Source organism: Sporosarcina sp. FSL W7-1349 (assembly GCF_038003045.1).
Taxonomy (GTDB): domain Bacteria; phylum Bacillota; class Bacilli; order Bacillales_A; family Planococcaceae; genus Sporosarcina.
On sequence record NZ_JBBOOK010000003.1, the window covers coordinates 230,687 to 288,357 of the forward strand.

Sequence of the window (57,671 nt, forward strand, 5' to 3'; positions counted from 1 at the left end):
GCGCAGTGTTAAAATATATCGACCTCGACGAAGATGGAACATTGTCGTTGGATAAAGTCCGGGAAGCTGTTACGGACCGGACGAAAATTGTCTCCGTCATGTACGTGTCGAACGTCCTTGGCACCATGAACCCAATCAAGGAAATTACGGAGATTGCGCATGCTCATGGCGCCGTCATGGTCGTTGACGGTGCCCAAGCGGCGCCCCATCTGAAGCTTGATGTCCAGAAACTGGATTGCGACTTCTTGGCTTTCTCAGGACATAAGATGTGTGGACCGACTGGTATCGGTGTCCTTTATGGAAAGAAAGAGCTGCTCGATAAAATGGAGCCGATTGAATTCGGTGGCGAAATGATAGACTTCGTCGGTCTCTATGACTCCACGTGGAAAGAACTGCCTTGGAAGTTCGAAGGCGGGACTCCGATCATTGCGGGTGCCATCGGGCTTGGGGCGGCGATTGATTACCTCGAGGAGATCGGCTTGGAGAACATTGAACGGCATGAACATGAACTGGCGGAATATGCGATGGAGCGTATGTCTGAAATTGCAGGCATCACCATCTATGGTCCGCAAGATCCGAAAAAGCGTGCCGGCATCGTCACGTTCAATCTTGAAGAGGTTCATCCTCACGATGTGGCAACAGTGCTGGACATGAACGGCATTGCCGTCCGAGCCGGCCATCATTGTGCGCAGCCATTGATGAAGTGGCTGGATGTATCGGCCACGGCCCGGGCAAGCTTTTATATCTATAACACAGTGGAAGACGTAGATTTCCTCGTGGATGGACTTAAAGCTGCAAAGGAGTATTTCAGCGATGTCTACTAATAAGTTAGATCAACTGTATCGGTCCGTCATTATGGACCATTATAAAAATCCAAGGAATAAGGGAGTTCTCGACAGCAGCAATGTCACGGTCGATATGAACAACCCGACTTGCGGCGATGTCATTCATTTGACTCTTCAAGTGGAAGGTGACATCGTGCAAGATGCGAAATTCGAAGGCGAAGGCTGCTCCATTTCCATGGCATCCGCATCTATGATGACGCAGATGGTCAAAGGGAAGCATGTCGATGATGCTGTGAAAATCGCCCACGTTTTTTCGGATATGATGTTAGGCAAGGAAGTTGATGATTCCCTCGATCTAGGCGATATCGAAGCGTTGTCCGGGGTTGCTAAATTCCCGGCCCGTATCAAATGCGCGACGCTCGCTTGGAAAGCCATGGAAAAAGGTGTCGGAAACGACGCCGAAAAATAAGGGAATGGAGGAAAAAGATAATGGCTAAAAAAATGCCGGAAATCGGCGATTACAAATATGGGTTTGCGGACAAAGACGTATCTGTTTTCCGTTCGGAACGTGGATTGACGCGTGAAATTGTTGAAGAGATCTCTAAGATGAAAGAGGAACCACAGTGGATGTTGGACTACCGCTTGAAGTCCCTCGAAATCTTCTACAGCAAGCCGATGCCACAATGGGGCGGCGACTTGAACTCTTTGAACTTCGATGAGATCACATACTATGTTAAACCTTCCGAAGCGACAGAGCGTTCATGGGATGAAGTTCCGGAAGAGATCAAGCGTACGTTTGACAAGCTTGGTATCCCGGAAGCGGAACAGAAATACCTTGCAGGGGTTTCTGCCCAATATGAATCCGAAGTTGTCTATCATAATATGAAAGAAGATCTCGAAGATTTGGGGATCGTCTTCAAAGACACGGACTCTGCTCTTCGCGAAAACGAAGAATTGTTCAAAAAATACTGGGGCACAGTCATCCCGAACACGGATAATAAATTCGCGGCATTGAACTCGGCGGTCTGGTCGGGCGGTTCTTTCATCTATGTACCACCTGGCGTGAAGGTCGATACTCCGCTACAAGCCTATTTCCGAATCAACTCGGAAAACATGGGGCAGTTCGAGCGTACGCTAATCGTTGTCGACGAAGGCGCAAGCGTTCACTATGTAGAAGGATGTACAGCACCTGTCTATACTACGAACTCACTTCATAGTGCGGTCGTTGAAATCATCATCAAAAAGGATGCGTACTGCCGTTACACGACAATCCAAAACTGGGCGAACAACGTCTATAACCTCGTTACGAAACGGGCGGTCTGTGAAGCGAACGCAACGATGGAATGGATCGACGGCAACATCGGTTCCAAACTGACGATGAAATATCCGGCTTGTATCTTGAAAGGCGAAGGCGCACGCGGTTTGACATTGTCCATCGCATTGGCAGGAAAAGGCCAACACCAAGACGCGGGAGCGAAAATGATGCACTTGGCACCGAATACGTCATCCACGATCGTATCGAAGTCCATTTCCCAACATGGCGGGAAAGTGACATACCGCGGAATCGTCCACTTCGGACGCCGTGCAGAAGGCGCTCGCGCGAACATCGAGTGTGACACACTCATCATGGATAAATTGTCGACATCCGACACGATTCCATACAATGAAATCCTGAACGACAACATTTCACTCGAGCACGAAGCGAAAGTTTCCAAAGTCTCCGAAGAGCAGCTCTTCTACTTGATGAGCCGCGGAATTCCAGAGTTGGAAGCGACTGAAATGATCGTCATGGGCTTCATCGAACCATTCACGAAAGAACTGCCGATGGAGTATGCGGTAGAGATGAATCGTTTGATAAAATTCGAGATGGAAGGCAGTATCGGTTAAACTGTTTATCCGCCATATAGAAAAGAGCAGCTAAACCCAATGGGGAATAGCTGCTCTTTTTTAATCGCTAACGTTAGGAATTAATAAATGTCCCCGCGATTGTCTATCCCGATAACTTTAAGAACACTGTTTTGGTAATCCATTTTGTAAACTATTCGAAAAGATCCCATGCGTAGACGGTACGTTTCATCTACGCCTTTCAGCTTTTTACTATTTCCGGTAGGCGGGGGAGGTCTTGTAACCCTTTCAAAGCGGTGGACTCCCGCCGTTGTATAGCTTTCTCTTGTTTATTCAAAAAGAATATTTGGATTATCGTGTAGAAAACCAAAAATCATATTTCCTTGATACTCTACCCACGTCACCTTTTATACTTGTATTTAAGAAAAGATAAGAAAGGTGAAGAAAATGAATACACCATCAAAAAAAGAAATACTTTCAGTACAACTAATGCTTGGGGTCTCACTGCTTCTTGGTGTAATACCTCCCCTTATTATGTTTTTAATGACGAGGAAAAAAAATTTGTATTACTGTGAATCAAGTCGCAAGGCACTTAACTTCCATTTGACGATTTTTCCATTGTTTATTATCAGCGGTTTTCTTCTTTCATGGGGTAAGTTCGCTGTATTGGCAATAGAAACAGTAATTATCATGTATGCTATTATTCGAATAGCTATTCAAAGACCATACAATTATCCAGCTATTCCCTACATTAAAAGTAAAGTAGAAAATATAGAAAAGAGGTATTCGCATGTCAGGTAATATGTTGACGATTGGACAATTGGCTAAACGAACGGGAGTTACCATACGAACACTTAGGTACTACGATAAAATCGGCTTACTAATACCTACTGATTACAAAGAGGGAGGACACCGACTTTATAGTCTTGAAGATCTCTCACGTATACAGCAAATCCAATCACTTAAGTTTATAGGACTTTCACTTAAAGAAATCGCAGATCTATTAGAATCGAACAATATTGAAGAACAGCAACTTAGTCATTCAATTGCATTCAAAAAAAAGGAACTTATGGCAGAACAAGAGAGAATACTCCGAACGATCGATCAATTAGACTATATGAAAACGATTATCTCAGGCTATGAAACAATTGATGTTAAATTATTTTGCTTCATTATTCACTCAATCCTTTTTGAAGAAGAAAATTTTAATGAATATGGTCAGGTAGAAGGTTCTATTCACAATTTCAAAAGTGAAGAAAGGGCTAATTTAGATAAAGAATACTTTTCAATGTTTATGGAACTAAAAAAACTTGTGGCAAATGAAACAAATCCAGAATCTAATGAAGCAATGAAATATATCAAACAGTTGACAGCTCTTTATAATCGAACGTTATCAAAGGTAGAAACATTTCAAATAAAATCTACTGATCAATTTGATCAACTTAATATACTCAACCCGATCACAGAAAAAGAAAGGAAATTTCTAAAAAATGTATTCGCTTATATGTCAAAGTTAAAAGATTGATATACTCTAACTGAAAAATAGTACCCAAATTATAAAAAAAGAATTTATTCCCATAACTTAGCATATAAGGATAACTTCGATTCGATTTAAGAGATTTACAAAGACTTGAAGAAGTTAATGTTATTTATCAATACATAGCAGTATTTATAATGGTTTTTGCTTTTTTAGGCCATACGTGGCTGTACCAATCGGAATATTGATAGACCTCCTTTTATTTTCGTCGTTATAGTGGCGACTATGTGCGGTATTGGCTGGTGAGTTTAATTCTATTTTATGGCAATAAAAACAATGAATAAATTACTATTCTTGAGAGATAATAAAAATTATTAGTGATACATCATTGGAGGTAGGATAATGAAGGCGAAATGTTTAGCTTTAACATTGGCGGCAGTATTAGTATTAAGCGCTTGTGGAGAAGAAAATGACGCGAATAATTTTAAAGTAGAGGATCCAATGTTTGAGGACGGCGGGGAGAATGATGTAGGTACTTGACATTAAAAAATTTCATGGCTAATATACGTTACAATCGAATAAATACTGCCCAGAACGTCCATACCGGGCGTTCTTTTTATTTGCCTGGAAAAAGAAAAGGTGAGTATTGAAATACATAAAACTGGCTGTTTTCTTAGGCTGCCCCGTTCTTTCACCCGTTTTCGATAAGGATTATTTATGCAATACCATTCACAACTACATACCACAATAGCCAGCAAATGGCACGACTGTTTTCGGGGCTTATGCTATGATAGAACTACTTGATTCATAATAAAGGAGGGATTTCCCATGATCCACGTTGGTTTGACAGGGTGGGGAGATCATCCTGATGTGTATGCTCCAACTTCCACTAAGAAGGATAAATTGATCGATTATAGTGCGCATTTTCCGATTGTCGAGTTGGATTCTTCCTTTTATGCGATCCAGCCTGAACGCAATATCCGCAAATGGATTGCGGAGACACCGGATTCTTTTCAATTCATCGTCAAGGCGTATCAGGGGATGACGGGACATCAGCGGGGGGAGATTCCGTATGAGTCGCCCGAGGAAATGTTCCGGCTGTTCCGTTTGTCGATAGAGCCATTGCGTGAGGCGGGAAAGCTTGCGATGGTTCTAGTGCAATATCCGCCTTGGTTTGATTGCAAGCGGGAGAATGTTGAGCAGATCCGAGAAATTCGGCGTCAGCTGGAAGGCTTTGATATCGCTATCGAATTCCGGCATCAATCGTGGTACTCGGACGGACTCCGTGATAAGACGCTTGATTTCCTAAAGAAACTCGATTTGATCCATACCGTTTGTGATGAACCGCAAGCCGGGGAAGGCAGTGTTCCGTTGATAGCGGTCGCTACGCGCGCGGATAAGGCTTTCATCCGCCTCCATGGACGGAATGCAGCAGGCTGGCGGAATACGACCGGGGATAGTGTGGCATGGCGGAAGATCCGCTATTTATATGATTATACCGATCGCGAGTTGGCGGAAATCCAGCAGGCGGTAAAGAAATTGAAGGACGAGTGTGAAGAGGTTTTTGTTATCTTCAATAATAATTCCGGTGGTCATGCGGCAGAAAATGCCAAGCGTTTTCAAAAGTTGGCCGGTTTGGACAGCCGCGCATTGGCACCGAAGCAACTTGACATATTCGAGGAGGAACCTTGATGGCGTTTTTATTATTGGCATTGATTGGCGCCATCTCGGGCATCATGGGCTCACTTGTCGGCCTTGGCGGGGGGACGATCCTTGTTCCGCTTACTCTGTTCATCGGCATCGACATGGGCTGGATCGAGGGCATCACCCCTCAAAGCGTGGTCGGCCTGTCGGTGATCATGATGATCTTCAATGGGTTGTCTTCGACGATTTCCCATATGAAAGGAGGGACCGTCGATTACCGGACCGGTTGGATTTTCTTTGCAGGATCCGTTCCCGGCACGGTCCTCGGCGCTCTTGTCAATAAAGGGCTGGACTTGCCTTCTTTTAATCTCTATTTCGGCATATTGTTGTTATTGCTGTCCACCCTATTACTGGCAAGGAAATACTTGAAGCCGATTCATTGGTTTGTCGAGCATGGGAAACCGATCACCTTCATGGATAAAGAAGGGGAATCTCATGTGTATGGCTATCCGGTTTGGTTCGCACTTTTGTTGTCATTAGGGATCGGCTTTATGTCCGGACTATTCGGCATCGGCGGTGGAACGATGATTGTACCGGCGATGATTCTTCTATTTTTATTTCCGCCGCATGTGGCGGTCGGCACATCGATGTTCATCGTGTTCTTATCCGCCATCGCCAATTCCGTCTCGCATATTTCCTTGGGCCATGTCCCTTGGCTGTATACGCTGCCTGTCATACCCGGAGCGTATATCGGTGGGATGATCGGGTCTATGTTGAATCAGAAGATGAATTCGGAAACGTTGGTCTTGGTGTTGCGGCTCATGCTGTTATTGTTCGGAGTCAGGTCGATCGTCGACGGAATATGGGGATGAGATATGAAACAGAGAAAAGAGAGTATCCATTTTTATCATACGAATGACATCCATAGCCATTTTGAGAGCTGGCCGCAGATCAGCCGCTACCTTCGTACGCGTAAAGAAGAACACGCCGCCCGAGCGGAAGCCTGCTTCGTTGTCGATATCGGAGATCATGTCGATCGATCCCATCCGTTCACGGAAGGGACGAATGGGTTGGGCAATGTCGCTTTGCTCAATGCCGCCGGATATGATGCGGTGACAATCGGCAATAACGAAGGCATCACGATGTCGAAAAAGGCGTTGAACAGCCTGTACCAAGGGGCCCGCTTCGATGTCATCCTCGGCAATCTATTTGAACTCGACGGGTCCCAGCCGAAATGGTCGAAACCTTATCACATCTACACGACCGGGGAGGGGACCCGGATTGGTATCATTGGGGCGACGGCTCCGTACCCTGTTTTCTACTCGAAACTCGGGTGGGAAATCGTTCCTGGCCGTGAGCAACTGAAAAAGATGGCGGAACAGCTGGAAGCCCAAACGGATATCATTGTCTGCCTGTCCCACTTAGGGGTCAATGAAGATCGGCTGCTCGCCTCGGAATGCAGCCTGATCGATGTCATTTTCGGAGCGCATACCCATCATTTATTCCCGAAGGGGGAATTTATCGGCAGCACGTTGTTGGCTGCTACCGGGAAGTTCGGCGAATATGTCGGAGAAGTGGTCATCGAGTGGGATGTTGGACGGAAGCAGATCGCCCTTAAGCAAGCGTCCGTGCACCGTGCAGACCGGATGGCCATTTCGGACTCGGATGTACAGGAAGTGAATGAGTTGATGGAGGACGGCAAGCGTGCGATGGAAGAGAAAGTGTTCCATAATCCGTACCCACTGAACCAGAACCTGTTCGCCCCGAGCCCGTTATCTTCCTTTTTCGGCCGCGCATTGATTGCTTATACAGATGCAGATTGCGCTATGTTCAATGCGGGAATCTTCCTAGGAAGCTTAGATGCGGGCTGGGTGACGAAAGAAGATCTGCATTCCCTTCTCCCGCACCCGATCAATCTATGTGTCATCACCTTGGAAGGCCACGAATTGATGGACATATACGAGCTCTCGTTAAACGAAGAATGGCCGCATATCGAAATCAAAGGGCTCGGCTTCCGGGGGGCCTTGATGGGTGCGATGATCCATGAGAGGTTGTATAAAAACAAGGCGGGCAAATTGTTTGCGGGCAATCGGGAAGTCGTGCCTGATGGAATCTATAAGCTTGCGACGCTCGATATGTTCACATTCGGTTATTTTTTTCCAACTCTCCAATTCGCGGAAAAAGAGTATTATATGCCTGAATTGATCCGGGATATTTTCGGATGGTATGGTACTGAATATTTTTAAGTTGAGGCTGTTTGAAAAGTTCATTTACCAGGACAAATATCATCAAAAAGCAAGGGCGGCGGGAGGCTCGGCGGTTGGTCCGCGGAAAGCGACCAGAGCCCTTGCTTTTTGCATATTTATCGGTAAAATCTGCTTTCTAGATATCCCCATGTTTTAGCCCTAAACGGATGTATGAACGACTCCTTTCCTGCATATGGTTACAGCAGGAGGAGTCGTTTTTGAGATTTCATGAGGTCAGGCGCAGATCGAAGAAAAAGAAGTGGAAACTATTACCCCTTCTAATCCCTGTGTCTCTAATTGCAATCGCCTTGTTTTTTTATACGGTCAATAGCAGACTTACTCCAATTTATGTAGAATATGCCGAGGTGCAGACGACGAAGATTGCGGCACATGTCATCAGCAAAGCGATCAACTCACGAACTGCCGCCGTCATGGACATCAATGAAATCATCGTCCCGACACCGGATGATCCCGATTTGGTAAAGTTCAATACCGAAATCATCAACATGGCAATGGCGGAAATCCATTCCTTGGTCGAGGCTCATTTGGAACAGGCGGAATCCGGAAACCTCGATATATTGCTGAAGGATGAGGATATTGAATACGACCCGCAAAAGATGGAAAGTCACGGCGGCGTCGTTTTCTTCGTTCCAATCGGGCAGGCGACCAATATACCGTTGCTCGGGAATCTGGGTCCGAAAATCCCGATCCGCTTTCACGTTATCGGAGATGTCAGCGCAACTGTCGAGACGGATATCAGGGAGTTCGGCATCAATAACGCTTATGTAGAAGTGAATATCGCGTTAAAAGTAAATGTACAGATCATTGTCCCTTTGGCAACTCGGAAAAGTGTCATTGAACAACGTATCCCCGTGGCAATCGGTTTGATCCGAGGAAAACTCCCGCATATCTACAATAGTGGAGATGGAAATGCACCCTCTATCGAAATCCCGGTCCCCTTACCTGATGCCCAATAAAGCCTTGATAAATGGCGGGTTTCTTGGTAGGCTGTTATAGTAATGAAAATATCGATAGGGTAGAGGCTGCATTGTTTAAGAGTAGCACATGCGAGAGTGACGTCAGAGACCATGTGTGAAAGGAAGCATTGCCGAAGTCAGTCGGGTATAGTCGAATTCCTGCTGGCTGGGTTTATTCCAAATAGGGATAATACTGTCAATCGTCGGTTCGGCGAGTGATGAGCTACAATCGTACGTTAGATGAACTTATCCAACAAACGAAACGTAGATGAAGCCGGCTCCTGATGCACTCCTGACAGTGTTGAAGGCAGTCGGTTTTTTATTCCCCCGGAGCGCTTCGGCCTATCGAAACGGAGGAATACAAGAATGACCGGAACATGGGTATCAATCTTACCACCAATAATCGCCATTCTCATGGTTTTGATAACGAAACGCGTACTGTTGTCACTCGGTGCGGGTATCGTCGCCGCAGCCCTTTTGGCAGCTTCATTCGCACCGGGAGAATCGGCAGCGAATGTGTGGAAAGCGATGACCGTATCACTTTGGGATGACGGCGCACTCAATACGTACAATATTTATATCATGCTCTTTTTATTATTGCTCGGTGTAATCACTGCTTTGGTCAGCTTGTCCGGTGGAAGCCGCGCGTTTGCCAAATGGGCAGTTCAACGTATAAAAACGAAGCGTGGAGCTAAATTATTGACTGTCTTTCTTGGAATCGCCATTTTCGTTGATGATTATTTCAATGCCTTGGCGGTTGGACAGATTGCACGTCCTATAACGGATGAACATAAAATTTCCCGGGCAAAATTAGCTTATTTCATCGACTCCACCTCAGCGCCGATTTGCGTCATCTCTCCTATTTCCAGTTGGGGGGCTTATCTGATCGGACAATTGGCTCTTTTGTTTGGCGGAGTGGCGGCGCTCAGCTATTCTCCATTATCCGCATTCGTCATGATGGCACCGATGAACTTCTATGTTGTAGCTACCTTGGCGATGGTTTTCTTCCTTGCCTGGACCAATATTGATCTCTTCGAAATGAAGAGGCACGAAGATCGGGCCATTACTACAGGCGAATTATATGATCCGGAAAAGGAAATTCCCGGACAACTGAAAGAAGAGTTTCCGGTGCACTCATTCGGCCGTGTCCGTGATTTGGTCGTCCCGATTCTTACACTCGTCGGAATAACTCTTGGCATGATGGTCTGGACGGGATATAACATCGGTGGCTCTATGAGTATCTGGTCCATCTTTGAAAATACGGATGTTCCGTTCTCATTGTTGATAGGAGGACTTTCCGGAACAGTGATTGCGGTTCTGCTATATGTATTGCAAATGAAAGTGAACACGACCGCTTCGTATTCATTGGTCGGCCGTGCTTTCCTATCAGGTATCAAAGCGATGATGCCTGCGGTGTTGATCTTAATTTTTGCATGGGGCCTTACTTTCTTGATCGATCAATTGGAAACAAGAGTTTTCCTATCTGAAGTGATCTCCAAAGCGAATTTGCCGATTGCTTTCTTGCCAGCCATCATGTTTGTCTTGGCGGGACTAATGGCGTTTTCCACAGGGACATCATGGGGGTCATTTGGTATCCTGATTCCGATAGCTGGAACAATTATGATTGATATGGCACCGGAAATGCTATTACCCGCTTTGTCCGCAGTCCTTGCAGGAGCAGTATTCGGGGATCACTGTTCACCCATTTCCGATACGACAATCTTATCATCCACGGGGGCAGGCTGTAACCATATCGATCACGTGGCGACCCAATTGCCTTACGCATTAATCTGCGCAAGCATCGCAACATTGGGCTATGTTGTTCTTGGGTTTACAGATTCTGTTTGGATCGGCTTGGCGTCCGTTCTAGTCATGCTAGTGTTACTGTTTACTTTCTGGCTTACACGAAATAAAAAAGCTATAGTTCAATCTGTAGGATGATCGTAAAGAGAAGAAGCGACGAAGTTTTCTTTATCGCTTCTTTCTTTATAAGAACTATTTTCAGAAAAGTGATTGTTTTGACAATAGTTTATTAAATGATTTATACTATTATTAAGTTTTACTAGTGTGAAGGTGTTAAGCTTCGTAACTTTTCAACCATTACAAAGAGAAGGGGGAAGAAGCATGGAACAGCGTTCGCAGTGGGGAACAAGGGCCGGTTTTGTCTTGGCAGCGGTTGGTTCTGCAGTCGGTTTGGGTAATATTTGGCGCTTTCCGTATGTTGCGTACGAAAATGGCGGCGGTGCATTTTTCATTCCGTATTTATTTGCTTTATTGACTGCCGGGATTCCGATTTTAATTATGGAATTCACGATGGGTCATAAGTATCGCGGGTCCGCTCCCTTATCCTTTTTCCGGATGAGTGGAAAAAAGGCCGAGTGGATCGGTTGGTGGGGAATTTTTGTTGCATTCGTCATCTCGACCTACTACGCGGTTATTATCGCATGGGCTATGAAATACACGGTCTATTCTTTCAATTTGGCATGGGGAAGCGACACGGAAAGTTTCTTATTTGGAAATGTTTTAAACTTAGCGGAAACTCCGGGGCAAGCAGGAGGATTCGTTCCTGGCGTCTTATTTCCGTTGTTGCTCGTGTGGATTATCGCATTCATCATTTTATTTGCGGGTGTCAAACGGGGTATCGAACTCGCAAATCGTATTTTTATCCCGACATTAGTCGTCGTATTCCTATTGGTTGTCCTTCGTGCCGTGACGTTAGAAGGGGCAGCTCTAGGGCTGGAAGCGTTCTTTAAACCAGACTTGGGCAAATTGATGGATCCGACAGTGTGGGTTGCGGCTTACGGGCATATATTCTTCAGTTTATCAATCGCATTTGCTATTATGATCACTTATTCCAGTTATCTACCGAAGAAATCCGATATTACCAATAATGCATTCATTACAGGCTTTGCGAACTCCGGATTTGAATTGCTCGCAGGTATTGGGGTGTTTGCCGCACTTGGATTCATGGCGACACAAGCTAACGAAGCAGTTGCTGATGTGGCATCCGCTGGCGTGGGCTTAGCGTTTGTCGTGTTCCCGCAGATCGTTAATGAAATGCCGGGAATGAACGGTCTTTTCGGGGCTTTGTTCTTCTTATCGCTTGTCTTGGCAGGCCTTACTTCGCTCGTTTCGATCTGTGAAACGTATATTGCAGGAGTGGCCGATAAGTTCAATATTTCCAGAAAGAAATCAGTATTTATCGGCGTTGGATTGTCTGCCGTGATTTCCCTATTGTTTGCGACACGGGGCGGTCTATTCTTCCTGGATGCTGCCGATTATTTCATCAACCAATTCGGAGTTGCGGCGATCGGTCTGGTCGAAGTCTTTTTGATCGCTTGGGTATTCAGAAAGCTCGGGACGTTTGAGAATCATGCCAATGAAATCTCCGATATTCGATTGGGTGGTTGGTGGAAGTTCTGCCTAAGTTTCATTACGCCGATTGTACTCGGATACATGATGTTCGGTTTGCTGAAAATTAATTTATTGAAACAGCATACGGATGGGGAAGGCAATGTCATCGGAAACTATGAGGGGTATTCAGATTCCTTCATATGGACCAGTGGCTGGTCGGTTGCAATTTTTGCAATCATTGCAGCGATCATCTTCTCGATTTTCAAATGGAATACCAGCACATTAAAATCAACTGACTATGATAATAGATAAGGAGGATTCATTATGAGCGGTGGAGCTATTTTAATGATGATTATCGGAATCCTCGTCATTTGGGGAGGACTCGCGGCAAGCATCGTCAACGCGGTTGCCAAATCAAGACGTCGTATTTGAAGACAAAGCGCCTGTAGACTCAGGCGCTTTGTCTTGTGGTTCGTCCCCATCCTACTGGCAGCAGTATTTCTTATTTAAATCATCAACTAATCACCTCTTGCATTTTAGCTTTAGGTGATTTTTTTGTGGTGCTTACCGTATTTGGGAACAAGTTACAGATATTGTGGTTTTCCGTCAATCGTGCAAGTGAGGATGGTTGTTTGAAGTCTGAATTTATGTTACATTGACAACAGGTAACGAAACATAACTCAGCAGCGAGAAGAATGGGGTTGATCGGTTTGTCATGTAGACCGGAGCAAGGAAATCGGACAGAACATATTAAAAAACCGGACTGGTTGAAGATTAAATTAAATACGAACGACAACTATAAAGATTTGAAAAAGATGATGCGGGAAAAAAACTTACATACAGTATGTGAAGAAGCCCGCTGCCCGAACATACACGAATGTTGGGGAGAACGCCGGACGGCCACTTTCATGATCTTAGGAGCCGTCTGTACGCGAGCTTGCCGATTCTGCGCTGTTAAGACAGGACTTCCGAATGAACTAGATATTGCGGAGCCGGAGCGCGTAGCGGATTCGGTTGCTCTGATGAACTTGAAGCATACCGTCGTTACAGCGGTTGCGCGAGATGATCTGAAAGATGGAGGATCTAAAATTTTTGCAGAGACGATCCGCGCCATCCGACGGAAAAACCCGTTCACGACTGTGGAAGTATTGCCGTCTGACATGGGCGGAGTGTATGAGAATCTGGAACGGCTTATGGATGCAAAACCCGATATCCTGAACCATAATATCGAGACGGTCCGCCGACTGACACCTCGGGTCCGGGCTCGGGCGACATACGACCGCTCCTTGGAACTTCTGTTGCGAGCGAAGGAAATGCAGCCGGAGATTCCGACCAAATCTTCTTTGATGGTTGGCCTTGGGGAGACTCATGAGGAGATTATTCAAACGATGGATGATCTGCGCGCGCATAAAGTGGATATTATGACGATCGGTCAATATTTGCAGCCGACGAAGAAACATTTGAAAGTGCAGAAATATTATTCCCCGCAGGAATTTGCAGAGTTACGGAAAATTGCGATGTCTAAAGGCTTCTCGCATTGCGAGGCCGGCCCGCTTGTCCGCTCCAGCTATCATGCGGATGAACAAGTGAATGCGGCTGCTCGGGAAAGACAGCGCCTAGGGGACGAACAGTTGGAAACGTTGCAAAGCTGATGACTTCTTTCGTGCGGTTCTAAATTCAGACAGTAAGAAGGACGCTCGCTTTCCAAAGGGAAGCGCAGCGTCCTGCATGGTAATTTATTCAACATGCGTGAAAGATGGCGGTGAAAGGTAAATGATTACAGTGGATAATTGGCAGTTTGAAATCGTGACTGACTATCGAGACGGTTTCAACGAAGAAGCGTTCCTGGCCCGCTACAGCGATATCCTGCTCAAGTATGATTATATTTTAGGAGATTGGGGATATGGCCAGCTTCGTCTGAAAGGTTTCTTTGATGATCGGAACCAAAAAGCCACCTATGAAACGAAAATCAGCACATTGCAAGATTATTTATATGAGTACTGTAATTTCGGCTGTGCCTATTTTGTGTTGAAAAAAGCCGGCCGCGTCAAGCAGGAGACCAAACCTTCAAACGTACAGGCATAACAGAGACCCGTTGCAATTCGGCAGCGGGTCTTTTGGTGCTGTAAAAACGGGTTGTGCTCGCGAATCGGTTCCTTGTTGTTCGCGGGAATCGGGGTTATGGTATCATAAATAAGGATTACCACGATACGGAGGGAAATATATGTATTTTATCGATCGAAAACGCATTAGCGGGACGTTGGAAAAGATGGAGAGTCTGCTTATCTTATATAAAAACGGGAATGGATGGATAGAGGATGAAATCCATGAACTTGCATTGGAACGAATTGCGCATGTCATTATTGAATCGATTATTGATGTCGGCAACTCGATGATTGACGGCTTCATCATGCGGGACCCGGGCAGTTATGAAGACATCATCGACATTATGGAAGACGAACGAGTGATCACCAGTGAGATGGCACAGCCGTTAAAACAAGTGATTGAACTGCGGAAGATGATTGTGCGCGAATTTACGGAAGTGGATCATCAGCAAGTCGATGGGGTCCTTACCGTGACGTTTGATGCCTTGCGTGAATTTCCAAAACGCGTGCAATATTATTTGGAAAACGAATTGGGACCGGTCTCCGCATTCTTGCCGGAAACGGAGTAAACGATGGAACGCTATCAAGCAGTTTGTTTAGACTTGGACGGGACGGTCTATAAAGGGATTGAGCCGATACCGGAAGCGGTATCTTTCATCGATCGGCTGCAGGGTCAAGGCGTGGAACCATATTTTATTACCAATAATTCTTCCATGACGCGGGAGCAGGTCCGGGAAAAATTGCTTTCCTTCCAAATTCAAGCGGATTCCGGCAGAATTATGACATCTGCCATCGCGGCTGCCAAGTATTGCGCAGAACATTTCAATGGCGGGACGGTCATGATGATCGGGGAAAAAGGGTTGGAGGAGGCGTTGGAGCTGGAAGGGGTCCGATTGACAGGGAAAGATCCCGATGTGGTCATCATGGGCATCGACCGTGAAATCACGTATGCCAAATTGGCGGATGCGTGCCTCGCCTTACGGAACGGCGCGCATTTTATTGCAACGAATAGCGATAAAGCTTTTCCGACAGAACGGGGGCTTGTGCCAGGCAACGGCTCCTTTGTCACGCTGATGGAATCGGCTTCCGGCAAGAAACCTGTATTCGTCGGCAAGCCGGAGTCCCATATGCTGGGGTTCATTCAACAGGATGGGCAGTACGGAAAAGAGCAAATGATCATGATCGGGGATAATTATGACACGGATATTATGGCGGGGATCCGGTTTGGAATCGATACGGCACATGTGGCAGGCGGCGTCACCTCCCCGCAAGAGGTGCAGCTGAAGGACAGCCATCCTACCCATCAATTCCATACTTTGCTGGATTGGTTTAACTGAATGCAGTGCAGCTGAAGTGTGTTGTTTCGAAGCCCCTCTCGTACAATTACGACAAGGTGTAATTGATTGAATCAAAAAGGCTAACCGCACGTCCAGGCGGTTAGCGTTATGTCAAAAGAGCGGATTGTCCTCGATGAATTGATAAATACGCTTCGTCAATTCATCCGGGGAATCGGCTTCTACAATTTCACCGTTAACGATGGCATAGAGGGATTCCATACATTTCGTACAGTAACTCAGACAGCCATACTCCAAGACATCAATATTCGGGTCTTTCTCCAATGCCTCGAAAGTTTCGTGTGAACCGTTTGCAAGATTACTTATGCAAAATTCAACGATCGGATTCACAATGATCACCTCACCTATTAGGAATCCTACTCTTTTTTCTTTCCCAAGTCAATCAGGCGGGAGTCGGGAACGGGTGGGATGTACAGGGCCAAACGTTCGGAAAAGTGGGACAAAATGGTCTTATTGTGAAAGATGTCACAAACTGATATAATCGAATGTGGATAAATAAATAAGATTATAGAATTGCGAAGGAGAGCATAATGAAAAAACTTGTACTTTTAGGTGCCGGCTATGGTAATATGCGTATTTTATTGCGCCTCTTGACGAAAGAGTTACCCGCTGACGTTGAGATTACATTAATCGATCGTACTCCATTCCACAGTTTGAAGACCGAATTCTATGCATTGGCGGCAGGAACCGTTTCCGATGCGGATGTACGAGTCCCACTGCCGGATGATGATCGATTAAAGGTCGTCGGCGGTGAAATCGAAGAAGTGAATCTTGAGGAAAAATATGTCTATCTGGCGGATGGCAAAAAGATAGATTATGATGACTTGGTCGTTGGCTTAGGATGCGAGGACAATTATCATAATGTCCCGGGGGCTGCTGAAAATACGTATAGCATCCAAACAATCGGAAAATCCAGGATTACCTATGAAAAATTATTAGGTCTGAACAGTGGAGCGACTGTCGGTATCGTGGGAGCTGGCTTGAGCGGTATTGAACTGGCTAGTGAACTGCGCGAAAGCAGACCGGATTTGGTCATTAAATTATTTGACCGGAGCCCGCGGATCCTGCGTGATTTCCCGGAACGCCTAAGTAACTTTGTGAAGCGTTGGTTTGACGATAATAACGTCACGGTCGTGTCCAACTCGAATATTACGAAGGTGGAGCCAAATACACTGCATAACCATGAAGAGACTATTCCGGTTGATGCGGTTGTCTGGACAGCAGGGATTCGGCCTGTGCAGGTCGTCCAACAGTTGGATGCCGAGAAGGATCGGTCCGGACGAGTCATTCTGAATATGCACCATCAAATTCCACAGCATCCGAATGTCTATGTGGTTGGTGATTGTGCAGCCTTGCCATTCGCGCCAAGTGCCCAATTGGCGGAAGAACAAGGGGAGCAAATCGTTAAGGTTTTGCGGCATGTCTGGAACGGAGAGCCGCTGCCGGAGAAAATGCCGGAAATCAAATTGAAGGGTTTCCTTGGTTCCCTTGGGAAAAAGCAAGGATTCGCCTATTTGGCAGATCGGACCGTCACAGGACGGATCGCCCGCCTGTTGAAGTCGGGAGTCCTTTGGATGTACAAATGGCATAATGGATAAACCAAAAGCCCGTCTGCATATATGTTTATGCAGGCGGGCTTTCTCATTTACTCCGGTTCGTTATCATTCGGCCGATCCCTTGAACCCTTGTCTTTCCAATTCAGCGAACACCGGTTTTAGTTGAATATATCCTTCGCCGACCATTTGGCCGCCAATCATCACTAACGGATAAAAGTATTCATCATTACGCACTTGTTCCGCAATCTCCCGTTGCCTTTCATCCGCAATGTCCGATTCGATATCGATATATTGGATGGCGTACTCGTGGCCCGGATATTTTCGGCTAATTGCCGCATCGAGCCATTCATACGTATCTTTGGAGGAGGGTGCGTTGACGCAGCTGGCACAAACGATATCCGCTCCATAAATTTCAATGCTAACTTGATTTTCCATGAATAGGATAAACCCCTTTCGATTCAATATTGGATTTTTTTCTGTTTCTTGTTTATAATAAGTATAAGGAAAGGAGAATGTAAAAACAATGACTGATACAGCAATGGTAGAATCCGTTCAAGAAGTTCTTGGTAAATTGCGTCCCTTCCTCCTACGCGATGGAGGAGATTGTGAATTAGTGGATATTGAAGACGGCATCGTAAAACTACGCCTATTGGGTGCTTGCGGCTCTTGCCCAAGTTCAACTATTACGTTGAAGGCTGGAATCGAGCGTGCCCTCTTGGAAGAAGTTCCAGGTGTCGTAGAGGTAGAACAAGTATTTTGATTTGAACAGTATTTCGAATACAGAAAGCGCCGCGTTCTGGAGGAGTGTCCCTTTTCCGTTTGCGGCGCTTTGCTGTTGGTGTGACAGGTCCGGCTAGATGGGTGCATCAGGTTTCCCGGATTTCCTGCCATCGTTCTTTGGCCATCTCTATAATATGAGGTTCGGTGCTCGTCCGTTGGCTTTCAATGACGCGCGAGAAGCTCCGGACCGCTTCTTCCCGGTCCCCTGTCTTCCACGCCAACTCTGCGATCATATACATGACCCGGGTCTCGGACATTTGGGTGCCGACGTAATCACCTTCCGAATAGGCGTTCAAATACAATGTCTTGGCAATGGACATGAAGCGCTGTTCCTCATCCGCTTCTTCTTTTTCCCGATATAACCATGCAATCCGCAAGGTGATCCCAGCCATCGTCAAGTCTTTTTCTTTCTTAAACATGGCGCTCAAATAGGCCAGCTTATATGCTTCAATCGCTTCCTCAATCGTCCGTTCTTCCCCGTAGGACCGTTCCTTCCACTGTGAAGTGATCTTTTCGTTGATTGCTTCCCGTGTACCGGGTGCAAAATAAGGTGAAAAATCATCGGTGAATGAAAATCCACAATGTGGACAAACTGCTACATTATAAAAGAGTGGATTAATGTCCTGGTTCACGTACACTGGCTTGAAATCACTTTCATGGGAAGCGACACGAACTAATCGGGAGCGGATCCGTTTGGTAGTGAATTTTCCTTTACAGTTCAGGCATTCCATTTTTTTATCATAAGCCGGAGTGAGTTCCATATTGATCGTTCCTTTCCTAACCATCCTCTCTAGTATAACGTAAAACATCGAGACAAAAGTGATAATGATTGCACACATTCCAAATTCATTGATATGATAATGATAGAAAAGAAAAGGGCAGGTGAACAGCGATGAATCAAGTAGTTGAAATTACAGAATCCGCCGCATATCGTGTCAAGGAAATGATGCGCCATAACGGTGAGGAAGGTTCGTTTCTCCGTGTCGCTGTAAACGGCGGGGGATGCAGTGGGCTGACATATGGCCTAGGTTTTGCACAGGAGAAGACGGACGAAGATGTGTTGTTGACCCAACACGGGATTCAAGTGGTCGTTTCCAAAGAGGATGCTGCCATCCTGGAAGGGACGAAAGTCGATTATAAAGAGTCCTTGATGGGCGGGGGATTCACTATTGATAATCCGAATGCGATCGCGTCATGCGGCTGTGGGACATCATTCCGTACAGCTAAAAAAGAGGGAACTCCTGAACAATGTGACTAACAGAACAAAACGGTATCCTTAAGCTGAGTGCCGGTAAGATAGACCCTCCTGTCTGATGCAGGAGGGTTGCTGTATGGAAAGAGCAATTTACTGCGCTAATTCTGTATTTTCTAAGCATTCCTATTTCAATTAGAGAGTTGAAAAGAAATGCCAAAAGGTCTAGTATTAGTAGTAGATGTTTGTCGAATTATTGACAACGGCCAGGACTGTAAAAATCGTCGGTGCAATCGATTTCATGCGGGCCAGGCACATTAAAATCCAAAGGTGGTTTCGATCTTGAATAGACCGACAATTCTAGTATTAGGTGCAGGTTACGGCGGGTTATCAACAGTTGTTAACTTGCAAAAATCGATTGGAGCAGACGATGCCGATATCGTACTTATCAACAAAAATGAGTACCATTATGAATCGACATGGCTTCATGAAGCAGCTGCAGGAACATTGACTCCTGAACAAGTCCGCTATGATATCAATCGTGTCATCAATACGAATAAGGTTAAATTCATTCAGGCAACTGTTGAAGGAATCGACGTCCAAGGGAAAGTCGTTACAACCGACGTCGGGACTCATTCATACGATTACCTCGTGATCGCGCTTGGTTTTGAAGGGGAGACATTCGGTATCCCTGGGCTTGATAAATACGCTCTTTCCATTTCAAACGTCAATACGGCACGCCAAATCCGCGACCATATCGAATACCAATTTGCAACTTGGTCAGTGGAAGAGGAGAAAGATGATAGCCGATTGACTATTATCGTAGGTGGAGCAGGGTTTACGGGAATCGAATTTTTGGGTGAATTAGGGAATCGCGTTCCTGAGCTTTGCAAAGAATATGATGTGCCGGCAGAAAAAGTCCGCGTCATTTGTGTAGAAGCGGCTCCGATGGTCCTTCCTGGGTTTGAACCGGATTTGGTGGACTACGCTGTGCGCCAGCTAGAAGCAAAAGGCATCGAGTTCTCCATCGGAACTCCGGTTGTGGAAGCCACTCCGGAAGGCGTCAAGATCAAAAAAGGTGAAGAGGAATTTGAATTCATCAAAGCGCGCACCGTTGTATGGGCAGCAGGAGTCCGAGGCAATCGCCTGATTGAAGAAACAGGTATTGAAAACATGCGTGCCCGTGTGAAAGTCGACAAGGATCTTCGCGCGCCAGGCTATTCTGACGTATTTATCATTGGGGATTGCGCATTGATGATCAATGAAGAAATCAACCGGCCTTATCCGCCAACTGCACAAATTGCGATGCAGCAAGGGGATATGTGTGCAAATAATATCATTGCCTTGATGGGCGGCAAACCGACTGCAGAGTTTGTTCCGGATCTGAAAGGAAGCATCGCCTCCCTTGGCGAAGACGACGCAATCGGCGTAGCGTTCGGCAAGAAAATGACCGGTGCCCAAGCGTCCTTCATGAAGAAAGTGGTCGATAATCGTTCGCTCTTCCTCATTGGCGGCGTGGGATTGACTTTGAAAAAAGGGAAATTTAATTTCTTTTAATTAAACACGAACTTATTTGGTACCTGCTTGTCCATGACAGGCAGGTTTTTTTATTCAAAAAGTGTGGATATTGTGAAATCCGACAAATTGGCGAACAGGTGACAGTTGATTGAAAGCGGACACGGATTCATGTAAAATGGGGAGTGGAAAACGGGGGTTGTGAAAGTTGGAAACAGTTGCTGCAATGCCAGTCAATTCTTCTACAATGCCATTGACACAAGTTGTCCTATCGGTATTGATTTTCATCGTTATGTTTCTCGGAATCGGATTTTTACTGAATATGCTGCTCCGGATGACTTGGTTGATGGCGGTCGTTTATCCGATCATCGTCATATTGATCATAGACGAAGTGAGATTCTTCGAATACTTCACAAAACCGAAGTATTCATTCCAACTATTGGGCGAGAAATTCCTTGCTTTGCAGCCAACGGATATTATTGTCCTGTCAAGCGGCATGGTCGGAGCCATCATTGCGGGGATTATCAGTAAACTATTGCGGAAACAAGGGTATCAGATGTTTTAAAGGTGCAGGGAAGCGAGTGGCTTCTCTGCACCTTTTTTTCTCATATAAGGAAAGAATATATGACGACCGAGATGAGGATTCCCGTTAAGGCTCCTGCGAACACTTCACTTGGTTTATGGCCAAGTAATGTTTTCAATTCCTGGATCTTTTGATGACCGTCTTTTTGTTGCCATCCTTTAGCCTCTTGGACAAAGGTTTGGAAATCGAGCCGCATTTGATTGATGATCAATGCTTGTTGCCCGGCTTGGTAACGGATTCCGGTCGCATCAAACATGACAATCACCGCGAAAATGGCCGACACGGCGAAAAGGTTGGAGTCCAGGCCGTTTTCATACGCAATCGCTGTTGTCAACGCTGTGACCGCGGCCGAATGGGAACTGGGCATGCCTCCTGTGGAAGTGGATAACTTCCAATCCAGTTTTCCTGTCAAAAAATAATGGATTGGAATTTTGACAACCTGTGCAAATAGAATGCCGAATAATGCCGCAAGGAGCGGGATGTTTTGAAAGATGGCCATAAAGAGTCCACTCCTTTTTGTAATACTCGAATTACTGTTAGTATACCATAACGGCTTCATTCCAAAAACCGATTTGAGGCTTTCATTTGGAAACGCTTCCGCTTCTTTCGGTTATAATGGACTTGGATGATAAAGAGGAGGTAGTTGGAATGAAGCCGATTATAGTGGAACCGCAATTTGAAAAAGTGGCAGCCGATGTTCTGATTATCGGGGTGCCGGAACATCCTGAAAACGTGGATGGTTGGGAACGGCTTGTCGAAAATTTTAGTTCCCGCTTACCGGAATGGATCAAGACAGGTGATGTGAAAACCGATTTTAAAAAGATCGTGAGATTGCCGGCGCTTGATGGGAAAGGGTATGCCCGCGTCTTCTTTATCGGACTCGGAGCAAAGCAGGATTTGAATGAGGACCGCATCCGTGAGTCTTTTGCCGCGATCGGGAAAGAATTGATTGCCAGCAAGGCTACGTCAGCCGCCGTCTGGCTTGAACCGTTTACAAATGACTCCCTTGGCCATACGGATATCGCATTCCTGGCGGGGGAAGGCATCGGATTGGGTTCGTATCAATTCGAGAGCTATAAAACGGGATCCAACGAGAAGGACGTACGGATTGAAACGGTCCAAATTCTGACCGAGCAAGATTCGGATGAGATGAAGGCGGCTTTTGAAGTGGGCATAATCCATGCCAAGGCTGTCAATGAAGCGCGGACACTTGTGAACATGCCTCCGAATATACTGACTGCCAGAAAATTGGCGGCTCATGCCCATCAACTGGCGGAGACGTATGGTTTCGAAATCCATGTCCTCGGCAAACAGGAGATGGAAGAGCTTGGCATGGGGGCAATTTTAGCGGTCAACCAAGGGTCCGTAGAAGAACCCCAACTCATCGTGCTCAAATACACCGCAACAGAAGAATGGAAAGAAGTCATCGGTTTGGTCGGCAAAGGAATTACGTATGACACCGGCGGATATTCATTGAAACCGAAAGATGGAATGGTCGGGATGAAAGGGGATATGGGAGGGGCGGCAGCGGTCCTCGGTGCGATGCAGATCATCGGCGAATTACGTCCAGCGCGCAACGTCATCGCGGTTATTGCGTCCACGGACAATATGATATCGGGCGAAGCGTTCAAGCCGGATGATGTCATCACTTCATTAAGCGGAAAAACGATTGAAGTGCTGAACACCGATGCCGAGGGAAGATTGGTCCTTGCGGATGCAGTGACATACGCGAAGCAGGCAGGGGCGAATTATCTGATTGACGTCGCGACATTAACTGGTGGGGTCATCGTTGCACTCGGCCACGATAAAACAGGGGCTTTGACGAATGATGAGACCTTTTTCGAGGAGTTTTTGGAAGCGTCAGCGGAAACGGGTGAGTTCGTTTGGCGTTTGCCTTTGACGGAAAAGGATAAAAAACGGATCCGCAAAAGCGATATGGCCGATTTGAATAACTCCCCCGGGCGGGATGGCCATATGATCTTCGGCGGTGGCTTCGTCGGAGAGTTTGCAGAAAATACTCCTTGGATCCATCTGGATATTGCAGGTACGTCGGATGCCGCCTCAGCACACGAATTGGGGCCGAAGGGGGGAACCGGCGTCATGGTTAGGACGCTGGCGACTTTGGTGCAGCGGATGGAGGCTGAAGAAGAATAAGGCTTCTATATAGAACGAACAAATGATTTGTAATGGGTGGCTCCAGTTGCTTGTAGTGGAAGGCGGCGACTCCAGCGAAGGCCGTCACGAAGAACGGCCTTTGTTCCAAAAAGCGTAGCGTTTGGCAACAAATCGAACCCTTCGCTGTTAGATTGATTGAAGCCGTGCCCGCGGAAAGCGTCCGCCTGCTCCTGTCGCTGTGCTTTCGTCGCAAACGAAATTTGGAACGGAAAGCAACGGTTGGCTGGTAGTGTCCACTTCTTTAGTACGTTTTATATAGAAATCAGGCGTACTCATGGTAACCATGGTACGCCCGTACTGCTTGCTTATATGAAGAAATGCCGGCAGACCATGCAGATAGTCGCTGTATAATGCAGCAGGTTGTTCAAACGATTTTCCTATTCCAAAACCGATGCGCAGCAATCGCACAGATGAATTCATCAGGAAAGTCTCGAATGTCATAGCCTGCAATCACACCAGGTTTTCCGTCAAATTTGTTCACGGTGAGGAACTGTATTCCTTGGTGGGTGGCACCGATCGGCTTATAATGCGAAAAGGCTTCATCGATAAAGTAAGCCGCATCTTTATTGAATTTCTTATTACTGCCGTTCACTATATAAACGGCATCATACTGAACGGATTTTGCGGTGAGGAAAGTGTGATCCACGTTAAATGTAACTCCATCCGTACCAACAACTTCCCCTTGGGTTTCGCTGATGAATTCAGGCATCAGATCAGCCGCCGTTAAGCGATCAATCACATACTTGACCTCGGGACCGTTAAAACCGTTTGCTAGTATTACGGCAACTTTCCGTGTGCTTGGAGTGAAAATCGTATTTTGTTGGCTGAGTGCCGGAGATGATTCTACGACGGTTGAACCGCCTTTGGAGGGCGGAGCCACACCGATTCTTTTTGCAAATGCTGTTGTTAATTCTAAACTGACATTCGCAAACATATCGACGACTTGCTTTCTCACCGAAAGACTTTTCACTTTTCCTAATTCAAAACTGAACGCATCAATGATATGTTGTTTTTCCGCAGGGCTCATGCTGTTCCAAAAGAGGGTTGCCTGGGAGAAATGGTCTGCGAAACTTTCGCTACGAGCCTGGATTTTTCGCCCCTCTACTTTCTCCTGGTAATGTGCGTAGCCGCCTTCCGCCACACTTGCGGGAGCAGGCGTGTTTCCTGCCAAGGAATTTCGGTGATAGCTCACTTTCCCTTTATTAATAGTTTGTCGGTGATAACCTTCGCGCTGGTTGTTATGGAAGGGAACGATTGGTCTGTTGATCGGTATTTCATGGAAATTTGGACCGCCGAGACGGATCAGCTGTGTATCGATATAGGAGAAGAGACGACCTTGCAGTAACGGATCATTTGTAAAGTCAATCCCAGGGACGACGTTGCCCGGATGGAAAGCAACCTGCTCGGTTTCAGCGAAAAAATTATCTACATTCCGGTTTAATGTCATTTTTCCAATGATTTTAACCGGAATAATTTCTTCGGGCCAAAGCTTTGTTGCATCCAAAATATCATATCCGAGCGCAAACTCATCCTCTTCGTTCAAAATTTGGACTCCCAGCTCAAATTCGGGATAAAACCCTTGTTCAATCGCATTCCATAAGTCGTTGCGATGGAAATCGGGATCTACTCCCCCTAATTTTTGAGCCTCCTCCCAAACGAGGGAGTGGGTTCCTAACAGGGGCTTCCAGTGAAATTTAACAAAGGAAGCTTTCCCGTGTTCATTGACAAATCGGAAAGTATTCACGCCGAATCCTTCCATCATGCGAAAACTTCTCGGAATGGCCCGGTCCGACATGATCCACATGATCATATGTGCACTCTCCTGGTTGTTGGCCACGAAATCCCAGAACGTATCATGTGCCGTCGAAGCCTGCGGGATGTCATTGTCCGGTTCCGGTTTGAAGGCGTGCACAACGTCCGGGAATTTGATCGCATCCTGGATGAAAAAGACCGGGATATTATTGGCGACTAAATCATAATTTCCTTCCTCGGTATAAAACTTCGTCGCAAATCCTCTCGCATCCCGGGCAGTGTCGGCGGATCCCCTAGCTCCATTGACTGTGGAAAACCGGACGAACACCGGTGTTTTAATTGAAGTATTTTGTAAGAATTTCGCTTTTGTAAATTCGCGCATGTTCTCATATAATTGAAACTCTCCGTGTGCCGCAAACCCCCGGGCGTGGACGACTCTTTCGGGAATTCGTTCATGATCAAAATGGGTCAACTTCTCGCGGAAATGAAAGTCCTCCATTAGGGTCGGGCCACGTATCCCCGCTTTCAAGGAAAATTCATCTTCCGACACTTTCAATCCTTGGTTAGTCGTCAGCTTTTGTCCTTTGTCATCCACCTTGAAAAACTCAAGTTGTTTCTCCTTATCATTCTTACTTCGATCTTGTTTATCGCTCAATAAGCTCCCCCCTTATGCTCAATTTATGTTCTGTTGTTTGAATTATTCGTTACTAGTTGGGCGCTGGGAGTTCCGCTGCCTCAATTTCGCCAGCGCCTTGAATCAATGATGGGCGGATATCCCCGTTCATACTGTCACCAACGAATAGGATAAGTGGGAAAGGGGGATGACGATGCCTCGACGTGGTGGTTATCGACATGGTGGATATGGCGGCGGTTATGGTGGCGGGTATGGATTTGGAGGGCCGTTCTTAGGCGGATTGGCCGGTGGGCTTCTCGGATCCGTCCTATTTCCTTCCTATGGATATGGAGGATATCCGTACCCATATTATCCGTATGGGTATTATCCGTACGGGTATCCATATTCGCCTTACGGATTTTACGGCGGCTTTTATTGAATGAAAAAACACGCATGGACCGGAGTACCGGCACCATGCGTGTTTTTATTCTTCTTCATGAAGTTTGGTTTTTCCCTTTTCGTTCTTTTTGACAACTTCGGCCAGTTCATCCCCAACGGTCAAATCGCTCGGCTTGACACCTGACAAGTAGGCAGCCCGGCTCATCAAATGTCCCCCGATAGGAGAAGTGATGAACAAGAAGGCGATGGCGAGCAAAAGTTGAATACTGAAATGCCCTTCATTGAACCAGAAGTGGAAGAAGACACCGAGCAAGATACTCAGAACCCCCAGTGTCGCGCTCTTGGAAGCCGCGTGTGCCCGTGTATAGACATCGGGCAATCGAAGAACACCGATCACCGTGACAATCGTAAAGATGACACCCACGACAATCGTAAGGACAATCAAACTATTAGCTAGTACGGTCACGTTCGATAATCTCCCCTTTCTCAATGAATTTCGAGAAGGAAACCGTTCCAATGAAAGACATGATAGCTATCAGTAATATGACCTCGATGAAAAACTCAGTATCGAAGAGGATGGAAAGCAATGCAATGGCGGAGATGAGCATGACACCGATGCCATCCAAGGCAATGAGGCGGTCCGGTATGGAAGGCCCTTTATAGACACGATAGAGCAACCCTATAATACAGAGAACCACTACTATTAAACAAGCCCAAATGAATGTTATCATGGCCGGCTCACCTCCTTGATCGCCTTTTCAAATGAATTTTTGATGGAATCAATCGCTTCTTCCACATCGTCCACATCTATTGCGTGAATATAGAGAGTGCGCTGATCATCCGAAACGTTCATGACGATAGTTCCCGGCGTCAGGGTAATCAAACTGGAGAGCAAAGTGATTTCCCAATCATGTTCCAAATCGGTCGGCAGAGCGAATATCATCGGTTGGATATTCAGTTTCGGCCGGATGACGAGAAGCAATACCGAGATATTCGAGAGCGTCAATTCTTTAAAAAACAGCAATGTGAGCTTCACCGCGGCCCAAGCACGCCATATATACAGCCGGGTCTTGAAAAACCGTCTCATCATGATAATCAAAAGGAGACCGATCAAATATCCGACGATGAAGGTTGTTGCCGACATGGAGGAGTTCATGAACATCCAAACGACGGCAATAAAAAAGTTCAATAATATTTGAAATGCCATCGTCCTCTACTCCTTTAGCACCGCATCTATGTATATAGATGGTTGTAATAGTACATCCGAGGCATCCGTCATATAAGGGAGCAGCCATTCGGTTCCGACTCCATACACGACAGATAGAATGACGAGAACCACGGCCGGCATCATCAGACGGCGGTAGGATTGTTTCTCTTTCGGAGCCGCCAACGGTTGGGGTTCTCCCCAAAAAGCGTAGATGAAAATCCGGATGACCGACAACAGGACAATCAAGCTGGAAGCGAGAATGATAATGCTCCCCCAAATATGGCCAGCCTCAAATGCTCCTTTGACAATCAGCAGTTTTCCGATGAAGCCGCTAAGCGGAGGAACGCCCGCCAGTCCCAATGCAGCAATCAAATACATCCAGCCAAGAGGGGCATGGGTCTTCATCAGGCCGCCCATCTTCCGCAAATTCGACGTGCCGGTCACATGAATGATAATGCCGATCAAGAGAAATAGCGCCCCTTTGATCAACATATCGTGAATCAGGTAGAAGATTGCTCCCGAAATGCCGGCTTCATTCATTTGAGAAGCACCGAACAGGATGACCCCGACCGCGATGACGATGTTGTAGATGATAATCTGTTTTAAATCAAAATACGCAAGAGCTCCAATACAACCTGCGATGACCGTCAATAACGAGAGGACAAGCAGGAAACTGTGGGTGAAGCCAATATCCGTGAGGAAAAACAATGTATAGGTCCTCATGATCGCATACACTCCGACTTTCGTCAGCAAGGCACCGAATAGGGCAAGCACCGGAATCGGAGGAGCCGCATACGAGCCTGGCAGCCAGAAGTACAGCGGGAAAATCGAGCCTTTGATTCCAAAGACGATTAACATGAGAATCGCAATGACCGTGACAATTCCCGAAGGTCCGATTTCCGTCAATTTCACGGAGATGTCAGCCATATTCAATGTTCCGACGACGGAATAGAGGAAAGCAACGGTAATGACGAATAGCGCCGAAGAAACGACGTTGACCAAGACGTACTTAATCGATTCGCGAAGTTGCTTTTTCTCCCCGCCTAAGACAATCAGGACGTACGAGGCGATGAGAAGCACTTCGAAAAATACAAACATGTTGAAAATATCGCCTGTTGTAAATGCTCCATTGACCCCTGTCACCATGAACAGGATGGCGGAATAGTAGAAATAACGCTCCCGCCCTTCGCCGATCGAGGTAAAGCTGTATATGACGATGAAAAGTGTAATCAGAATCGTCGTCGTCACGAGCAGGGCAGATAGCATGTCCGAAACCATGGAAATGCCAAATGGGGCGGGCCAGCTGCCTAGCGTGATAGCTTGAACTCCATCTGCTTTCACCTTAGCAACCAGTAGTAGGGATGCTGCTAAACTGACAATCAGGCCGATGACGGTGAGAATTCGCTGAAGTCTTACATTTTCCTTGAAAAAGAGCAGCAGAATCGCGAAAAGGAATGGCAAAATGATCGGGAATAAAAGTAAGTTAATCATGTTCGTCATTTCCTTTCATCAGATTCATATTATCCGTCTTATGCTCGGCATAGGCCCGGTACGCCATCACGAGAATGACGGCCGTCACTCCGAAGCTGATGACGATTGCGGTCAGAATCAGGGCTTGAGGCAAAGGGTCGACGTAATCGGTCACGCCTTCCGCCAAAACAGGAGGTGCCGGTCCGCCCAAGCCACCCATCGTCAAGATGAGCAAATGGGCACCGTGACTCAACAAACCGGTTCCGAGGATGATCTTCAATAAGCTTCGTGAAAGGATCAGATAGACGGCGGCGGTAAACAGGACACCGATAACAATGGCCATGATCAGTTCCATTACACATCGCCTCCAATCGTCTGTATGATCGTGATGGCTGCCCCGACCACTACCAAGTAAACTCCAGCGTCAAAAGCCATCGCTGTGTGCAGGGAAGTCACACCGAATAGAGGCAGCGTGAAGTCATCAAAAGCATGCGTGAAAAATGGGACGTTGAAAAAGATGGATGCCGATGCTGTACCGAGAGCCAAGATCAATCCGACCGCGATGACAATCGTGAAATTGAACGGCAACGCCCTCTGTATCGTTTTCAAATCAAAAGCGAGCAGCAATAAAACGATGGCTCCCGTTGTCAGCAATCCACCGACAAACCCTCCGCCGGGTGTGTAATGGCCGGCGAAGAAGATATGGATGGAAAAAAGGAAAATCATGAAGAATACGACTTTCGTTGTCGTCTGTAAGATGACATCATTTGTTTTCATTCGTACTCTCCTTTCTTGCAAGACGCAAACGAATCATGCTCAGGACGCCAATCCCTGCTATAGAAAGAACGGCAATCTCGAACAAAGTATCAAACCCACGGTAATCCACTAAGATGACGTTGACGATATTTCCGCCTGCCGCTTCCGAATAAACCGTATCTTTATAATACTGGGAAATAGATGGGATTAACTTTTGCGAATGGGCAGATAGGGCAACTAAAGTTACCGTCACGCCTACGCCCAGTGCAATAATGGCATTGGTCAATTTGTTCTTCTTAGTCTCTCCGTGCGATTGCAGCTTCGGCAAGTGCTGGAATGCTAACAAGAATAAAGCGACGGATACGGTTTCGATGACAAGCTGCGTTAGGGCCAGGTCAGGCGCTTTGTAAATGACAAAGAACAAGGCGACCGAGTAGCCTACAGCCCCGAGTGCAATGATTGCCGACAAACGGGTTTTTGCGACCACGACCATATAAACAGCCAGCAACAGGACAACCGCTGTCAAAACGCCATATGTATGGACCGGTGCAAAACTCGATGGATCGACTACGAAAGCATTTTTACCGAACAGCGTTGCAATTGTACCAGCTGCGATAAAAGCGAACATCATGATCAAATAGGTGCGGATATGCCCCGTCATGTAGAAACGAGATATCTTATTCATACCGCGTTCGCTGAAAAGCATCGCCGAATCATAGAAATGATTCAAAGATAGGCCATTCGGTTGGACGTCGTAGAGCTTCTGCCATTTGGAAAGCGTACTGTAGAGAATGCCTCCCACAGCAATCACACCGACTGTCAACCACAACTCCACCGATTCAAATCCATGCCATGCCGCAACATGCACCCCGATTTCGGAAGGGTGATTGTATAGCGTAGGCTGGATTGCCATAACGGCGGGTTTGATGAACCATTTTGCGACGATATTCGGGATAAAGAAGATTGTGACGACAAGCGCTGCCAAGAAAACAGGGGACACCAGCATACCGATTGGAGCCTCATGCGGTTTGTTTGGCAATGTCTCGATTTTCCCTTTGCCTGCAAAGGTCCGGAATACAAAATAGAAGCTGTAAATGAATGTGAATACGCTCGCTATCCAAGCGATGACAGGGAAAAGAATTCCCCATGTCGAAAAGTTGTACAGTTCGAAATGCTTTAAAGCAAGCATCGATTGCAGGAACATTTCCTTACTTAAAAAGCCATTGAAGGGCGGCAATCCGGCCATTGACATGGATCCGATGAAAGCAACCGTAAAACTGATCGGCATGATGCTCATCAATCCGCCGAGTTTTCGGATATCCCGCGTGCCGGTCTCATGATCCACAATTCCGGCAATCATGAACAAACTTCCTTTAAATGTCGCATGATTGATCAAATGGAAGATAGCGGCGAACATAGCAAATCCAAAAATCGCTTCATTGGTATGATATGTAATAGCTCCCGCGCCGAGCAAGGACATGATCAACCCGAGCTGACTGACCGTTGAAAACGCAAGGATCGCTTTTAAATCCGTTTGCTTCACGGCAAAGAATGAACCCCAGAACAGCGTAAGCAATCCGATGCCGGTCACTAGCCAAATCCATAGTTCGGAAGCGGCAAAAATCGGCGTAAAACGAGCGACCAAATAGAGTCCAGCTTTCACCATGGTGGCAGAGTGGAGGTACGCACTGACTGGCGTAGGCGCTTCCATTGCATCCGGCAACCAAATATAGAACGGGAATTGAGCGGATTTAGTAAATGCTCCGAGCAAGACCAAGACTAGAGCGATAGTGAAAAAGGACTGTCCGACAAAACCGGAAGATTGGTCAATCAGTTCCCGGATTGAAAAGGTATCCCCCATAATTCCTAAAAGGATGAATCCCCCAAGCATCATAAATCCGCCAAACACTGTAATCATCATCGATTTTAAAGCACCAAATCTCGAGCGGTCCCGCGTATACCAATACCCGATGAGGAGGAATGATGAGATTGAGGTGAGTTCCCAAAACAAATAGAGCGAAATGACATTATCCGATTGGACAACGCCGAGCATAGCGCTCATGAATAGGAGTAAGTAGACATAGAAGTTGCCCAACTTTTCCCGGTTTTTATCCAAATAAAAAATGGAGTAGAGCACGACAAGTGCCCCGATCCCCGTGATTAGTAGGGTGAACAGGAGACTGAGACCATCAATATACGAAACAAATGATATTCCGAGCGATGGAATCCACTGGAGTTCAGAGATGAGATGTCCTCCGTCCATGGTCGTCTTGATCAAGCGGATGTAATAGAGAAACAGTGCGACCGGGACAAGTAGTACAAACCAACCTGTATGTATGCCTTTTACTTTCTTATATAGAAAGGGCACGAACAATGCAGCGACGATCGGTAGGAATATCAAAAACACGAATTCCAAAAAAATCCTCCTTTCAATTGAGTGAAACATTATTTTTTTCGCTGTTTTCAAGTATAACGTAAATAAGGACGTTTTCAAAGGTTTGAATGCAAGACAATTTGACTGTTTCCCCTTTTAGAATAAAACCTTGGACAGCATGAACTGTCCAAGGTTCAATTTCTTCCTATTTAAATAATCGGATGGAGGTGACAGAATATCAACATTTCTAAAAAAAGACGATGACTAAAAAATACGCAAGCATGGCGATTAAACCGACGGGCACGGCGAAGCGCATCCATTCCAAACTTTTAATGTTCAATTTGCCGGCCGCGATAATATTCGGGATGTTTCCCGGAATCAGCATCCCTCCGCTGATAAGGAGTCCAAGTAGAATTGCTTGGATGGTCGTATCATCCATGGCAGGGCTGATTTCCGCGGCGGCCAATGTAGCGTTATCCAACACGGCGGATATCATATTAATCCAGTAGAGGATGAGCGGATTGAGCCCAAGCAAATAACGTTCGATGAACGGCTCAAAACCTGCACCGAGCAAAGTGAGAGCCATGACGAATAGATAGACTTTGAAGCCGCGGATCAGAATATCCATATACGATTCGGTCTCTTGGTCCATCCGTTTGCGAAACTGCTTTTTCGGATGGATCATCAATGCAGCCAATAGTCCGAAAATGAAAACACCCGGTATGATTTCCGGACCGATCAGCTTCAATAAATAAAAGAAACTTTCATCGAGCTTACTTACAGCAACAGTTGAAAGCGGTTCTCCGATTGGCGTCAGAACAGCGCCGAGTCCGATCGAGTAACAAGCCAGTATAACAAGCCGGATTTCGGATTTTCGATCAAGTCTCAACACACTGACGACCGCGACCAGAACAATCGCCGCAATAATCGCAGTGATGATGCTAGAAACGATACCGAGGAAAATAACGATGAGCGCTAAGAAAAGACGGAAAGGGAGCGCCCGGCTCATCCCGAGTATCGTTTTCTCGACAGGTTTCTGCAGCCAGCGGAAAAGCAACCCAGCTACAACGACGGCCAATGTAATATGTATCGGGTCTTCAAGCGCTTTCATGATGAGGGTCCTATCGAGAACTTGACTGACTAGGACAGCCGCAAACCCCATCAAAAATAAAAAGACCTCCAAATTCCTTTCAACAATTTTCACTGTGAACGGCAGGAACAATACGAAGAGCAGGATGACAATTAAACCTATTATCATAATCCATTTCGCCTCTTTACTATCGTAATTTTGTTCTTGCTTAGGAAATTATAAAATCCTGGGACGTGGATAACCTTCAAAACTGGGCTTGTTTACGTCCAGCTCCGGGCGCTAGAGGAAGGATGCCTTAATTTCCGCAAAGTGCGCAGAAATACGGCAAATCGAACCCTGCGCTGTTCGATTGGCAAAAAGCGCCACGCCGCATCTTCGCTTATGCCTGTCGCCTCTGAGCAAGCGCCCTGCGCTTTTGTACTCCACGTGCTAGTCGTTTCAGTTGAGAGAAGTAGGCCAGTGTTTTATAACTAGTTTGTGTATATCAAGAGGTGGATCGAGCGTTATAATAAATTCATAACGACTCTGCCCTATACTTGCAATAAGTATTGTTAGCCCTATAGTAGGGAAAGGTGAATATTTTTTATATCGGGGTGTCCTATGAAAAATCCATACCTTTTTGGTTACTTGCCTTTTGTGACCATCAGTCTATTCAGCTTGACGTTTGGGGTTTATACAGTGAGTACGTCCATCGGCTTGTTCAAGGAAATTGGGCTTTATTCAGGAATGCGCGAGTTTTTGACGGATATGCAGCTGCGCGTCTTCCTTCTCGTCGTCTATGCACTCCTGTTTTTTATGTTATTTTCCGCGCTGAAGCTGATCGCGCAAACAATCCATGAAACAGCGATGCTCTTTTTTTCAAAAGATCCGGAAGGCATATCCTACAGTGAAGCGAGGGGAGGCAATGTCATCTACTTCTTCGGTTCTCTTGTCTCCGCAGGGGGGATCAATTCCATCAAACTGCTGGCGGGCATCTTTTTACTCACGACGTTCATCTATTTCGTATTCACGGTTTATAAACTCAGCAAGTTCATGACGGTGGCCAGCACAATCGGATTGTTAGTGTTCGAGATTACGATTTGGAGCGCTTTCCTATCAATCATTATATACATCCTCCTGCGCCTCTATAACGGGTTAATTGCAAGTTTGCCCTTCCTTGGAAATGAAATGGACTAGCCAATTTCGGCTAGTCCATTAATAATGTGGAGAAGAGGCGCAGATGGATCTTTTGGTCGCTTAAGCGTTTCATCGGTGTCGGCCTGTCATAGCCGACCCAAACAGCTGTTGTATAGCGATCATTCAATCCCGCCATCCATAGATCTTTATATTGGTCGGTCGTTCCGGTTTTACCGCCCGTATAGGAGGTGGAATGTGTCACACCGCGTCCCGTCCCGTTCAACACGACGTCCTGCAGCATGCGGCGCATCGCGTTCACCGTAGAAGGCGACCACACTTCGATTTTCTTCTCATCCCATTGGTAAAGCACGTCACCGTCCCGACTTTTGACCGAACGGATGGCATGCGGCGTTTTATACATACCGTCTATGAAGCTCGTATAAGCGGATGCCATTTCCAACGGCGTCATTCCCTTGGAAAATCCGCCAAGCGCTGCTGGATAATTCATATCCTGCTCGACGACGGATTTGAACCCAAACGGCTTCATATAATCAAATGCGTCCTGGATCCCCACCATTCGCAATAAGCGGATGGCTGCCGTGTTATGACTATGCCGGAATGCCTCTTTGACTGTAACCGTCCCATACACATAGCCCCCGATATTCGTCGGGCAGTACGAGCCGATACAAATATTATCACTGTTCACGGGCGTATTTTCCGTGTACGGGCCGCTTTCAAACAGCGGGGCATAGACTAGCAGCGGTTTGATGGCGGAGCCGGGTTGCCGCACTGCTTGATAGGCCCGGTTGAAATCGGCTTTCCGATAATCTTTCCCGCCGTATAGACTGATGATTTCCCTCGTCTCGTTTTCGATGACGGCCGCCCCCGCTTGAAGTCCCGCCGGGTATAACTGCGCGGATACCCGTTCTTCATCCCGTCTTTGCTTACTTGGATCCAGTGCCGTCTCAATGACGACCCCGGCGGCCAGCACTTCACGCGTCCGGTTGGCGATGGCCGTCCGGATCGCCATCTTTCCATTTTCATCCTTCGCCTCGGCCAGTTGTTTGGAAAGTCCTTCCGATCGGGCAATCAATTCGGAGAGCTCGGACATGACATATGTACTGTAAACGGGGAAGGCATTTTGCTTCTTCTTAACATGTAGTACAATTTTTTCATTTTTATAGTTCGCAGCATTCTCCGCAGTGATAACGCTATTGTTCACAAGGACATCCAGGAGGCGTTCCTGCCTCTTTTTCGTGTTGTCAAAATGCCGAAGAGGATCGTATAGTGACGGGTTATTTGGAATGGCAGCAAGAAAAGCCATTTCCCCCTCGGTCAATTCTCCAAGCTGCTTGCTAAAGTAGTACGTGGCGGCGGCACCGAGTCCGTATACTTGATTGCCGAAAAACATCTCGTTTAAATACATTTCCAAAATTTCATCTTTGGTCGATTGCTTCTCAAGTTCCGCCGCGTAAAACAGCTCCGTCAATTTCCGTTCATAGGTTTTCTCTGTCGATAGAAACCGCATCCGGACCACTTGCTGTGTAATTGTCGAGGCACCTTGTTTCGTATCGTCGGAAGCGGCGTTGACAGCAAAGGCGCGGACAATTGCCGCGACATCATATCCCCGATGCTCAAAAAAGCCTTGATCTTCGCTTTCTAAAAAAAGCTGTTGCGCGAAAATAGGGATGGCATCTAGCGGGAGCGGATCCCTCCATTCGACATATTCTTCGGCAAACAGAAGACCGTTCCGATCTTTCATAACGACGGGGACTGTGATGGGAGGGGGGGAGAGCTCGATTGATTCGCTCATCTGCGTATGAAAAGAGTCCGCTGTTTTCAATTCCTCGGCAATCGCTTTTTGAACGATGAACAGAATGGGAAATGTAAGGATAATCATTAAAAATCCTACCAACTGCTTCAACTTCGCCCCTCCTTTATCCAATCAATTCCATAGAAAAAATATAGCATACTCCGGTTGGGAGTGTGCTATATTTTCGATAGTTTTTCATTCATCAAATAATGTTCGAAATCCACTTCGGTTTTTCGGCGGGCGTAGAAGAGGAAAGCGAAGCCGACCAAAAAGAGGACACCGGTGATGAGAAAGACGGAAGAAATGCCGAGGAATCCACCAAGGACCCCGCCGATCATCGGGCCAATGATATTGCCGAGAAAACGGAAGCTCGTATTATACCCCATTACTTCACCTTGGACATCGACTGGGGCTTCCCGCCGAATCAGCGCCGTCGTGACTGGGATCATGCCGCCGACAGCAATGCCGAATAGAAGGCGACAGATGAACAACTGCCAAATCTGAGTGACAAATGCTTGGGGGATGATGAAGATAAACGAGAGCAAGAGTAGGATGGACAGCACTTTTTCATACCCGATATCATCCCCTAACACTCCCCAACGGCGGGCGAATAAAAGATTGCCAATCCCTGCCGCACTAAACGTTACGCCTGCCAGGAAAGCGACATCTTTGGCATCGGTCAATTCGGCTACATACAGCGAGAGCAGAGGCTGAATGCTGAAATTCCCGATTTGGATCAGCGCCGTAATAATCATGACATTGAGCATTAAGCGATGGTGTAAAATTCCGTGGATAATCATTTTACGGGAGTAAGGGGAAACCCGTTTGTTGCTCGTTTTCTTCTTTTCCTTCAATCCGAGCAGCACAATAATGGCGGCGATCGTCACGGAAATGGATGTGATGATGAACGTATATTGGAAACCGAAGGCATCCGCCAACAATCCGCCCAATACGGGACCGAACAGCGTCCCTGTCACACTTCCCATCTGCAACGTACCTAGCATTTTACCCGCCTCTTCTTTCGCGGTTTGAGAGGAGATGAAAGCCAAGGAGGTAGGGATGAACCCCGTCACAATTCCATTGGCAAGACGGAGGAGGAAAAAAGTTTCGACCGATTGGACAAATCCCATCAGAAATACCGAAGTCGCGATGCCGAATCCGTTGACGAGCAGAATCGGTTTAAATCCATACTTGTCCGCAACCCGTCCCCAGATCGGCGACATCAGAAGGGCCGTCACGAAGGTCGCCCCGAAGATGAGACCGGACCACCTTTGGACGTAGGCATCCGAATGGTCGCCGAACGTTTCGATATAGAGGGCCAAAAAGGGCATAATCATCGTCATCGTGCCGGCTACGAGAAAGTTGGAGATCCAAATAATGATGAAATTCCGCTTTTGCACGTTCATTCCGAAAACCCGCTTTCTAAGCTGTGTCGTACTTGCAAGTAAATCAATACCCTTTTGCACTTTTTTGAATCCCCCTATCTACGAAGGTAGGGGATTTGGATAAATCAAGTATAAAACAGTTCGGACTTTGAAGAAAGAAACGTGCTTTATTCTGCATCTCCCGGCAGGTGTCAAGATTTTGAAAGGAACTTTTTGAGCAAAATGTGAACGTGAATAACGTCAAGGGAGTAATTGATTATCGAAAAGGAAGAGCAGATATGCTAAAATGAGGCAGGGTGAATGATTTTGAAAAAAATGATCTTCTCTATGTTGACACTCTTTTTGCTCATGTCCCTAGTGGCATGTGGGACCGAGAAACAGGATGTCCAGAAGGAAAACATAGACGGACAAGCAGAAGAAACGGAAAAACCAGAACAACCTGAAGAGCCGGAAGAGGTCGATGAAGCCGAACAAGCTGAAACGGAGCCGGCGGACGAACAGGAAACAACCATCACTAAGGAGGAAACAACCATGTATCCACAGCTTTCGAATGAAGTGGCCGCGAACGAAGCACTTGTTGTTATGAACACGACACTCGGCCCGATCAAGATTAAACTTTTCCCGGAGCTCGCACCAAAAACGGTCGAGAACTTTTTGACACATGCAGAAAATGGCTATTACGATGGGATCATTTTCCACCGTGTCATCAATGATTTCATGATCCAAGGCGGAGATCCGACTGGAACAGGCATGGGCGGCGAAAGCATTTACGGAGATACGTTCGAGGACGAGTTCTCCATGCAGCTATTCAACTTGCGCGGAGCCCTATCAATGGCCAATGCGGGCCCTGGCACGAACGGCAGCCAATTTTTCATCGTCCAGGCAGCATCAGCCAACGCCTCTGTAGAGCAGCTGAAAAACGGCGGATGGCCGGAAGAAATTGCGGAAGCCTACGGAGAAATGGGTGGAACCCCGCATCTTGACCAAAAGCATACGGTATTCGGACAAGTGGTCGAAGGCATGGATACGGTCGATAAAATTGCGACTGTCAAAACCGGGGCACAAAACAAACCGGCAGAAGACGTGAAAATCGAATCGATTGAAATCCTCCAGAAATAAACAACCTTGTGAATTCAATGAGATAAGGAAGTGTTTGTAAATGAACGCGATTTTAATGCCGTTCCTTTACTTCCCTGAAGACAAATCGGAGTATATTCCCGCAGCCATTTCCTTCACATTTTTCATGATCTTGCTTGTCTTGACTTTCATGTGGATTCGTCGACACTCGAAGAAACAGGAAGAAGAGACGAGGGAATTGGAAGAGCGGATTTTACGCGAACGCCAAGCAGCAAGAGAAAAAGAACAGCATCCTCAGAATTGAGGATGCTGTTCTTTTTTATTGCTTAGGAAATTATAAAATTCGGGCATGTGGATAACCTTCAAAATTAGGTTTGTTTACGTCCAGCTCCGGGCGCTAGAGAGAGGATGCCTTAATTTCTGCAAAATACGCAGAAATACGGCAAATCGAACCCTACGCTGTTCGATTGGCTCGGGGTCATAAGCCAAAGCTGCTCGAGGAGCGTGCCTTAATTTCTGCAAAGTGCGCAGAAATACGGCAAATCGAACCCTGCGCTGTTCGATTGGCAAAAAGCACCACGCCGCATCTTCGTCTTATGCCTGAGGCCGGCAGGATGCCGGTCATGCAGTCGTTGCCGCAGGACGCGGCGAACTTAGACTGCGGACCTTAACTGAGCAAGCGCCCTGCGCTTTTGTTCTAGGGAAATTAGTTTTGTAACGCACGGATGAACCGTTCGACGCCTTCTTCGATCAGCGAGCGGGGAGCGGCGACATTCATCCGGAGGAAACCGCGGCCCGCTTCACCATACTTGGTTCCTGGTTCCAAAGCGACTTTCCCCTTCGTAAGAAGGCGGTCCATCATCTCTTTTTCAGAGAGCCCTGTCTCCCGATAATCGACCCAGAGCAAATAGGTGGCATGCGGTTTGTTGATTTTGATTTCTGGAATGGCGGCAGGTAACTCCCGGATGACGTAATCCATATTCGATGATAGTGTTTCAAGCAATTCCTCCAGCCATGGGCCGCCCTGTTCATAGGCCGCTTTGAATGCGACTGCGGCAAAGGTGTTCATCTCCATCTGTCCCCGCGCCATCGCGTTGTCCCGGAGTTTCTTCCGGATTTCAGGGTCAGGCGAGATGGTGACAGCTGCCTGAAGCCCTGCCAGATTGAACGTCTTTGTCGGAGCTACGCAAGTGATGATCCGATTTGCCTCATCCCCGGCAATTTTGCCGAGCGGCGTATGAGTGTACTCTGGAAATACTAAGTCTGCATGGATTTCATCCGAAATGACGAGGACATCATATTTGGCACAGAGCCGCAGCATTTCTTGTAAATCCTCATCTTGCCAGACGATGCCCCCTGGATTATGCGGGTGGCAGAGGAGGAACACTTTCACATTGTCTTTCAATTTCGCTTCAAAGTCTTCGAAATCAATGGAATAATGGCCATCTCGTTCCTTCATTTCACTCTCGACCACAGTCCGTTGCTGCTGAAGAGGAATACGGAAAAACGGCGGATACACGGGAGTGGTGATGAGAACGCCATCTCCTTCTTCCGTTAAGGTTTCGATAATGGTGGCGATTGCTGGAACGACCCCTTGATGGAACTGCATCCAATCGCTTTCCGTATTCCATCCATATCGGTCGCCGAGCCAGTTACGCAGCGCATCCCGGCAATCGTCGAATTCAGAAGCATAGCCGAAAACCGGGTGCTCCAGCCGTTTCTTGATAGCATCGATGACCACATCAGGAGCCGCAAAGTCCATGTCGGCCACCCACATCGGTAAAATATCTGAAGCGTCTTCCAGTCCATAGACAGTTGTCAATCGGTCCCATTTCATCGAACGGGTATTACGTCTTTCCCACATTTGCTCAAATACGCTCACGAGAATCCCCTCTTTCTACTTTCCTTTTTTCATATCTATGCTATCATAAACTTGACTAAAGAAAAAAATAAGGTGACCTATCGTGCAAACAATCGAGATGAATAAAAAAGCGGTTTCACTATTAGAAGAATGGGATCCCTTCCAAGTCGGGAAAAAGGCATATGAGATGGAGATTGCCGATGTCGTATCCGAATTACAGCGACTGGATCATCCAACCGACCTTGCGAAACGGATTCGTGAAATCTACGAACATTCCTATGAGATGTGGATACCGATCGAGAACTGTATGCAGATTTCCTATAAATTAATCGCTATCAAATACGAGGCGAAATGTATTGTCTGATTTAAAAACCCGTACCCTGTAGTAATTTACAAGGAACTGACCTAAGAAAATGAGACAAATAAAAACACCTTACGTTGAAAAACGGGTATTGAACCTTAATACATCAACGTGGAGGTGTTTTTTCTATGGGAACTAGAGTTAGTTATCCAGAAGAAGTGAAATTGAAGGCGATTGAAATGCGGTTAGCGGGTGTTCCTGTGAAAGAAGTAATGGAGGAACTGAACATCCGGAACTATACACAGCTGAAAACTTGGATGCGATGGTATCGGAATGGTGAATTGCACCGTCTTGCACAACCGGTCGGCAAGCAATATGCCTTCGGCAAAGGACCCGAGTATGAAAGTGAGACAGCGAGATTGCAGGCTGAAAATCGCTTTCTGAGACAACAGGTCGAAGTATTAAAAAAGTACGCAGAATTGGAAAGGAAGTGGCGCCAAAAGTTGTGATTCAGTTAGTGGAAGAATGGAGTGGAGATATGTCTATAGGAGAGATCTGCCGACACATGGGTATCAGTCGTTCATCGTATTATCGCTGGAAAGCCCAAGAGGGGAATGAGACACCAAAGGAGGCGCGGGATCGGCAGATTGGCGAATTGTGTAAGAAGCATAAATTCCGATATGGGTACCGGAAGATTGCGGCTCAATATCCAGGAGTCTGTGAGAAGACGGTACAACATGTCATGCAGAAACATGGTTGGCAGTGCCGTGTGAAAGTGAAGAGACGCAAACGTACCGGGCAGCCCGCACATGTAGCACCGAACCTGTTAGAGAGGGATTTTACTGCTTCTAAGCCTTTGGAGAAGTTGGTGACAGATATTACCTACTTGCCCTTCGGCCAATCCATGATGTATCTTTCAAGTATCCTTGATGTCTACAACGGAGAAATTGTGGCCCAAACCATCGGTTTCATCCAGGACACCACTTTCGTTTTGGATACGTTGCATCAATTACCGGACTTACCGGAGGGCTGTATGTTGCATAGCGATCAAGGCTCGGTTTATACATCATATGCCTATCAAATGGCAGTAAAAGAAAAGGGAATTACCATGAGCATGTCCCGTAAAGGCACACCCGCTGATAATTCCCCAATCGAAACGTTCCACTCCTCGCTAAAGTCGGAAACGTTCTACCTCGACGACATCTATCGCACTACCAATGCGCATGTGATGCAGATTGTCGAAGAATATATTACTTATTATAACAATATCCGCATTCAAACGAAATTAAACAGCCAATCACCGGTACAATACCGGCAAATGGCTGCATAATAAGGTGTTTTTTACTTGTCTCAAAAAAGGTGGTCAGTGCCCAAGGTATGGGTTTTTTTTATTTCTACAAGGTCTTCTATACTAATTTTCATTTTGAGGGTTTGATAAATAAACTAATAATGATACTTACTATTCATTGTCGAATTATGTCGAAAGGTGGAAGATAGAAAAGATGCACTGAGAATAGTCCTGATGAAATAGAAAGGGGGATTTTCAGGGAGTCAGGCAACAGGATTTACATACAGGAAGGAATGTAGTTGGTGTTAAAGTTTAAAAGTATAAGAAGTAAGTTAGTTTTTGCTTTTTCCCTTGTCATTTTTTTAGTAATTCTAATGGGTATTTATAATAATATTTCAATTCGAACAATCAATGCCAATACGGAGGATATTGTAAGGAAAGAACTTCAATTACTGACAGCCAAGCAACAATTAGAAACAACGATGGCAAATAGGATTAGTACGGCCCGTGGCTATGTCTTAGAAGGGGATCCTTCATTTAAAGAGCGATTTTCCAACTATACAGAAATGGGGAAACATTATGAAGCGATTGCTCGGGAATTAGGGGTTGCAGAAGAATTTGATGAGCTTATTGCGCAAACCGTCAAATGGAGATCTGCGGTTGTAGAAACAGTTTTTGAGGAATATGATCGTGGAAATACGGAAGTGGCATACGAGAATCTAGTTAAATTGACACCTATGGCACGCGAAATAATGGATGGCTACAATAATTTGGCCACAAAATCCATGCAATTGATCGAAGAAAAAGGCGAGACGGTCATTTCGAACGGCGAGTCAACCTTATCCATTATTACCATAATTACTATATTGGTCATCGTACTTAGTATTTTAGCTGCTTTCGTGACATCAAGTCTCATCTCAAAACCTATCATAACTGTCATGGAACGAATGCAGGCCATTTCCAAAGGGGACTTAAGCCTGGAACCGCTGTTCACGAAATCGCAAGACGAAGTCGGCCGTCTTGTCCAGTCGACGAATGAGATGAATGCTAATATACGTAATTTATTAACTCAAATCAATGAAGTGTCGGCAAGCGTTTCAAGTCAAAGTGAAGAGTTGACGCAAACCTCCAACGAAGTGAGTCTCGCAACCGAACAAGTTGTCAGCACGATGCAGGAATTGTCTTCCGGTATCGAAGAAGAAGCTAGCAGTACAAGTGAATTAGCGATTACGATGGAGTCCTTCACGCTAAAGGTGGAGGAGGCCAATGAAAGAGGCGGGCAAGTCCAACATTCCTCTACAGAGGTCTTGCATATGACTTCGGAAGGTAGTCGGTTAATGGAAACTTCTACAGAACAGATGGTGAAGATCGATTTGATTGTTCAAGAAGCCGTGAAGAAAATTCAAGGTTTGGATGCACAGTCACAGGAGATTTCCAAACTGGTGGAGGTAATCCAAAATATCGCAGACCAAACTAATTTATTGGCCTTAAATGCTGCGATTGAAGCCGCGAGGGCAGGCGAACACGGGAAAGGGTTTGCTGTTGTCGCAGAAGAAGTGAAGAAATTGGCTGAACAAGTTTCCGTATCTGTCACGGATATTACGGGGATTGTCGGTAGCATTCAACACGAATCGAGCATCGTAGCCGAGTCCCTGATCAAAGGGTATGAGGAAGTGGAAACCGGCAGACATCAAATTCAACATACAGGAGAAACCTTCCGTCAAATTCAAGGGGCGGTCGTCGAGATGGCAAACCATATTCAAGTGGTGTCGGATAACTTGTCCGACATCGTGATAAATAGTCAGCAAATGAGTGTAACGATTGAGGAAATCGCAGCCATTTCAGAAGAGTCGGCCGCCGGCGTGGAGCAAACATCGGCGTCAGCCCAAGAAACAAGCAGTTCCATGGAAGAAGTGGCGGGAAGTTCCTTGCAGCTAGCTAAGCTCGCTGAGGAACTCAATCGGCAAGTCATGAGATTTCAGATTTAACCGGACGCGATTATCTGAGGAACTTCAGTTACTTAATGTATAGCGATTTCCGTTTCCTCTCCCTTTCGTTTCAAAAAGTCGACTTTTTGCCTGTCTTCTGTTAACATGTTATAATTTTGGATGGCCATATCGGCAGAAGAGGGATAAAGTATAGATTGGGAGCTGTTTCAATTGGCGAAAACATACAAAGCGGGAGAAGAGCTCACCGGTACTGTGACAGGCATCCAGCCATACGGTGCATTTGTAGCGCTGGATGAGGAAACGCAAGGGCTTGTACACATTTCCGAAATTACGTACGGGTTTGTAAAGGATATTCATGATTATTTATCCGTTGGACAAGAAGTGAAAGTCAAAGTCCTGGACGTCGATCCAGAAGCTAAAAAAGTCAGTCTGTCGATTCGCGCATTATCGGAAGCGCCGGTCAATGCTCGGCGGGACCACCGTCCGAGAAAGTCGCTGCAGGCCCGCGTCAAAGAACATGACGCCGAAGGGTTCAATTCTTTGAAAGATAAATTGAAGGATTGGATTGAAAAATCGGGGCAGTGATCCAGTTCGATTGTCAGCAAAATAAAACGGGGAAAAGGTCAATCCTTTTCTCCGTTTTTTATTTTGCGCAGGCGATATTGCAGATTCTGTCTGCTCATTCCAAGGGCATTCGCTGTTTTCGTTACATTTCCATCATGCAGCTTCATTGCTTTTTGTAAATAATACACTTCCGCTTCACGCAAGTACTGATCCAGCGGGAGCAACTCACGCTGGGGTTGGACGATGAAATCCAAGGCTTGCGTCGGTACCTCTGTTGTTTCGGCCTGTTTCATACGGAAGTGCAAGGGCAGCATATCGTAAGTGATACAGGTGTCGGTTGTGGAGAGGGAGGAAACCTCATCCAATAGCAGCTCCAATTCCCGCAAGTTTCCTGGCCAATCGTACTTCAGAAACAACTCCTCCACTTCGGCGCTGACACATTCAAGCGGAGAACCGAATCGTTCCTTTCTCTCGGTCAAATACGCCATTACAAAAGGAAGAACATCCTCTTTCCGTTTCCGTAAAGGCGGAATCTGGATGACGAAAGAAACAAAAAAGTAATAGAGATCTTTCAGTAAAGTTCCAGATGCGATCAATTCGACCGGATCCTCATCAACGCTTGCGATGAACTGCTTTTTCGATTGATCCGTCGATTGTAGGATCGACAGCAATTTCTGTTGCAGCGGAATGGGCAAAAGATCGATACGTTCACAGAACAGGGTCATTGTTTCCTCCCTGTTCACTTCCTCCTCCAATCGATCCATCAAGTCCGGATCCGAGCTATTGCAGAAAAGAGAATAGAACATCCCCTTTGTTGGCAATAATTCGTGATGGATACTTTCAGCGATTAAATCCTTTCCGGTTCCCGATTCTCCGATTAAGAGGACGGGCACATCCGCTTGGGCCGCTTTTTTTGCAGTGGCAATGACCGTTTTCATGGCATCCGATTCGGCTACGATTTGGTTCATAGAACGAGTATGAATCCGCTTTCGCAAAGGATGCAAAACGTATTTCTCAATCGCTGTCACATCTCGGGCCAGTTCCACGGCTCCGATAAGTTTGTCCTCGTCAAAAACAGGGAATGTGTCATTGACTGTCGTAATCTCTGTGCCATTTCGGTTCCAATAGGTCTGTTTTACATTCCGTTGTTCTCTCCCGCTTTGAAGCACTTTTAATAAGGTACTTTCTTCTTTTTCGAAGTTGAATAATTCTAAAATCGAACGGTCCCCGACATCTTCCAATGCCAGCCCTTCGATTTCTTTCATTTTATTGTTGTAAATGACAGTCCGCCCGTCGCGGTCGATGGCATGCACACCAATTCCCGCATGATCGACCGCGAATTTATAGAAGGGGAACAAGGGGATATCGTATTTTTTCATTTTCAAACACCTTCTGCTTAATTTTTAATGAGATTTGAAATCTATTACTTGAAATATGCAACATTATTTTGCATTATTATAATTGTAAATAAACTATGAATGCAAATAAATTTTGCGTATAATAAAAAGGAGGATCATGATGATTCCGTATAAACACGAACCATTCACTGATTTTACGCAAGATGCAAACCGAAAGGCCTTTCAAGAAGCTCTTCAAAAGGTCGAAGGGTATCTGGGCCGTGATTATCCGCTTATTATCGGTGGAGAGCGCATCATGACGGAGGAAAAGATCGTTTCCTCCAACCCCGCGAATAAAGAAGAAGTGATCGGCCGTGTTTCCAAATGTAGCCGCGACCTTGCCAAAAAAGCGATGAGTGTGGCGGATGAAACGTTCAACACTTGGAGGAAAGTGGATCCTAGATTCCGCGCCGATGTCCTTTTTAAAGCTGCCGCCATCATCCGTCGCCGCAAGCATGAATTTTCTGCTCTCTTAACGAAAGAAGCAGGGAAACCTTGGAACGAAGCGGATGCAGATACAGCGGAAGCAATTGATTTTCTCGAATATTATGGTCGTCAAATGCTCAAGTTAAAAGATGGAATGCCTGTTGAAAGCCGCCCCGGGGAATACAATCGTTTTGATTATATCCCATTGGGGGTCGGTGTCGTAATTTCCCCATGGAACTTTGCGCTTGCCATCATGGCGGGTACGACAGTGGCTGCTCTCGTGACAGGAAATACCGTCCTCTTAAAACCGGCATCGACTACTCCTGTCGTCGCCTATAAATTCATTGAAGTATTGGAGGAGGCTGGTATGCCGGCTGGAGTCGTCAACTATATTCCGGGTTCCGGTGCGGAAGTTGGGGACTATCTCGTTGACCACCCGAGAACGAGGTTCATCTCCTTCACAGGTTCGCGTGAAGTCGGAACTCGGATATACGAGCGTGCGGCTGTCGTGAATGAAGGGCAAATTTGGTTGAAACGCGTCATCGCTGAAATGGGCGGGAAAGACACAATCGTTGTCGACAACGATGCGGATCTTGAACTTGCGGCACAGTCCATCGTCAAATCGGCATTCGGCTTCAGTGGGCAAAAATGTTCGGCCTGTTCTCGTGCTATCATCTTAGAGGACGTCTATGACCAAGTTGTGGAACGTGTCGGGGAATTGGCGAAGGGTTTGAAATACGGAGATCCTGCCGACCAGTCGAATTTTGCCGGTCCGGTGATCGATCAAAATTCATACAATAAAATAATGGAGTATATTGAAATTGGCAAGAAAGAGGGGCGCTTGATCGCAGGGGGCGAAGGGGATGATTCAAAAGGATACTTCGTCGCACCAACTATCATCGCAGACCTTGATCCGAATTCCCGCGTCATGCAGGAAGAAATCTTCGGACCTGTCGTCGGGTTGTCAAAAGCGAAAACTTTTGATGAAGCGATCGAAATGGCAAACAATACCGATTACGGCCTGACGGGTGCGGTGATCACTAACAACCGCTTCCATATCGAACAGGCACGCGAGGATTTCCATGTCGGTAACTTATATTTCAACCGCGGCTGCACAGGAGCGATCGTCGGCTATCAGCCATTTGGCGGATTCAACATGTCCGGGACGGATTCCAAAGCGGGCGGACCTGACTACTTGCAACTCCATATGCAAGGTAAAACGACATCGGAAATGCTATGATTTCCGATGTGGGGGACACGGGCGGTGCCGATCGGCCAGCCTGTCCCGTTACATATGATGGAGGAGGAACAACGATGACAGTTTCAGAAAAAGTGATCGATCAAACGGAGAAATATGGTGCGAATAATTACCATCCGCTTCCTATTGTCATATCGGAAGCTCAAGGGGTTTGGGTTACAGATCCTGAGGGAAATAAATATATGGATATGTTATCCGCGTATTCTGCTGTAAACCAAGGACACCGCCATCCAAAGATCATTCAAGCGTTAAAAGACCAAGCGGATAGAGTGACACTGACATCACGCGCTTTTCACAACGATCAACTCGGTCCATGGTATGAAAGGATCTGCCAATTGTCCGGTAAAGAAATGGCCCTACCGATGAATACAGGTGCCGAGGCGGTTGAAACAGCTATCAAGGCAGCTCGCCGTTGGGCATACGACGTGAAAGGAATAGCAGACAACCAAGCGGAAATCATCGGTTGTGTCGGCAATTTCCACGGACGTACAATGGCTGCTGTTTCCTTATCTTCCGATGAGGAATACAAACGCGGTTTCGGTCCATTGCTTCCGGGCATTGCACTGGTACCGTATGGCGATATCAACGCCTTGGAAGAAGCGATTACACCGAATACAGCCGCATTCATTATCGAACCGATCCAAGGAGAAGCTGGAATCTTGATTCCACCGAAAGGTTTCATGAAGGAAGCGAGAGAACTTTGTAAAAAACATAACGTTCTATTCATTGCGGATGAAATTCAAGCGGGTCTTTGCCGTACCGGAAAAATGTTCGCATGTGAATGGGAAGAAATAGAACCGGATATGTATATCTTAGGTAAAGCTCTCGGTGGCGGTGTGTTCCCGATTTCGTGCGTCGTAGCGAATCAAGACATCTTAGGCGTTTTCAACCCTGGCTCGCACGGTTCGACTTTCGGGGGGAACCCAATGGCTTGTGCAGTATCCCTCGCTTCCCTTGATGTTCTTGAAGAGGAAAAATTGGCCGACCGTTCATTGGACTTGGGCACGTACTTCATGGAAGAATTGAAAAAAATCCAACACCCATCAATCAAAGAAGTTCGGGGCCGTGGATTGTTTATCGGAGTGGAGCTGACGGAAAAGGCACGTCCTTACTGTGAGAAATTGAAAGAGCTTGGATTGCTTTGCAAAGAAACCCATGACACGGTAATCCGATTCGCCCCTCCACTGATCATTGAAAAAGGTGAATTGGACTGGGCTCTCGAAAAAATCTACAAAGTTTTTGCGAATTAACCCCATTCGGTGTCAAATATGTTACAATGTCTGCGAAAGAAATACATTATGAATCAAAGAGGCGAATCATTTCATGACTGAAAACCTGAATCTATTTACGTCTACGCAAGAGGTCATTAAGGATGCACTTGAGAAATTAGGCTATGATGAGGGAATGTACGAATTATTAAAAGAACCTCTCCGCATGGTTGAAGTGCGGATTCCGGTCCGGATGGACGACGGAAAAGTGAAAGTGTTCACGGGGTACCGGGGGCAGCATAATGATGCAGTAGGCCCCACAAAAGGCGGAGTCCGGTTCCACCCGCAAGTTACAGCGGATGAAGTGCGTGCACTCTCCATGTGGATGACATTGAAGGCCGGCATCGTCGACCTTCCGTATGGCGGCGGGAAAGGCGGTATCATTTGCGATCCGCGTGAAATGTCAATGGGAGAATTGGAACGGCTTAGCCGAGGGTATGTACGTGCGCTCAGTCAAGTAATGGGGCCAGCTAAAGATATTCCGGCTCCGGATGTCTTCACCAATGCGCAAATCATGGCTTGGATGATGGACGAATATAGCCGGATTGATGAATTTAACTCACCAGGTTTCATTACAGGGAAGCCGATTGTCCTTGGTGGTTCGCAAGGTCGTGACCGTGCGACTGCCGAAGGAGTCACTATCATCATCAAGGAAGCGGCGAAACGTCGCAATATCGATATGAAAGGCGCTCGTGTCGTCATTCAAGGCTTCGGGAATGCGGGAAGTTTCCTATCGAAATTCCTTCATGATTTGGGAGCGAAAGTAATCGGAATTTCCGATGCCTACGGCGCACTTCATGATCCAGATGGCCTCGATATCGATTACCTTCTCGATCGCCGGGATAGCTTCGGAACCGTAACGACCCTGTTTGATAATACGATTACGAACAAAGAGTTGCTTGAACTGGATTGTGATATCCTCGTTCCGGCTGCAATCGAAAACCAGATCACGGGCGATAATGCACATGACATTAAAGCCAAAATTGTTGTCGAAGCGGCGAATGGTCCGACAACGACGGAAGGGACTCGAATCCTGACTGAACGTGGAATCCTTCTTGTACCGGACGTCTTGGCCAGTGCAGGCGGCGTAACAGTCTCTTATTTTGAATGGGTTCAAAACAATATGGGGTATTACTGGACGGAAGAAGAAGTCCGTGAAAAAATGACGGAAAAAATGCTGACGGCATTTGACAACGTCTACTCAGTGTCAACGAACCGCAACATCGACATGCGCCTTGCAGCGTATATGATCGGGGTGCGGAAAACGGCGGAAGCGTCGCGTTTCCGCGGCTGGGCATAACAGGATAAAAGGCATTTCCCGAGAGCGATCCGGGAGATGCCTTTTATGTTTCTTCAGCAGTGGGATGTTCAGACTTCCTGTCGCGCCATTTATCGAATAGGAGTCCGAGAGTGAGCAATCCGGAAATACCGATTGCGATATAGAGGAAACGTGAGAGCGGCTCGGAAAATCCGCCACCCAATTGGCCGACGACATCGAATCGGAATAATCCAGCGACACCCCAGTTCAAAGCGCCGATGATCGTTAGTGCTAACGCAAGTCTCTGTACTGTGTCCATTTTTGCAAACACCTCCTACATACCTATTATTTCCCATTTATTTAATTTCATACTTTTGCCGTATGTTTGCAATGGCTAATTGTAATCCGTGATAATACAAGTAATGACAATGGAGGTGGATGGAAGATGAATGAATTTGTATTCCATAACCCTGTAAAATTGATATTCGGGAAAGGGAAGATCGAGCAGTTGGAAGGAGAGCTGTAGCAATACGGCAACCGGATTCTCCTCGTATATGGCGGTGGAAGCATCAAACGGAACGGACTTTATGATGAAGTGACCGCCATTTTGAAGCAAGCGGGAAAAGAAGTCTATGAACTTTCCAGCGTGGAGCCGAATCCCCGAGTTTCGACAGCCCGGAAAGGCGCTGCTATCTGTAAGGAAAAACAAATTGATTTCATCTTAGCTGTCGGAGGGGGATCGGTGATTGATTGCGCCAAGCTGATTGCTTCGGTAGCGAAATATGACGGGGATCTTGGGACCTTGTCACACGTAAAGTACTGGCGACCGAAGCCCTTCCGATCGGCACCATTTTGACATTGGCCGCAACAGGGTCGGAGATGAATTCCGGCTCTGTCATAACGAATGAAGAAACTCATGAGAAAGTCGGCTGGGGCGGACCGCTTAATTTCCCGAAATTCTCGATTCTCGATCCCGCATACACTTTGTCGGTGCCTAGAGACCAGACAGTGTATGGTATTATCGACATGATGTCACATGTCTTGGAGTAATATTTCCATAGCGCTTCGAATACCCCTGTGCAAGATGAAATGTGTGAAGGAATTTTGCGCGCAGTGATCGAGGCCGGTCCGAAACTTCTGGAACATTCTGATGACCTTGAGTTGAGGGAGACGATCCTGTTTGCTGGGACGATGGCTTTGAACGGAATGATCGGAGTGGGTTCGAAAGGCGATTGGGCATCGCATGATATCGAGCATGCGGTTTCCGCGGTCTATGATATTCCGCATGCGGGAGGTCTTTCGATTTTATTCCCGAATTGGATGCGGTATAACGTAAAAGTGAAGCCGAGCCGCTTTGCGAGACTTGCAGTCAAGGTGTTCGGAGTGGAGTCCGCAGGAAAGACGGAAGAGGAGATCGCTTACGAAGGGATCGACCGCTTGCGCGCTTTTTGGGATTCGCTCGGTGGTCCAAATACGCTTTCGGACTATGGCATTGACGGTTCCCAACTGGAACGCATGGCAGAAATGGCGACCGCCAACAGGCCGATCGGGAAATTCAATGTGTTGCATAAAGAGGATGTTTTGAAGATCCTGCAAGCTTCCTTATAATGAAGAAAGAGGCGATGCGGTTACCACATCAGCCTCTTTTTCTTATTTGATTTCCGGCAACTTCGAGGTCACATGTTTGGCGGCATCCGGAGAGTTCGCCCGGCTCCAGGTCAGGACCCCATCATCTTCGTCGAATGAAATAAGGGCGTCCCGTACGCCTTTTTGCTTCAATATAGTATCCATGAGACGATCCCGGATATCATCTACATAGGCTACTGTATGGGCAGGGTCCACTTCCGCGACGACTTCGACATGGAGGAACTCCCCTTCTTTAATGACTTCCACCCGTTGGATGTCCATCACATCCGGGTCTTCCGCCACGAGATAGGCAATATGGTTGAGCATTTCTTCGTCAGTTTCCCCAATCGCTCCTCTCGCATTATCCAAAAACACTTTACTGACCACATAGAACATCATTAATCCAATTAATATGGAAGCGATGCCTTCCGCCGCAAGGAAGCCGAAGAAGTGAGCTAGGAGGATTGCGACAAAGGCGAGTACCCCACCGGCCGTTGCGACGAGATCTTCCATGAAGACAAGTTTGGTCGGCGGTTTCGCTTTGTTCAAATAGCGGAAGCTGGTCGTAATGGGAGCCAGCCCCCTTGTTTGGATCCCAGCTTCGTGTAGTACTTCTTTTCCTGCTTTAAAAAGAACTGTGAACTCCAGGACAATGGCTATGCCGAGGACGGACAAGTTGATAAGCAGGCTGCCTGATTCACTGGGATTGAAGATATGATGCCAACCTCCAATGATGGCTTCATAGGACATGATTCCGACAACAATGACCGCACCGAGGCAAACCAGATTGACGACTCGGCCAAAACCATTCGGATACTTGGGCGTCGGGGCTTTCCTGGAAAGGGCGGACCCGACGTAGACGAAGAACTGGTTAGCTGCATCTCCTAAAGAATGGAGCATTTCCGCAAACATCGCGACATTTCCTGTAAAGAAAAAGGCGATGGCTTTCAATCCTGCGATGACAGCATTGACGATGGCTGCTAGGAGTGAAGGTTTGTTTCCTTCTTTCAACAATTTTAGTATGTCTGACATAGGAGACCTCCGTTAATGAAATAATTCCAATTCAACTGATTCAACATAGGGAAGTGCGGAGAGTTCGACATATAGCTGCGATGTTTCCTTTTTTGGCAGGGCGGTAAGACGGAAATCCAACTCATGTTTCGTAGGTTGTTCTGTTTCGATTATCTTCCGGATCCTCAAATTTTCGACCGACATCCCTTCTAGCGTCAAGTACTCGATCAGGTCATCGATTTTCGACATATCTGTCACGATGAAAGTGAAGGCAGCATCTTTTGTCCGTAACCGTTTCGGTCCAAATCTCCCAAGCAAAGGGGAGAGGACCTCGATAACGAACATGACACTGAGGACGGCAAACGCAGCTTCTATATAGAAGCCGGCTCCCACCGCAATCCCGATTCCGGCAGCTCCCCAAATCATGGCAGCGGTAGTCAGGCCAGTGATATTATCATTATCCCTTCTCAGTATTGCCCCTGCACCTAGGAATCCTATACCACTAACAATTTGTGCCGCCAAACGGAGCGGGTCCATCGTGACGTTGATATCATCCCGGGGAGGAACGAGATAGGCGGCTTCAATGGAGATGATTGTCATAAGACAGCTGAAAGTGGCAATGACAGCACTTGTCTTTAATCCGATCGGCTTTTTCTTCATTTCCCTCTCTACGCCAATTACTAAACTTAATACTAAAGCGAGGGTTATTTTTATAAGAACCTCGGGGTACATCGTTTCATTCAATATCCAATCCATACAAATCCCCCTTTATCTATGTTGGTGCTCATGGACATGGCATGATATACTCTTTACTATTCTATTGCCCTAAATGATAGGGTGTAACCTTGGCTCCATTTGAAAGAGAAGTGTTTTACATGGAAAGACCTGCAATTCATCCCTATATCCCGATTACGATCGGTGTGATCTCGGTAGTGCTCTCAGCTATTTTTGTGAAGCTTGCCAACGCGGACTCCGGTGTCATTGCTTTTTATCGGATGTTATTTTCGGTGCTTGCAATGCTACCGATCTTTCTCTATAAATATAAAAAAGAATTAAAGGGACTTAGACGGAAAGATTGGCTCTTCTCCACTATCGCTGGAGTGTTCCTTGCATTCCATTTCATCTTTTGGTTTGAATCATTAAACTACACATCGGTCGCCAGTTCGACGGTCCTGGTAACGCTGCAACCGATTTTTGCATTCGTAGGCACCTACTTCTTTTTCAAGGAAAAGATTTCATTGAAGACGATTCTGTCTGCTCTTATCGCGATTTCAGGCAGTGTCATCATCAGTTGGGGAGACTTCAGATTAAGTGGAACTGCGCTTTTTGGGGATATACTGGCTTTAATCGGCTGTGCGCTCGTGACGGCCTATCTGTTATTCGGGCAAGAGGTTCGGAAAAGACTCTCCTTAATTACTTATACGTTTGTGGTTTATTCAATAAGCACGATCACATTGTTTTTTTATGTGCTGGCAAAAGGGGAATCATTCGGGCCTTATCCTTCGAGCGACTGGATGTGGTTCATCCTGCTCGCGTTGATTCCGAATCTGCTGGGGCATACATTATTCAATTGGGCGATTAAATGGGTGAGCACAAATGTCATATCGGTGGCCATCCTATTCGAGCCGGTAGGCGCCGCTATCCTGGCGTTCTATGTATTTGGAGAGACATTGACATTGCCCCAATTAGTAGGCGGGGTCGTTGTCCTATGCGGGATTGGTTTGTTCGTAATTGACCCTAAAAAACTTATTGAAAAGTTTTTTTGAAAAAAGACTTGATTATTTAATAGGACATGTTGTATATTAGTACATGTCCTTAGCGGACGACAAACAACTTAAAAAAGAAATCGAAAAAAGTTGTTGACTTCTCTTCGAGAAGATGTTATATTAAGAGGGTCGCTGTTGCGGCGAGAAAGTAAATGAACCTTGAAAACTGAACAGCAAAACGTCAACAAATAAAGTCCGGAAGCCGACTTCGTCGGTGAAACGGACAAAACGAATCTTCGGATTCAAAATTGACATCTTAACTGATGCCAGCAAGAAACTCGAGCTACTCGAATTTCTCTATTATGGAGAGTTTGATCCTGGCTCAGGACGAACGCTGGCGGCGTGCCTAATACATGCAAGTCGAGCGGACGGATGGGAGCTTGCTCCCTGAAGTTAGCGGCGGACGGGTGAGTAACACGTGGGCAACCTGCCCTGCAGATGGGGATAACTCCGGGAAACCGGGGCTAATACCGAATAATCAGTTCCTCCGCATGGAGGAACTCTGAAAGACGGTTTCGGCTGTCACTGCAGGATGGGCCCGCGGCGCATTAGCTAGTTGGTGGGGTAACGGCCTACCAAGGCGACGATGCGTAGCCGACCTGAGAGGGTGATCGGCCACACTGGGACTGAGACACGGCCCAGACTCCTACGGGAGGCAGCAGTAGGGAATCTTCCACAATGGACGGAAGTCTGATGGAGCAACGCCGCGTGAGCGAAGAAGGTTTTCGGATCGTAAAGCTCTGTTGTAAGGGAAGAACACGTACGGGAGTCACTGCCCGTACCTTGACGGTACCTTATCAGAAAGCCACGGCTAACTACGTGCCAGCAGCCGCGGTAATACGTAGGTGGCAAGCGTTGTCCGGAATTATTGGGCGTAAAGCGCGCGCAGGCGGTCCTTTAAGTCTGATGTGAAAGCCCACGGCTCAACCGTGGAGGGTCATTGGAAACTGGAGGACTTGAGTACAGAAGAGGAAAGCGGAATTCCACGTGTAGCGGTGAAATGCGTAGAGATGTGGAGGAACACCAGTGGCGAAGGCGGCTTTCTGGTCTGTAACTGACGCTGAGGCGCGAAAGCGTGGGGAGCAAACAGGATTAGATACCCTGGTAGTCCACGCCGTAAACGATGAGTGCTAAGTGTTAGGGGGTTTCCGCCCCTTAGTGCTGCAGCTAACGCATTAAGCACTCCGCCTGGGGAGTACGGTCGCAAGACTGAAACTCAAAGGAATTGACGGGGACCCGCACAAGCGGTGGAGCATGTGGTTTAATTCGAAGCAACGCGAAGAACCTTACCAGGTCTTGACATCCCGCTGCCCGGCATGGAGACATGCCTTTCCCTTCGGGGACAGCGGTGACAGGTGGTGCATGGTTGTCGTCAGCTCGTGTCGTGAGATGTTGGGTTAAGTCCCGCAACGAGCGCAACCCTTGATCTTAGTTGCCAGCATTCAGTTGGGCACTCTAAGGTGACTGCCGGTGACAAACCGGAGGAAGGTGGGGATGACGTCAAATCATCATGCCCCTTATGACCTGGGCTACACACGTGCTACAATGGACGGTACAGAGGGCTGCGAACCCGCGAGGGGGAGCCAATCCCATAAAACCGTTCCCAGTTCGGATTGCAGGCTGCAACTCGCCTGCATGAAGCCGGAATCGCTAGTAATCGTGGATCAGCATGCCACGGTGAATACGTTCCCGGGTCTTGTACACACCGCCCGTCACACCACGAGAGTTTGTAACACCCGAAGTCGGTGGGGTAACCCTTACGGGAGCCAGCCGCCGAAGGTGGGACAGATGATTGGGGTGAAGTCGTAACAAGGTAGCCGTATCGGAAGGTGCGGCTGGATCACCTCCTTTCTAAGGATATTTACGGAATATGAACCTTGGGTTCATACGTTGACGTTTTGCGTTCAGTTTTGAAGGTTCATCCTTGAGATGGATTTTCAAACTTGTTCTTTGAAAACTGGATAAAACAACATTGAAAGCAACAAACACAAGTAATCAACCGAGTCGATCACTTTTTTTGATTGAACATGCAATACTTTGTAACGATCCGGACGCCATATCGCTATGGCCGAACGATCGACCATTATGGTCAAGTTAGAAAGGGCGCACGGCGGATGCCTTGGCACTAGGAGCCTATGAAGGACGGCACTAACACCGATATGCTCCGGGGAGCTGTAAGTAAGCATTGATCCGGAGATTTCCGAATGGGGAAACCCACTGCCCGTAATGGGGCAGTACATGTACGTGAATACATAGCGTACATGAGGCAGACCCGGAGAACTGAAACATCTAAGTATCCGGAGGAAGAGAAAGAAAATTCGATTCCCTGAGTAGCGGCGAGCGAAACGGGAAGAGCCCAAACCAGGAAGCTTGCTTCCTGGGGTTGTAGGACACTCTATACGGAGTTACAAAGGGATGGGTTAGGCGAAGCGACCTGGAAAGGTCCGCCGCAGCGGGTAATAGCCCCGTAGCCGAAAGTCCATCCCCTCCAGAGTGGATCCTGAGTACGGCGGAACACGTGAAATTCCGTCGGAATCCGGGAGGACCATCTCCCAAGGCTAAATACTCCCTAGTGACCGATAGTGAACCAGTACCGTGAGGGAAAGGTGAAAAGCACCCCGGAAGGGGAGTGAAAGAGAACCTGAAACCGTGTGCCTACAAGTTGTCAGAGCCCGTTAAGGGGTGATGGCGTGCCTTTTGTAGAATGAACCGGCGAGTTACGATTCCATGCAAGGTTAAGCCGAGAAGGCGGAGCCGCAGCGAAAGCGAGTCTGAACAGGGCGAATGAGTATGGGGTCGTAGACCCGAAACCAGGTGATCTACCCATGTCCAGGGTGAAGGTAAGGTAACACTTACTGGAGGCCCGAACCCACGTACGTTGAAAAGTGCGGGGATGAGGTGTGGGTAGCGGTGAAATTCCAATCGAACCTGGAGATAGCTGGTTCTCTCCGAAATAGCTTTAGGGCTAGCCTCAAACAACGAATCTCGGAGGTAGAGCACTGTTTGGACTAGGGGCCCATCCCGGGTTACCGAATTCAGACAAACTCCGAATGCCGA

55 protein-coding genes, 2 rRNA genes, 2 pseudogenes and 1 riboswitch (2 of these 60 running past the window's edge) are annotated in these 57,671 nt (G+C 46.8%); of the genes and pseudogenes, 38 read left to right on the forward strand and 21 right to left on the reverse strand.

The window, feature by feature from the left end:
- The 3 genes in view from MKY41_RS19630 to sufB are tightly spaced (at most 20 nt apart) and all read left to right on the forward strand, a layout consistent with a single transcriptional unit that may run on beyond the window.
- A protein-coding gene (locus MKY41_RS19630) for a cysteine desulfurase (protein ID WP_340746672.1) crosses the window boundary here: on the forward strand, window positions 1-824 show its 3' portion. It extends 406 nt beyond the left edge of the window; the window shows 824 of its 1,230 coding nt (coding positions 407-1,230); its start codon lies off the left edge, out of view; its stop codon occupies window positions 822-824.
- Complete coding sequence (sufU, locus tag MKY41_RS19635) at window positions 814-1,254, forward strand: Fe-S cluster assembly sulfur transfer protein SufU (RefSeq protein WP_340746673.1); 441 nt, start codon at window positions 814-816, stop codon at window positions 1,252-1,254. Before MKY41_RS19630 ends, sufU begins: the two co-directional genes overlap by 11 nt.
- A 20-nt stretch (window positions 1,255-1,274) precedes the next feature.
- Window positions 1,275-2,672: a Fe-S cluster assembly protein SufB gene (gene sufB, locus MKY41_RS19640; protein WP_340746674.1), complete on the forward strand. Its 1,398-nt coding sequence runs from the start codon at window positions 1,275-1,277 to the stop codon at window positions 2,670-2,672.
- Window positions 2,673-2,752: 80 nt separating this feature from the next.
- On the opposite strand, the pseudogene MKY41_RS20840 reads toward sufB, so the two are convergent.
- Window positions 2,753-2,917 (reverse strand): annotated as a pseudogene (locus tag MKY41_RS20840) (type II toxin-antitoxin system RelE family toxin); the annotation flags it as partial.
- Window positions 2,918-3,077: 160 nt separating this feature from the next.
- On the opposite strand from MKY41_RS20840, the gene MKY41_RS19645 reads away from it, so the two are divergent.
- From MKY41_RS19645 to MKY41_RS19710, 14 genes are all read left to right on the forward strand, one after another.
- Complete coding sequence (locus MKY41_RS19645; RefSeq protein ID WP_340746675.1) at window positions 3,078-3,431, forward strand: DUF4870 domain-containing protein; 354 nt, start codon at window positions 3,078-3,080, stop codon at window positions 3,429-3,431.
- A complete protein-coding gene (locus tag MKY41_RS19650) occupies window positions 3,421-4,155 on the forward strand; it encodes a MerR family transcriptional regulator (RefSeq protein WP_340746676.1) in 735 nt (244 codons plus the stop codon). The genes MKY41_RS19645 and MKY41_RS19650 overlap by 11 nt, the downstream gene beginning before the upstream one ends.
- Window positions 4,156-4,509: 354 nt before the next feature.
- Complete coding sequence (locus tag MKY41_RS19655; protein ID WP_340746677.1) at window positions 4,510-4,647, forward strand: hypothetical protein; 138 nt, start codon at window positions 4,510-4,512, stop codon at window positions 4,645-4,647.
- A gap of 288 nt (window positions 4,648-4,935) precedes the next feature.
- The gene (locus MKY41_RS19660; RefSeq protein WP_340746678.1) at window positions 4,936-5,799 is read left to right on the forward strand and encodes a DUF72 domain-containing protein; all 864 of its coding nucleotides are present in this window, start codon (window positions 4,936-4,938) and stop codon (window positions 5,797-5,799) included.
- Window positions 5,799-6,623, forward strand: a complete 825-nt coding sequence (locus tag MKY41_RS19665) for a sulfite exporter TauE/SafE family protein (RefSeq protein ID WP_340746679.1) — start codon at window positions 5,799-5,801, stop codon at window positions 6,621-6,623. The genes MKY41_RS19660 and MKY41_RS19665 overlap by 1 nt, the downstream gene beginning before the upstream one ends.
- 3 nt (window positions 6,624-6,626) lie before the next feature.
- On the forward strand, window positions 6,627-7,997 hold the full coding sequence (locus MKY41_RS19670; RefSeq protein WP_340746680.1) for a bifunctional metallophosphatase/5'-nucleotidase: 1,371 nt from the start codon (window positions 6,627-6,629) through the stop codon (window positions 7,995-7,997).
- 218 nt (window positions 7,998-8,215) lie between these two features.
- A complete protein-coding gene (gene yunB / locus MKY41_RS19675; RefSeq protein ID WP_340746681.1) occupies window positions 8,216-8,974 on the forward strand; it encodes a sporulation protein YunB in 759 nt (252 codons plus the stop codon).
- A 52-nt stretch (window positions 8,975-9,026) separates the two neighbouring features.
- A riboswitch (Lysine riboswitch) is annotated at window positions 9,027-9,208 on the forward strand.
- A gap of 132 nt (window positions 9,209-9,340) precedes the next feature.
- Window positions 9,341-10,915 (forward strand): Na+/H+ antiporter NhaC family protein, encoded by a 1,575-nt coding sequence (locus MKY41_RS19680; RefSeq protein ID WP_340746682.1) that lies wholly within the window; start codon window positions 9,341-9,343, stop codon window positions 10,913-10,915.
- Window positions 10,916-11,098: 183 nt separating this feature from the next.
- A complete protein-coding gene (locus tag MKY41_RS19685; RefSeq protein WP_340746683.1) occupies window positions 11,099-12,640 on the forward strand; it encodes a sodium-dependent transporter in 1,542 nt (513 codons plus the stop codon).
- Window positions 12,641-12,652: 12 nt separating this feature from the next.
- Window positions 12,653-12,760 carry a methionine/alanine import family NSS transporter small subunit gene (locus tag MKY41_RS19690; RefSeq protein WP_340746684.1) on the forward strand — a complete coding sequence of 36 codons (108 nt, stop codon included), beginning with the start codon at window positions 12,653-12,655 and terminating at the stop codon, window positions 12,758-12,760.
- A 263-nt stretch (window positions 12,761-13,023) separates the two neighbouring features.
- Window positions 13,024-13,980 (forward strand): lipoyl synthase, encoded by a 957-nt coding sequence (gene lipA / locus MKY41_RS19695; RefSeq protein ID WP_340746685.1) that lies wholly within the window; start codon window positions 13,024-13,026, stop codon window positions 13,978-13,980.
- Window positions 13,981-14,101: 121 nt separating this feature from the next.
- A complete protein-coding gene (locus tag MKY41_RS19700) occupies window positions 14,102-14,413 on the forward strand; it encodes a YutD family protein (protein WP_340746686.1) in 312 nt (103 codons plus the stop codon).
- A 139-nt stretch (window positions 14,414-14,552) separates the two neighbouring features.
- Window positions 14,553-15,002 carry a DUF86 domain-containing protein gene (locus MKY41_RS19705; RefSeq protein ID WP_340746687.1) on the forward strand — a complete coding sequence of 150 codons (450 nt, stop codon included), beginning with the start codon at window positions 14,553-14,555 and terminating at the stop codon, window positions 15,000-15,002.
- Window positions 15,003-15,005: 3 nt separating this feature from the next.
- Window positions 15,006-15,770 (forward strand): TIGR01457 family HAD-type hydrolase, encoded by a 765-nt coding sequence (locus MKY41_RS19710; RefSeq protein WP_340746688.1) that lies wholly within the window; start codon window positions 15,006-15,008, stop codon window positions 15,768-15,770.
- A gap of 111 nt (window positions 15,771-15,881) precedes the next feature.
- Here MKY41_RS19710 and MKY41_RS19715 read toward each other — a convergent pair whose 3' ends face one another.
- On the reverse strand, window positions 15,882-16,118 hold the full coding sequence (locus MKY41_RS19715; protein WP_340746689.1) for a YuzB family protein: 237 nt from the start codon (window positions 16,116-16,118) through the stop codon (window positions 15,882-15,884).
- Window positions 16,119-16,318: 200 nt separating this feature from the next.
- Here MKY41_RS19715 and MKY41_RS19720 point away from each other — a divergent pair, with 200 nt between their 5' ends.
- Window positions 16,319-17,386: an NAD(P)/FAD-dependent oxidoreductase gene (locus tag MKY41_RS19720; RefSeq protein ID WP_340746690.1), complete on the forward strand. Its 1,068-nt coding sequence runs from the start codon at window positions 16,319-16,321 to the stop codon at window positions 17,384-17,386.
- A 63-nt stretch (window positions 17,387-17,449) separates the two neighbouring features.
- Here MKY41_RS19720 and MKY41_RS19725 read toward each other — a convergent pair whose 3' ends face one another.
- The gene (locus tag MKY41_RS19725; RefSeq protein ID WP_340746691.1) at window positions 17,450-17,779 is read right to left on the reverse strand and encodes a YuzD family protein; all 330 of its coding nucleotides are present in this window, start codon (window positions 17,777-17,779) and stop codon (window positions 17,450-17,452) included.
- An 88-nt stretch (window positions 17,780-17,867) separates the two neighbouring features.
- On the opposite strand from MKY41_RS19725, the gene MKY41_RS19730 reads away from it, so the two are divergent.
- Window positions 17,868-18,104, forward strand: a complete 237-nt coding sequence (locus MKY41_RS19730) for a NifU family protein (protein WP_340746692.1) — start codon at window positions 17,868-17,870, stop codon at window positions 18,102-18,104.
- A gap of 106 nt (window positions 18,105-18,210) precedes the next feature.
- Here MKY41_RS19730 and MKY41_RS19735 read toward each other — a convergent pair whose 3' ends face one another.
- Complete coding sequence (locus tag MKY41_RS19735) at window positions 18,211-18,909, reverse strand: DUF2225 domain-containing protein (RefSeq protein WP_340746693.1); 699 nt, start codon at window positions 18,907-18,909, stop codon at window positions 18,211-18,213.
- A gap of 107 nt (window positions 18,910-19,016) precedes the next feature.
- Between MKY41_RS19735 and MKY41_RS19740 the strand changes: the two genes are divergently transcribed.
- The 3 genes from MKY41_RS19740 (at window position 19,017) to MKY41_RS19750 (ending at window position 21,396) form a co-directional block, all read left to right on the forward strand.
- A complete protein-coding gene (locus MKY41_RS19740; protein ID WP_340746694.1) occupies window positions 19,017-19,382 on the forward strand; it encodes a HesB/IscA family protein in 366 nt (121 codons plus the stop codon).
- A gap of 276 nt (window positions 19,383-19,658) precedes the next feature.
- Window positions 19,659-20,873 carry an NAD(P)/FAD-dependent oxidoreductase gene (locus tag MKY41_RS19745; RefSeq protein ID WP_340746695.1) on the forward strand — a complete coding sequence of 405 codons (1,215 nt, stop codon included), beginning with the start codon at window positions 19,659-19,661 and terminating at the stop codon, window positions 20,871-20,873.
- A gap of 205 nt (window positions 20,874-21,078) precedes the next feature.
- Entirely contained in the window at window positions 21,079-21,396 is a 318-nt protein-coding gene (locus MKY41_RS19750) for a YuiB family protein (RefSeq protein ID WP_340746845.1), read from the forward strand.
- A 40-nt stretch (window positions 21,397-21,436) separates the two neighbouring features.
- Here MKY41_RS19750 and MKY41_RS19755 read toward each other — a convergent pair whose 3' ends face one another.
- On the reverse strand, window positions 21,437-21,913 hold the full coding sequence (locus MKY41_RS19755; protein WP_340746696.1) for a divergent PAP2 family protein: 477 nt from the start codon (window positions 21,911-21,913) through the stop codon (window positions 21,437-21,439).
- 149 nt (window positions 21,914-22,062) lie between these two features.
- Between MKY41_RS19755 and MKY41_RS19760 the strand changes: the two genes are divergently transcribed.
- Window positions 22,063-23,568, forward strand: coding sequence for a leucyl aminopeptidase (locus MKY41_RS19760; RefSeq protein ID WP_340746697.1), 1,506 nt, complete (start codon window positions 22,063-22,065; stop codon window positions 23,566-23,568).
- A gap of 385 nt (window positions 23,569-23,953) precedes the next feature.
- Here the strand turns inward: MKY41_RS19760 and MKY41_RS19765 are convergent, their stop codons facing one another.
- Window positions 23,954-25,996: a catalase gene (locus MKY41_RS19765; RefSeq protein ID WP_340746698.1), complete on the reverse strand. Its 2,043-nt coding sequence runs from the start codon at window positions 25,994-25,996 to the stop codon at window positions 23,954-23,956.
- Window positions 25,997-26,168: 172 nt separating this feature from the next.
- On the opposite strand from MKY41_RS19765, the gene MKY41_RS19770 reads away from it, so the two are divergent.
- Window positions 26,169-26,393, forward strand: coding sequence for a hypothetical protein (locus MKY41_RS19770; protein ID WP_340746699.1), 225 nt, complete (start codon window positions 26,169-26,171; stop codon window positions 26,391-26,393).
- A gap of 45 nt (window positions 26,394-26,438) precedes the next feature.
- On the opposite strand, the gene mnhG is transcribed toward MKY41_RS19770, so the two are convergent.
- The 8 genes from mnhG to MKY41_RS19810 all read right to left on the reverse strand — a co-directional run bounded on the left by mnhG (window position 26,439) and on the right by MKY41_RS19810 (window position 33,418).
- Window positions 26,439-26,819, reverse strand: a complete 381-nt coding sequence (gene mnhG, locus MKY41_RS19775) for a monovalent cation/H(+) antiporter subunit G (RefSeq protein WP_340746700.1) — start codon at window positions 26,817-26,819, stop codon at window positions 26,439-26,441.
- Window positions 26,803-27,084 (reverse strand): Na(+)/H(+) antiporter subunit F1, encoded by a 282-nt coding sequence (locus MKY41_RS19780; protein ID WP_340746701.1) that lies wholly within the window; start codon window positions 27,082-27,084, stop codon window positions 26,803-26,805. The genes mnhG and MKY41_RS19780 overlap by 17 nt, the downstream gene beginning before the upstream one ends.
- Window positions 27,081-27,560: a Na+/H+ antiporter subunit E gene (locus MKY41_RS19785; RefSeq protein ID WP_340746702.1), complete on the reverse strand. Its 480-nt coding sequence runs from the start codon at window positions 27,558-27,560 to the stop codon at window positions 27,081-27,083. Before MKY41_RS19785 ends, MKY41_RS19780 begins: the two co-directional genes overlap by 4 nt.
- Before the next feature lie 6 nt (window positions 27,561-27,566).
- The gene (locus MKY41_RS19790; protein ID WP_340746703.1) at window positions 27,567-29,051 is read right to left on the reverse strand and encodes a Na+/H+ antiporter subunit D; all 1,485 of its coding nucleotides are present in this window, start codon (window positions 29,049-29,051) and stop codon (window positions 27,567-27,569) included.
- Entirely contained in the window at window positions 29,044-29,385 is a 342-nt protein-coding gene (locus MKY41_RS19795; protein ID WP_041070713.1) for a Na(+)/H(+) antiporter subunit C, read from the reverse strand. The genes MKY41_RS19790 and MKY41_RS19795 overlap by 8 nt, the downstream gene beginning before the upstream one ends.
- A complete protein-coding gene (locus MKY41_RS19800; RefSeq protein WP_340746704.1) occupies window positions 29,385-29,807 on the reverse strand; it encodes a Na(+)/H(+) antiporter subunit B in 423 nt (140 codons plus the stop codon). Before MKY41_RS19800 ends, MKY41_RS19795 begins: the two co-directional genes overlap by 1 nt.
- On the reverse strand, window positions 29,794-32,202 hold the full coding sequence (locus tag MKY41_RS19805; protein WP_340746705.1) for a Na+/H+ antiporter subunit A: 2,409 nt from the start codon (window positions 32,200-32,202) through the stop codon (window positions 29,794-29,796). The genes MKY41_RS19800 and MKY41_RS19805 overlap by 14 nt, the downstream gene beginning before the upstream one ends.
- 205 nt (window positions 32,203-32,407) lie before the next feature.
- Window positions 32,408-33,418 (reverse strand): DUF1646 family protein, encoded by a 1,011-nt coding sequence (locus MKY41_RS19810; protein ID WP_340746706.1) that lies wholly within the window; start codon window positions 33,416-33,418, stop codon window positions 32,408-32,410.
- Window positions 33,419-33,850: 432 nt separating this feature from the next.
- Here MKY41_RS19810 and MKY41_RS19815 point away from each other — a divergent pair, with 432 nt between their 5' ends.
- Window positions 33,851-34,426, forward strand: coding sequence for a YufK family protein (locus tag MKY41_RS19815; RefSeq protein WP_340746707.1), 576 nt, complete (start codon window positions 33,851-33,853; stop codon window positions 34,424-34,426).
- 10 nt (window positions 34,427-34,436) lie between these two features.
- Here MKY41_RS19815 and MKY41_RS19820 read toward each other — a convergent pair whose 3' ends face one another.
- Both MKY41_RS19820 and MKY41_RS19825 read right to left on the reverse strand, forming a co-directional pair.
- Complete coding sequence (locus MKY41_RS19820; protein ID WP_340746708.1) at window positions 34,437-36,290, reverse strand: transglycosylase domain-containing protein; 1,854 nt, start codon at window positions 36,288-36,290, stop codon at window positions 34,437-34,439.
- A 65-nt stretch (window positions 36,291-36,355) separates the two neighbouring features.
- Entirely contained in the window at window positions 36,356-37,585 is a 1,230-nt protein-coding gene (locus tag MKY41_RS19825) for an MFS transporter (RefSeq protein ID WP_340746846.1), read from the reverse strand.
- Between the two features lie 510 nt (window positions 37,586-38,095).
- Between MKY41_RS19825 and MKY41_RS19830 the strand changes: the two genes are divergently transcribed.
- Together MKY41_RS19830 and MKY41_RS19835 are read left to right on the forward strand one after the other, a co-directional pair.
- The gene (locus tag MKY41_RS19830) at window positions 38,096-38,683 is read left to right on the forward strand and encodes a peptidylprolyl isomerase (RefSeq protein ID WP_340746847.1); all 588 of its coding nucleotides are present in this window, start codon (window positions 38,096-38,098) and stop codon (window positions 38,681-38,683) included.
- 40 nt (window positions 38,684-38,723) lie between these two features.
- Window positions 38,724-38,945, forward strand: a complete 222-nt coding sequence (locus tag MKY41_RS19835; protein ID WP_340746709.1) for a hypothetical protein — start codon at window positions 38,724-38,726, stop codon at window positions 38,943-38,945.
- A 402-nt stretch (window positions 38,946-39,347) separates the two neighbouring features.
- Here MKY41_RS19835 and MKY41_RS19840 read toward each other — a convergent pair whose 3' ends face one another.
- Window positions 39,348-40,523 carry a MalY/PatB family protein gene (locus MKY41_RS19840; protein ID WP_340746710.1) on the reverse strand — a complete coding sequence of 392 codons (1,176 nt, stop codon included), beginning with the start codon at window positions 40,521-40,523 and terminating at the stop codon, window positions 39,348-39,350.
- Between the two features lie 82 nt (window positions 40,524-40,605).
- Between MKY41_RS19840 and MKY41_RS19845 the strand changes: the two genes are divergently transcribed.
- From MKY41_RS19845 to yugI, 4 genes are all read left to right on the forward strand, one after another.
- Complete coding sequence (locus tag MKY41_RS19845) at window positions 40,606-40,866, forward strand: DUF1871 family protein (protein WP_340746711.1); 261 nt, start codon at window positions 40,606-40,608, stop codon at window positions 40,864-40,866.
- A gap of 125 nt (window positions 40,867-40,991) precedes the next feature.
- Window positions 40,992-42,133 (forward strand): IS3 family transposase gene (locus tag MKY41_RS19850; RefSeq protein WP_340743851.1). Its coding sequence is split into 2 segments (ribosomal slippage): window positions 40,992-41,265 and window positions 41,265-42,133, totalling 1,143 coding nucleotides; the frame shifts between segments, so codons are not numbered across the junction.
- A 260-nt stretch (window positions 42,134-42,393) separates the two neighbouring features.
- Window positions 42,394-44,079 (forward strand): methyl-accepting chemotaxis protein, encoded by a 1,686-nt coding sequence (locus MKY41_RS19855; RefSeq protein ID WP_340746848.1) that lies wholly within the window; start codon window positions 42,394-42,396, stop codon window positions 44,077-44,079.
- A gap of 171 nt (window positions 44,080-44,250) precedes the next feature.
- Window positions 44,251-44,625: a S1 domain-containing post-transcriptional regulator GSP13 gene (gene yugI, locus MKY41_RS19860; RefSeq protein WP_340746712.1), complete on the forward strand. Its 375-nt coding sequence runs from the start codon at window positions 44,251-44,253 to the stop codon at window positions 44,623-44,625.
- A 38-nt stretch (window positions 44,626-44,663) separates the two neighbouring features.
- On the opposite strand, the gene MKY41_RS19865 is transcribed toward yugI, so the two are convergent.
- Window positions 44,664-45,983 (reverse strand): sigma 54-interacting transcriptional regulator, encoded by a 1,320-nt coding sequence (locus MKY41_RS19865; RefSeq protein ID WP_340746713.1) that lies wholly within the window; start codon window positions 45,981-45,983, stop codon window positions 44,664-44,666.
- A 136-nt stretch (window positions 45,984-46,119) separates the two neighbouring features.
- On the opposite strand from MKY41_RS19865, the gene pruA reads away from it, so the two are divergent.
- The 3 genes from pruA (at window position 46,120) to MKY41_RS19880 (ending at window position 50,253) form a co-directional block, all read left to right on the forward strand.
- A complete protein-coding gene (pruA, locus tag MKY41_RS19870) occupies window positions 46,120-47,667 on the forward strand; it encodes an L-glutamate gamma-semialdehyde dehydrogenase (protein ID WP_340746714.1) in 1,548 nt (515 codons plus the stop codon).
- A 74-nt stretch (window positions 47,668-47,741) separates the two neighbouring features.
- Window positions 47,742-48,935, forward strand: coding sequence for an ornithine--oxo-acid transaminase (locus MKY41_RS19875; protein ID WP_340746715.1), 1,194 nt, complete (start codon window positions 47,742-47,744; stop codon window positions 48,933-48,935).
- A gap of 73 nt (window positions 48,936-49,008) precedes the next feature.
- On the forward strand, window positions 49,009-50,253 hold the full coding sequence (locus tag MKY41_RS19880) for a Glu/Leu/Phe/Val family dehydrogenase (protein WP_340746716.1): 1,245 nt from the start codon (window positions 49,009-49,011) through the stop codon (window positions 50,251-50,253).
- Window positions 50,254-50,296: 43 nt separating this feature from the next.
- Here MKY41_RS19880 and MKY41_RS19885 read toward each other — a convergent pair whose 3' ends face one another.
- On the reverse strand, window positions 50,297-50,530 hold the full coding sequence (locus MKY41_RS19885; protein ID WP_340746717.1) for a DUF378 domain-containing protein: 234 nt from the start codon (window positions 50,528-50,530) through the stop codon (window positions 50,297-50,299).
- A gap of 126 nt (window positions 50,531-50,656) precedes the next feature.
- Here MKY41_RS19885 and MKY41_RS19890 point away from each other — a divergent pair.
- Window positions 50,657-51,819 (forward strand): annotated as a pseudogene (locus MKY41_RS19890) (iron-containing alcohol dehydrogenase).
- A gap of 42 nt (window positions 51,820-51,861) precedes the next feature.
- Here MKY41_RS19890 and MKY41_RS19895 read toward each other — a convergent pair.
- Together MKY41_RS19895 and MKY41_RS19900 are read right to left on the reverse strand one after the other, a co-directional pair.
- Window positions 51,862-52,869, reverse strand: a complete 1,008-nt coding sequence (locus MKY41_RS19895; protein WP_340746718.1) for a cation diffusion facilitator family transporter — start codon at window positions 52,867-52,869, stop codon at window positions 51,862-51,864.
- A 12-nt stretch (window positions 52,870-52,881) separates the two neighbouring features.
- Window positions 52,882-53,604: an MgtC/SapB family protein gene (locus MKY41_RS19900; RefSeq protein WP_340746719.1), complete on the reverse strand. Its 723-nt coding sequence runs from the start codon at window positions 53,602-53,604 to the stop codon at window positions 52,882-52,884.
- A 119-nt stretch (window positions 53,605-53,723) separates the two neighbouring features.
- Between MKY41_RS19900 and MKY41_RS19905 the strand changes: the two genes are divergently transcribed.
- From MKY41_RS19905 to MKY41_RS19915, 3 genes are all read left to right on the forward strand, one after another.
- The gene (locus tag MKY41_RS19905) at window positions 53,724-54,614 is read left to right on the forward strand and encodes a DMT family transporter (protein ID WP_340746720.1); all 891 of its coding nucleotides are present in this window, start codon (window positions 53,724-53,726) and stop codon (window positions 54,612-54,614) included.
- 299 nt (window positions 54,615-54,913) lie between these two features.
- A 16S ribosomal RNA gene (locus MKY41_RS19910) occupies window positions 54,914-56,465 on the forward strand.
- A gap of 236 nt (window positions 56,466-56,701) precedes the next feature.
- Window positions 56,702-57,671, forward strand: a 23S ribosomal RNA gene (locus MKY41_RS19915); it runs 1,963 nt beyond the window's last position.
- Together the 16S and 23S rRNA genes form the textbook arrangement of a ribosomal RNA operon.

Bases quoted from the DNA above. Each gene is read 5' to 3' on its own strand.
- sufU (WP_340746673.1), top strand. From the start codon at position 814: ATGTCTACTAATAAGTTAGATCAACTGTATCGGTCCGTCATTATGGAC.
- sufB (WP_340746674.1), top strand. From the start codon at position 1,275: ATGGCTAAAAAAATGCCGGAAATCGGCGATTACAAATATGGGTTTGCG.
- MKY41_RS19645 (WP_340746675.1), top strand. From the start codon at position 3,078: ATGAATACACCATCAAAAAAAGAAATACTTTCAGTACAACTAATGCTT.
- MKY41_RS19650 (WP_340746676.1), top strand. From the start codon at position 3,421: ATGTCAGGTAATATGTTGACGATTGGACAATTGGCTAAACGAACGGGA.
- MKY41_RS19655 (WP_340746677.1), top strand. From the start codon at position 4,510: ATGAAGGCGAAATGTTTAGCTTTAACATTGGCGGCAGTATTAGTATTA.
- MKY41_RS19660 (WP_340746678.1), top strand. From the start codon at position 4,936: ATGATCCACGTTGGTTTGACAGGGTGGGGAGATCATCCTGATGTGTAT.
- MKY41_RS19665 (WP_340746679.1), top strand. From the start codon at position 5,799: ATGGCGTTTTTATTATTGGCATTGATTGGCGCCATCTCGGGCATCATG.
- MKY41_RS19670 (WP_340746680.1), top strand. From the start codon at position 6,627: ATGAAACAGAGAAAAGAGAGTATCCATTTTTATCATACGAATGACATC.
- MKY41_RS19680 (WP_340746682.1), top strand. From the start codon at position 9,341: ATGACCGGAACATGGGTATCAATCTTACCACCAATAATCGCCATTCTC.
- MKY41_RS19685 (WP_340746683.1), top strand. From the start codon at position 11,099: ATGGAACAGCGTTCGCAGTGGGGAACAAGGGCCGGTTTTGTCTTGGCA.
- MKY41_RS19690 (WP_340746684.1), top strand. From the start codon at position 12,653: ATGAGCGGTGGAGCTATTTTAATGATGATTATCGGAATCCTCGTCATT.
- lipA (WP_340746685.1), top strand. From the start codon at position 13,024: ATGGGGTTGATCGGTTTGTCATGTAGACCGGAGCAAGGAAATCGGACA.
- MKY41_RS19700 (WP_340746686.1), top strand. From the start codon at position 14,102: ATGATTACAGTGGATAATTGGCAGTTTGAAATCGTGACTGACTATCGA.
- MKY41_RS19705 (WP_340746687.1), top strand. From the start codon at position 14,553: ATGTATTTTATCGATCGAAAACGCATTAGCGGGACGTTGGAAAAGATG.
- MKY41_RS19710 (WP_340746688.1), top strand. From the start codon at position 15,006: ATGGAACGCTATCAAGCAGTTTGTTTAGACTTGGACGGGACGGTCTAT.
- MKY41_RS19720 (WP_340746690.1), top strand. From the start codon at position 16,319: ATGAAAAAACTTGTACTTTTAGGTGCCGGCTATGGTAATATGCGTATT.
- MKY41_RS19725 (WP_340746691.1), bottom strand. From the start codon at position 17,779: ATGGAAAATCAAGTTAGCATTGAAATTTATGGAGCGGATATCGTTTGT.
- MKY41_RS19730 (WP_340746692.1), top strand. From the start codon at position 17,868: ATGACTGATACAGCAATGGTAGAATCCGTTCAAGAAGTTCTTGGTAAA.
- MKY41_RS19735 (WP_340746693.1), bottom strand. From the start codon at position 18,909: ATGGTTAGGAAAGGAACGATCAATATGGAACTCACTCCGGCTTATGAT.
- MKY41_RS19740 (WP_340746694.1), top strand. From the start codon at position 19,017: ATGAATCAAGTAGTTGAAATTACAGAATCCGCCGCATATCGTGTCAAG.
- MKY41_RS19750 (WP_340746845.1), top strand. From the start codon at position 21,079: ATGCCATTGACACAAGTTGTCCTATCGGTATTGATTTTCATCGTTATG.
- MKY41_RS19755 (WP_340746696.1), bottom strand. From the start codon at position 21,913: ATGGCCATCTTTCAAAACATCCCGCTCCTTGCGGCATTATTCGGCATT.
- MKY41_RS19760 (WP_340746697.1), top strand. From the start codon at position 22,063: ATGAAGCCGATTATAGTGGAACCGCAATTTGAAAAAGTGGCAGCCGAT.
- MKY41_RS19770 (WP_340746699.1), top strand. From the start codon at position 26,169: ATGCCTCGACGTGGTGGTTATCGACATGGTGGATATGGCGGCGGTTAT.
- MKY41_RS19780 (WP_340746701.1), bottom strand. From the start codon at position 27,084: ATGATAACATTCATTTGGGCTTGTTTAATAGTAGTGGTTCTCTGTATT.
- MKY41_RS19785 (WP_340746702.1), bottom strand. From the start codon at position 27,560: ATGGCATTTCAAATATTATTGAACTTTTTTATTGCCGTCGTTTGGATG.
- MKY41_RS19790 (WP_340746703.1), bottom strand. From the start codon at position 29,051: ATGATTAACTTACTTTTATTCCCGATCATTTTGCCATTCCTTTTCGCG.
- MKY41_RS19795 (WP_041070713.1), bottom strand. From the start codon at position 29,385: ATGGAACTGATCATGGCCATTGTTATCGGTGTCCTGTTTACCGCCGCC.
- MKY41_RS19800 (WP_340746704.1), bottom strand. From the start codon at position 29,807: ATGAAAACAAATGATGTCATCTTACAGACGACAACGAAAGTCGTATTC.
- MKY41_RS19810 (WP_340746706.1), bottom strand. From the start codon at position 33,418: ATGATAATAGGTTTAATTGTCATCCTGCTCTTCGTATTGTTCCTGCCG.
- MKY41_RS19815 (WP_340746707.1), top strand. From the start codon at position 33,851: ATGAAAAATCCATACCTTTTTGGTTACTTGCCTTTTGTGACCATCAGT.
- MKY41_RS19825 (WP_340746846.1), bottom strand. From the start codon at position 37,585: ATGAACGTGCAAAAGCGGAATTTCATCATTATTTGGATCTCCAACTTT.
- MKY41_RS19830 (WP_340746847.1), top strand. From the start codon at position 38,096: ATGTATCCACAGCTTTCGAATGAAGTGGCCGCGAACGAAGCACTTGTT.
- MKY41_RS19835 (WP_340746709.1), top strand. From the start codon at position 38,724: ATGAACGCGATTTTAATGCCGTTCCTTTACTTCCCTGAAGACAAATCG.
- MKY41_RS19865 (WP_340746713.1), bottom strand. From the start codon at position 45,983: ATGAAAAAATACGATATCCCCTTGTTCCCCTTCTATAAATTCGCGGTC.
- pruA (WP_340746714.1), top strand. From the start codon at position 46,120: ATGATGATTCCGTATAAACACGAACCATTCACTGATTTTACGCAAGAT.
- MKY41_RS19875 (WP_340746715.1), top strand. From the start codon at position 47,742: ATGACAGTTTCAGAAAAAGTGATCGATCAAACGGAGAAATATGGTGCG.
- MKY41_RS19880 (WP_340746716.1), top strand. From the start codon at position 49,009: ATGACTGAAAACCTGAATCTATTTACGTCTACGCAAGAGGTCATTAAG.
- MKY41_RS19885 (WP_340746717.1), bottom strand. From the start codon at position 50,530: ATGGACACAGTACAGAGACTTGCGTTAGCACTAACGATCATCGGCGCT.
- MKY41_RS19895 (WP_340746718.1), bottom strand. From the start codon at position 52,869: ATGTCAGACATACTAAAATTGTTGAAAGAAGGAAACAAACCTTCACTC.
- MKY41_RS19900 (WP_340746719.1), bottom strand. From the start codon at position 53,604: ATGGATTGGATATTGAATGAAACGATGTACCCCGAGGTTCTTATAAAA.
- MKY41_RS19905 (WP_340746720.1), top strand. From the start codon at position 53,724: ATGGAAAGACCTGCAATTCATCCCTATATCCCGATTACGATCGGTGTG.